The following is a 57,671-nucleotide window of genomic DNA, read 5'->3' as shown; positions in this document are numbered from 1 at the left end:
TCGAGAGCGGATCGGTCGTCCAGCCCGGTGCGGCCGGGACCGTGTCGACATGGAAATAGAGCCCGCAGACCGGCTTTCCGGTCTTGGCGGTCGCAATCAGATTCGTCCTGGTGCCAGCGGCCGGGCCGTTCGGGACACGCCAGAGCTCGTCCGGCACATCGACGCGCTCGGTTTCCAAGCCGAGCGGGCGCGTCAGCGCCTCTATCAGCGTCGCGAAGTCGCCATAGCCCTGCCCCGGCGGAAATGAGGTATCGACCGCGATCATCGCTCCGAGATCGGCGATCGCCGCCTCGACCGCCTCAGCAATCCAGGCGCCGGCGCGCTCCAGCCCCGCCGTCTCGCGCACAGCCTCGCGCGCCTCCTGCCCGTCACGGCTCATCGGACCGCCCTGCCCCGGCGCGGTGGCTGGGCGGCGCGGACGCGATCTGCCATGGAGATGGCTGAGGTAGCGGAGTGCATGGCCATTGGCGCTCAAGCAGCTTTCATATAAACTATATAGAAATAGGACTCAGCCTCATGCCTCCTGTCAATGCCAAAAAAGCGACCGCGCCTGCCGCGGGATTGATCAGCGGCGGCGACGTGGCGTCCACGCTGCCGAACCTCGTCTCCCTCGATTCCGCACCGCTCTATGAGCGCGTGAAGCGGCATATGTCGGAGGCGATCCTCGTCGGGGAATGGCAACCCGGCATGGTGCTGCCCAACGAAACCGCATTGGCGCAAGGGTTTGGCATCGCTGTGGGCACGGTGCGCCGGGCGATGAGCGACCTCGTTGCCGAGGGTTTGCTGTCACGTCGGCGCAAGACCGGCACGGTCGTCACCGGCCGCGCGCCGCATCATTCGCTGCGCTTCTTCTTCCAGTATTTCCGTCTCCACCGGGCTGACGGCAGCCTGGTGCGGTCGACAAGCCAGTTCCTGACGGTAGAGACGCGGCAGGCTACGCCCGAGCAAGCCCAGCGCCTACAGATCAGAGCTGGCGGTGTGGTCGCGATCCACCGCATTCGGCATGCGGACGGCCGCCCCGTCATGCATGACAAGTTGCTGCTCGCAGAAGAAAGAGTCCCAGGCCTACCCCGCGAGCCGGCAGCTCTGCCGCCGCTACTCTACCTTCATCTGCTGGAGCATTACGGCATTCGCATCTCAGCAGTTCGCGAGCAGATTACCGCTGAACTTGCCAATGATGAGGACATCGCCCTCCTCGATCTCGCCGGGCCGGAAGCAGTGCTCGCCATTGACGAGGTCGCCTACGATCAGGCGGGCCTGCCGACCATTCTCGGCCGGCATCGCGCCAGTACGCGCGCGCATGCTTACATCAATGAGGTTCGGTAGGCGCCGCAACCGGGCATGGGAGGGTCGGCCAAAAGCTGACGTTGGGTGCCTGCACGGGCTATATCGGTTGGCGGCCCATCAGGACGCGAACGTCCTGGCCAACGGTCAGCGCCTTCCTTGGGTGTGGCAGCGATTTACCCATCGCGCCGCAGATGGCCACCGTTGCGCGCGAATTGACGGCCGCCCAAAACGCCCTCCGCCGCATCGAGCCCCGTCTGATAGGCCCCGTGCGCAGTCGAGAAATCCTGCGTTGAACAGGCCTCGCCCGCGAAGAAGATGCGCTCGTCCCATGGGCTTGCCAGAATGGCGCGCGCCTCGACGCAGCCGGGGAGCGCGTGGCTGTAGGAGCCCCTGATGAAGAGCGATTTCGCCCAACGCGTCTGGGCGACCGGTTTCAGCCGGCGGCGGATGCCGGCGCCGAAAAGGCCGGCGAGCTCGTCCTTGGCGAAGGCGACCATGTCCTCGCCCGATTCGAGTTCGCGCGCCGCGGCGCCGCAGATGAAGCCCTCGATCAAGGGTCGGCCGAACGGGCGCAAATGGTAGCTGCCGGTCTTCGCTTCATGCGGGTTTCCCAGCACCTGCGTGTCCGGCTCCAGATCGTCCGGGCGGTCGATCGCGAAGGAGACCTTATCGGCGAGGCCGAGCGGCAGGCGGGACGCCGCCTCGATGTGGTCGGCAAGCGCCGCCGGCAAGCGGATTGCGCCTGAAGCCAGGACATCGGTCGAGACCGTGATGATCGCAGCCCCTGCCCTGATCGTGCCCGAGCCCGTGACGATGGCGAGTTGGGATTGGTCAGCCTCGATTGCCGAGACGGGCATGCCGAGCGAGATCGGCAGCCCGGATGCCGCCCTGGCGATGAGCGCGCCATAGCCCTCGATGACGCGCCAGTTCACGCCCGTATCCGCATCGGCGAAGGCGAGATAGTCGCGGATCGAGAGCGTCTCGAGGTCAGTTCCGTTGATATAGCTGCTGACGGCCTCGAGATAGGGATTCCAGGTGCCGCCCTCCTCCAGCAGATCGGAGGCCCGGTCAGTCTCGGCCGGGGCCTGGCGCAGGCGCTGCTCGAAGCCGGCGAAGGCGGCGCGGGCCGCCATCTGATCGGCGGCGGGGAAGCCGATATTCCTGAACTGGCGCCCCCAGGGCGGCAGCGTCCTGTCGATGGTGAAGCCGAGATCCGGCGCCAGCGCGGTCCAGGGATTGCGCTCGGCTGAGTGCAGCCAGCCACAGCCGAGATCGATCGGCAAACCCTCGTGCCGGATGGTCCAGGCGCGGCCGCCGACCCTGTCGCCGGCCTCGATGACGGCGAGCGACAGACCGGCTTCGCCAAGCCGTCGCGCTGCCGCGATCCCGGCCGCGCCGGCGCCGACCACGACGACATCGAGTTCCGCGCTCATTCGACCGTCCTTGCTGCTGCGCCCAGTTCCAGCCAGTCGAGCTCTTCCTCGAGCCGATGGAAGGCATCGTCGCCGATCGTGCCGTCGCGCCGCAGGGCCAGCGCCTTGTCGCGCGCCGCGGCGAGTGCATCGCGCCGGAGTTGGTTCTGCGTGGTATCGAACTCGTCGCTGTCGCGCGTCTGCGCGAGCATGTCGTCATATTCGCGGCGCACCGCCAGCGCGGCCTCCGACGGCGCATCGCGGATCGTTGCAATGGCCGCCTTGAGGGCGAGCTTTCGCGCCATGCGAAACTCGCGCTCGACCGGGCGGTCGTCCCGCGGCGACAGCCGGCGCAGCAGCAGCGGCAGGGTCAGCCCCTGGATCAACAACGTCCCGACCACAACTGTGAAGGCGCAGAGCAGGATCAGGTCGCGGTGCGGAAAACCGCCCGGCAGGGCATAGGCGGCCGCAAGCGTGACGATGCCGCGCATGCCGCACCATGCGATGATCAGGCCATCGCTGCCAGCCGTTGACGCCGGGCGCGTCTCGTCCTTCGCGCCCTCCGTGGCCCGGCGCGTCAGTTTCGCGATCGCCTGATAGGTCATGACCCAGCTCAGGCGCACGATGATGACGGTTGCCAGGACGGCCAGCGCAATGACGGGAAAGGCGCCGATCTCACGCGGGCTGAGATTGGCGAGGATAGGCCGCAATTGCAGGCCGATCAGCACGAAAGCCAGGGTCTGGAGCACGAAGACGGTCGTCTCCCAGACCGCATAAGACGGGATGCGAAGGCGCGCGCTGGTGCGGGCGGGCGCGGTGCGCGCAATCACCATGGCATAGACGACGATGGTGATGATGCCCGACAGATGCAGCCGCTCCGCCAGGATCCAGACCCCGAATGTCGTGATGAACTGCAGGATGATGGCGCTCGGCGGGTCCTTGAACGCGCCGAGGAAGCGGACCAGCGACCAGCCGAGAAACGCGCCGAGCCCGATACTGCCGATGACGACGAGGCCGAAGGTCGGCAGCGCCGAGGCTGGCGAGAAGCCCCCGACGAGCACGGCCCCGACGGCAACGCGATAGATCAGCAGCGCGGTCGCGTCGTTCAGCAGGCTTTCGCCTTCCAGGATGACGAGGAGCCGATGCGGCGGGCGCAGGCGGCGCAGAACGGCGGTCGCCGCGACAGCATCGGGCGGCGCGACGATCGCGCCGAGCGCCACGGCGGCGGCCCAGGGCAGATCCGGCACCAGCCACCGGGCGACCGCCGCGACCGCGACCGTCGTCACCCCGACGGCAACGACGACGAGACTGCCGACGGAGAGCCAGTTCCGGCGCAGGTCGCGCGGCGAGGTATCGAAGGCGGCGTCGAGCAGGATCGGCGCGACGAACAGGGCGAGCACCAGTTCGGGATCGAGCGCGAATTCCGGTGCGTTCGGAACCAGCGCCAGCGCCGTCCCGGCGACCGCGAGCACGACCGGATAAGGCACGCCGATGCGCCGCGCGCCCGCCGAGAGCAGCACCGCCCCCAGCATGATGGCCAGGATCGACTCGAAGAAGATCATCGCCGGATTTTGCGCGGGGCCGCCGGCATTGTCGATTGGCGGGCAGATCAGTTTGGCGGCAAGCCCGATCGCAGGAGGCGGACCGCAGGATGAGCGCGGCTGAGGCCGTCACGCGCATATCCTCGCGCCCCTGCCCTGCCGCTGCGGGCAGCCTGCACTCTGGCGGATGACCGGAGCGCCATGACAGGAACGCGCTAGAGCATCGGACCGAAAGGTGGAATCCGGTTTTCGGAAGAATCCGATGCTCGAACAAAGAGCGAGATCGCCGCTCCTGTCCGAACGGACGCACGGCGATCTGGGCTGGCAGTTTGCATCCGGGCTCTCCTGGGATACGCCTTTAGGCCTGTGGGCATGGCGTTCCCCCATCTGGCTTCGGGAGGTTGCAGCGTGGCACTTTTGACCCGACGGCGTTTCGTCGCCTCACTTCCGGCTCTGGCATCCGCGCTGGCATCGCCGCTGCGCGCGCAGGTCGGCACCCCGACAGGCACCGGCACGACACTGTTCCAGGACGTCCGCATCTTCGACGGGACGGGCAGCGGGCTCTCGGCACCGTCGCATGTGCTCGTCCGCGGCAATCTGATCGAGCGCATCGCGACGGCCCCAATCACTGCGGAGCCCGGCACCGTGGTCATCGCGGGCGGCGGGCGAACGCTGATGCCGGGGCTGACCGACATGCACTGGCACGCGATGCTGGTGCGCTCGACGCCGTCGCAATCGCTCTTCGGCAATCTCGGCTTCAATTATCTGACGGCCGGCGCCGAGGCGACCGAGACCCTGATGCGCGGCTTCACCACGGTCCGCGACATGGGCGGCCCGTCCTTCGGCCTCAAGCAGGCCATCGATGGCGGCGTGCTGCCCGGGCCCCGCATCTATCCCTCCGGTGCGGTCATCACGGTGACCAGCGGGCATGGGGATTTCCGCCAGCTGACCGACCTGCCGCGCGCGCAGGGCTCACTGTCGCGGATGGAGCAGGTCGGCGGCAGCATGGTCGCCGACAGCCCCGACGAGGTGCGCATGCGGGTGCGCGAGCAGCTGATGCAGGGCGCCTCCCAGATCAAGCTGACGGCCGGCGGCGGCGTCGCCTCGCCGTTCAGCCCGCTCGATGTCTCGACCTTCACCGCAGACGAGCTGCGCGCCGCCGTGGAGGCCGCCGAGAACTGGGGGACCTATGTCACCGTCCACGCCTACACGCCGGCGGCGATCACCCGCGCGATCTCCGTCGGGGTGAAATGCATCGAGCACGGTCACTTGATGGACGAGGCGTCGGCTCGGCTGATCGCGGAAAAGGACATCTGGCTGAGCACGCAAGCCTTCCCGGACGAGATGGCGGAGGCCTTTCCGCCGGGCTCGGGCGAGCGGGCCAAGGCCTATACCGTGTTTGCCGGCACGGAGAAGACCTTCGCGCTGGCGAAGAAATACAAGCTCAAGCTCGCTTTCGGCACCGACATCCTGTTTTCGCCGCAGCTTGCGAAGCGGCATGGCGAACTTCTCGCCAAGTGGAMGCGCTGGTTCACCCCCGCCGAAACCCTGGCCATGGCGACCAGCACGAATGCGCGGCTGCTCGAACTGTCCGGCCTGCGCAATCCCTATCCGGGAAAACTCGGCGTGGTTGCGCCCAACGCCCTAGCCGATCTGCTGCTTGTCGACGGCAATCCGCTCGAGAACATCAATCTCGTCGCTGATCCGCACCGGTCTTTCGTCGTGATCATGAAGGACGGCAAGATCTACAAGAATGCGCTGCCGGGCTGAGGGCCTAAGGCGGCTCTGATGCCGCCATAGTCTTTCCTGCCCTGCTGGCGGAACCCCGATGGGGCCAGGGCATTCCAAGGTCGTGGGGGACTTTTGACGAACCGTGAACCGCCTTCGTCTGCGTGGAAACCAGGCCGGAACTGGCCGTAAACAGCGAAAGGACAAGCCGTGACGATCGCCAAGAACACGATCTGCCTCTGGTACGACAAGGACGCGGAAGCGGCCGCCCGCTTCTACGCCGAGACCTTTCCGGACAGCGCGGTGGGGGCCGTCCGCCGCGCCCCGACCGATTTCCCCTCCGGCAAGGCGGGCGACGTGCTGACGGTCGACTTCACCGTCGCCGGCATCCCTTGCCTCGGCCTGAATGGCGGGCCCGCCTTCAAGCATAACGAAGCCTTCTCGTTCCAGATCGCCACCGACGACCAGCAGGAAACCGACCGCGACTGGAACGCGATCGTCGGCAATGGCGGGCAGGAAAGCGCCTGCGGCTGGTGCCGGGACAAATGGGGCATCTCCTGGCAGATCACGCCGCGCGTGCTGACCGAGGCCATGGCGGCCGGCGGCGAGGAAGCAAAGCGCGCCTTCACCGCGATGATGACCATGAAAAAGATCGATGTCGCCGCGATCGAGGCGGCGCGGCGCGGCTGAGGCTCGCAAGGGGGTTTTGCCCATTGTAGCCCCGCCGGCCATTGCGATACCGGGTCGTGTCCGGCGCAGATCCAGAGACGCTGCGTCGCGCTGGCGCGGCGGGCGCAGCTTGGGGATGCCGGATCCCCGCCGCGGCTCGATCCCGCTTGAAGGCCAGCCCATGCGGCATTATCTTACCATCGTCTTACCCACGGCATTTGGACACCATGGCAAGCGCGCCGAAATTGACAACGACGGTCTCCACGAAGGGCCAGGTCATTCTGCCCAGCTCCATTCGCCAGCGGCGCGAATGGGGGGCCGGAACGCGCCTCATCGTCGAAGAGACACTCGATGGCGTGCTGCTGAAGCCGGCTCCTGCCTTTGCGGAGACCCAGCCTCAGGACGTCTTTGGCGTTCTCCCGCCTGTCGGCAGGGCGAAGACGCTGGAAGAGATGGCGGCGAGTGTTCTGGCTGAGGCAAAGCGCCGGCATGCTCGCGATTGATACCAATCTGATCGTTCGCTACCTGACGGGCGACCATCCCCGGCAATCAGAGCGCGCGCGCATTCTGATCGACGGACAGCCGGTTTTCGTCGCGCAAACCGTGATGCTCGAGGTCGAATGGGTGCTGCGCAGCGCCTATGAGTATGATGCGGCCGATATCACCCGGGCCTTGAGAGCCTTTGCCGGCCTTCCCACAGTGACGGTCGAAGACGGCGCGGTGGTCGCTGCTGCCTTGGATCTGACTGAGCGCGGCATGGACTTCGCCGATGCCCTGCATCTCTGCAAGTCGGCCCATTGCGAGGGTTTCGCGACGTTCGATCGCAAGTTCATCACATTGGCGAAGGCGGCGGGCTATCGGCAGGTGCGAGAAGCCTGACAGGCAGGTCAGCGCGCGCCCCCAAACGAAAACGGCCCCGCATCACTGCGGAGCCGTCTTCCGTCGGGAGCTCACGCGGGGAGCTCGACCTTGGATGCCGCAGGTCTGACCAAGCAGGCCAGGAGCGAGCGGCCCGACTGCCTTACGACCTTCTGCTGCGCCGGGCCAGCGCCATAGCCGGCCACGATGCCGCAGTTGACGCCTCTGAGCTTCTCGTTTCCCCGCAGCGGTCGGTCGCCGCTCTATCCCCGGCGACGGCATAGCCGTCAGGACGGCGCCCCTGCCCTGTCCACGCGGAGGCTCTTGACGCCGCCTCAATCACGCAACATATGAAGTTACATGAATCGCGACAGTCGTTTGTCCGGGGTGCTGCACGTGCTGCTGCACATGGCGGACCAGAACAGCCCCGTGACCTCGGAAGCGCTGGCGCGGATGATGCGGACCAATCCCGTGGTGATCCGGCGGGTCATGTCGGGCTTGCGCGACCAGGGCTATGTCCGTTCCGAGAAGGGTCATGGCGGCGGTTGGACAATCGCCCGAGACCTCGCCGAGATTACCTTGCGCGACATCTATGACGGCATCGGCTCGCCCGCCCTCTTCGCCATCGGCAACCGCAGCGAGGCGCCGGCTTGCGCCGTCGAGCAGGCGGTCAATGCGGCGCTTGATGGCAGCTTGCGCGAGGCGCAGGCGCTGTTGCTGGCCTCGCTCGAGACCGTGACGCTGGCAGCCTTGAGCGCGGATTTCCGGCAACGCCTGGCGCAACGCGCGCGGCTCCAGCCCGAAGGATCCACCTGTGTCGACTGAACGCGCGGCTCGCGAAGAGCCCTTCCTCAGGAATTTTTCCGATCCCGAAGCCGTCTCGCGCTATGCAGAGGGGCCGCGGCGTTTCGTGCCCGGTCTCGACGCGCTGCACCGGATGACCGGCCTGCTGCTGGCAGAAAGCGCCCCCGACGACGCGAAGGTGCTGGTGCTCGGGGCGGGCGGCGGCAGCGAGATCCGCGCGCTTGCAGAGGCGCATCCCGGCTGGAGCTTCGTCGGGGTCGATCCGGCAGCCGCGATGCTGCGCCTCGCCGAACGCACGCTGGGGCCGCTGATGGATAGGGTCACGCTGGTCGAAGGCTATATCGACGATGCGCCGGCCGGCCCCTTTGACGCGGCGACCTGCCTGTTGACGCTGCATTTCCTCGCCGCGCCCGAGCGCGAACGGACGGTGCGCGAGATCCACGCCCGGCTTCGCCCCGGCGCGCCCTTCGTCGCTGCACATGCGAGCTTTCCCCAGGGCGCCGACGAACGCGAAACCTGGCTCGATCGCTATGCCGCCTACCCGATCGCGTCCGGCGCCGATCCCGAGCAGGTGCAGCGCGCCCGCGCGGCCGTCGCGGCCAGCCTGCAAAGCTTCTGCCCCGAACAGGACGAGGAGATCCTGCGGGCCGGCGGCTTTGCCAATGTCAGCCTGTTCTACGCAGCCTTCACCTGGCGCGGCTGGGTCGCGAACGCCTGAGGGGGGCACGGTCCGAGAGCGGACGGGGCCCGTCAGAGCGAAACCAGAGTCCGCGCGGCCATCATGCTTGCCAGCAGGCCAAGCACGGCTGCGCTGGCGCGATAGCCGATCCTGGCCCTGGCCGGGTCCTGCAGACTGCGCTGCAACGTGCTGCCAAGCAGCACCCAGCCGAAGCCGATCGCGACGATCTCCGCCGACAGCAGGGCGAGCCACGGCAGCAGCGCCGGGAACCCTGCCGGGGGCAGAAGGGTGGAGGCGAAGATGAGCCCTTTCGGATTGAGCAGCGTCGTCAGGAACACGCGGGCGAAGGTGATCGAACGGCCGTGAGCGAGAGGCAGGCTGCTGCGCTGCCAGAGCGCCGTTGCCAGGTAGACCAGATAGAGCGCAACGCCTGCCTGGAGCGCCGTTGCGACGATCGGCCGGGATGCGATTAACGGTCCCAGGGCCAGGCGCAGGATGGCGATCGCCAGGAGATAGCCGAGGAGCTCGGCTGCAAGCAGGGCGGCGGACCGGCGCCAGCCGATCTCCGCGCCGGAGGTCGCGAGAAGCGTATTGGTCGGTCCCGGCGTCGCCAGAAGCGAGGCACAGACCGCGATGAAGGCGAGCAAGCTCATGCCGAGCTGATGCCGCAGACAGGCCCTCCCCGCCTTGATCTCGATCAGATTCCTGCGGTTCGCCCAGGCCGCCGCTCGAGCGCGGCAGACTCGTCAGAGCAAGCGCCTTCGTGGCAGGGTTCGCCGTCCGAAGCAGCCGATCCCGGAGCGGGCGTTGAACCTCCGCCAACTCACCTATTTCGTCCGTGTGGTTGAGGCCGCCAATATGACGCGCGCGGCCGATGAGCTGCGGATCGCGCAACCGGCGCTCGGCATGCAGATCAAGCAGCTCGAGGAAGGCCTCGGCGTCACGCTGCTGACGCGCCATTCGCGCGGCGTCTCCCCAACCGCCGCCGGCGAAAAGCTGTTCCGGCGCGCCGTCGAGATCCTCGACCTCGTCGCGCTGACGCGCCGTGAACTGCGCGAGGACGCACGCGAGGCCGTGCGCTTCGGCCTGACCCCGAGCCTGATGCAGATCATCGGGCCGGAGCTGCTGTTACGGATCTCGGAGCGCGCGCCTCACCTTGCCGTCAGCCTGACCGAAGAGATGAGCCATCTCCTGGTCGACAGCCTGCATCGGGCCGAGCTCGACCTGATCCTGGCCTATGAGGTTCCGGACGCACCGGGCTGCTGGAGGCGCGCCCTCTACCAGGAAGACCTCGTCCTCGTCACCGCGACGGGAGACCGGGACACGGCCCCCATCAGCTTCACCGAGGCTCTCGCCCATCCTCTCATCCTGCCGGAGCCGCGCGATGGCGTGCGCTCCCTCGTCGAGAAGACCGCCACCGAACACGGGCTCGTCCTCCGGCTCGAACACGAGGTCCGTTCGATTTCCGGCATCAAGACGCTGGTCGCGCGCGGGCCTGCGGCCGGCATCCTGCCCTATGGCACCGTGCTCGCGGAGGTCGCGGCCGGAACCTTGTCGGCCCGCCCGATCATTGCACCGGTGCTCAGGCGCACGCTCTACCTCGCGGGCTCCCGCAAGGCCGGGCAGCTTGCCGCGCTCCCGATCATCCGCGACGCCGTTGCTGCGGCGATGACGACGCTGTCGGCGGCGGTGATCGGGTTGGGGCACCCGCTACCGGCCGCCGAGCCACAACAAAACGCTTAGCGCTGACCTAAGCGCTTCGCATTGGATTTCGTCCGGCAGAATGAGTGACCCTGCCGCGACGGCGCAGATCCGCGCATTTCAATCGAGGGCGTCCCATGCTGTCGAACGCGCCTGCCGGAGCCAGCGAGGCTCCGCTCCCACAGGGCACCCGGGAGCTTGATGCGGTGGTCGCCGAGATCGTTCTCGCGAGCCGCATCCTCGCCCGCGAAGGCATCGTCGACAGTTTTGGACATGTCTCGGCGCGCCATCCCGATCGCAGCGATCATTACCTGATGCCCAGAACCCGCGCGGCCGAGCTGGTGGCGCCCGAGGATGTGCTGGTCTTCGACCGCGAGGATGCCCTCGTCTCGGTGACGCAGGCCCGCATCTTCGCCGAACGCAGCATCCATGGCGCGATCTACCGCGCACGCCCGGATGTGCAGGCCATCTGCCACCACCATGCGCCGGCGATGATGCCGTTCTGCACGAGCGATGCCGAACTCGTTCCCGTCTTCCATCTGGGCGCGACCATGGGCGCGACCGTGCCGCTCTGGGACAGCCAGGACGAGTTCGGCGACACGAACCTGATCGTCTCGACGCAGGCGCAGGGGGATTCGCTTGCGCGTGCCCTTGGGGCAAACTGGACCGTGCTGATGCGCGGCCACGGCGCCACCGTCGCGGGCCGCTCGCTCCGGGAGGTGACCTTTCGGGCGATCTACGGCGCTCGCAATGCCGAGGTGCAGTTGAAGGCCGCCCAGCTCGGCGCGGTTCGCCGACTGACGACCGCCGAAGCGCTCTCTGCCGCCGAATTCAACCTGAAGCCCTTCGCCATGGACCGCGCCTGGGAGCAATGGACCCGGCATGTCGACGCGCCCGGGCCCTTCTGAGCACCGACCCAACGACCCTGAACAACTGGATGGGAGGTCACCATGTCCGAGCCGATGTCTCGCCGCGCCGCCCTGGCTCTCCTCGGTGCGGGCTCTCTCGCCCTGCCGGCGCTCGCCCAGAGCCAGACCGGCTATCCCACCAGGCAGATCCTGCTGATCGTGCCCTACCCGGCCGGAGGCGCGGTCGATCTTGCCGCGCGGCTCGTCGCCGAGAAACTGCGCCTCGAATTCGGCCAGCCGGTCGTCGTCGAGAACCGGGCCGGCGCCAACGGCATGGTCGGGGCAGCGGCCGTCGCGCGGGCAGAGCCTGACGGCTACACACTGCTGATGGCGCCGCGCGAGGTCTTTGGCATCAATCCGATCCTGATGCCGCAGCAGGCTCTCGATGGCAAACGGGACTTCGCCTATGTCGGGGTGGTCGCGACGGGCCCCTATGTGCTGGTCGTAAATCCCGGGCTCGGCGTCGGCAGTTTCGCCGAGTTCGTCGCCCTCGCGAAGCAGCGCGAGCTGCCCTATGCCAGCTTCGGCAAGGGCAGCATGGCCCATCTCAACATCGAGGCGCTGGCACGCAGGCTCGGCGTCAGGATGGTGCATGTGCCCTATCGCGGTGCGCCGCCCGCCGTCACGGCGGTGGCGACGGGCGAAGTCGCGCTGACCATCTCCACGCCGCCGGCCGCGCTCTCCCTGATGCAGGACGGAAAGCTGAAGGCGCTCGCCGTCGGGAACGAGCGGCGGCTGCGCGACATGAGCGAGGTGCCGACGATGACGGAACTCGGCCTCTCCGATGATCCGCTGATCCCGAATTTCTTCGGCCTCGTTGCCCCCGCCGGGACTCCAGCGCCGATCGTCGCGCGCCTGAATGCGGCGGCCGCGCGCGCGATCATGGCTCCCGAAATCGCGACAAGGCTCGCGGCCAGCGGGCTCGACCCCGCTCCCGGCTCCCCCAGGACATGGCGCGCCTGGTCACCGGAGACATCGAGCGTTTCGGCCGGCTGATCCGCGAACTGGATATCAAGGTCACGGAATAGTTCACCGGACAGGAAATCGGATCCGGTGCGATGACCTAACCTCTTGTGTTTGCATGCCTTCGATTTTTCATCCGGCGAGACGGCAGCCGTCAGCTGCCTGACATGCTACGCGCCGGGCAAGGGCGCGTCGGGATGGACCAGCCCGGCCTCCCGCAGCTCCCGCCAGAACGCGGCAGGCACCACCTCCTGCAGCGCAGCCCGGTCTTCGGCGATGCGGCTCGGCTGGCTGGCGCCGGGGATCACCGCAGCGACCGCGGGATTGGCGAGCGAAAACTGCAGGCCGGCCGCCTTCATGCTGACGCCGTGGCGGTCGGCGATGGCCTTGATGCGCGCGACCTTGGCGCGGATCTCCGTCGTCATCGGTGCGTATTCGAAGTTCGGGCCGCCGACCAAGGCACCGGAGCTGTAGGGGCCGCCGACGACGATGCCGAGCCCGCGCTCGGTGACCAGCGGCATCACGCGCTGGAGGGCGCGYGCATGGTCGAGCAGCGTGTAGCGTCCCGCCAGCAGGAAGCCGTCTGGGCGCGGACCGTCGAGCCCGAGCAGCAGCTCGATCGGCTCCACCCGGTTGACACCGAGGCCCCAGCCCTTGATCACGCCTTCGTCGCGCAGCCGGTCGAGGGCCCTGAAGGCGCCCTTGCGCGACGCCTCGAACACGCCGAGCCATTCGTCGCCGTAGAAATCCTGGGCGACATCATGGACCCAGGCGATCTCGATACGATCGGTCTTCAGTCGCTTCAGGCTGTCCTCGATGGACCGCAAAGTTGCGGCCTCGGAATAGTCGTTCACGATCCTGTTGGGGCGGCCATGCTTGAAGACCTCGCCCTTCTCGCCGAGATCTCGCGCACTGACATCCTCGATCTMGTCGAGGATGACGCGGCCGACCTTGGTGCTGATGACGTATTCGTCGCGCGGCCGGCCATTGAGCGCCTCGCCCATGCGGATTTCGGCGAGGCCGGCCCCGTAAAAGGGAGCGTTGTCGAAATAGCGGATGCCGTCCTTCCAGGCAGCCTCGACCGTTGCGAGCGCCTCCTGCTCGGGAATGTCGCGGAACATGTTTCCAAGCGGGGCGGCGCCGAAGCCGAGCTTGCCCGGAAGAATATCCTTGAGTGACATGGTTTGATCCTTTCGTTGGAATGCCCGGTCGCGTCAGTCAGGCAACCCGCAGGGCGTCGAGCACGAACGCACAGCGGTCCGCGAGGTCGGCAATCCCTGCATGGTACAGGATTTCGATCCGGCACAGACGCGGCGGCTCGTGACCATCGCAGCGAACAGCTATGTGGTTGCGCCCGGCATCAGGCTGCGCCTCATGCTCTACGGCACCGATCTGGCCGAGACCGGCGCCATCTCCGGCACGGCTGCGATGGTGCTGGGTCGCATCGTCGGCCAGCGCCACATGAGGCCGGGATGCCTCGCCTGCGCCGATACCTTGAGAGCGTCGCCGCTGCCGAGGGAAACGTCCACCGGAGGTTGCCCTATCCGCCGCTCGCCAGGAAGGCGTGCTCGATCAAGGGGCGGTTATGGCCGAGGTGCGGTTCAATCAGCATATCGAGATGCCCGCCGACGATCGGGACCACGTTCAGATCGGTGAAGAGCTCGCCCCAGCCCAGATCTAACGGAACGCCGGGCCGTCGGCATCGAAACAGGGTGGCGGCTATCGGCAGCGCGGTTTTCGGCTGGCGGAGCCAGTGGTCGAAGGCGCGCATGCGCAGCACCTCCTCGAGCTCGAGGCGCAGAATGAAACGTGGCCGGGCGAGGATCTCCCATTTCAAGCGCTCGATGCCGCTGGCGAGCTGGGCCTCTGCGCCGAAACGGGCAAAGATCTTGGCGACGGCCCGCAACATCATGCGATCGATGGTCACCCGGTGCGCCCGGATGCGCTGCGCCGTGCGGGCCAGGGTCTCAGCGTAGCTGTGATGCCCGGCGCCGATATTGGTGTCGAGGATTCCCAGGAAGGTGACCGACCGGCCCGCCGCGACGAGCGTGGAAGCAACCTCGAAGGCGACGCCGCCGCCCAGGGAATAGCCGATGAGCTTCACATTGCCCTCGGGCTGGGCATGGTTGATCTGGTCGACAACGGCATCGACCATCCGGGGTATCGTTCCCTGTCCGGCCAGCAGGTCCTTCAGGTTCTCGTAGCGCACGGCGACAATCCGGGCGACCTTGCCCATCTCCAGCCCGAAGGCCGCAAGGCTAGGGCCGTAGCCGATCGATCCCGGCACGATGAACAGGACGGGCCGCGTGTCGGAGGGGGCAGGCGGATGTCTCGTCGCCTCGTCGCCGGACGCTGCCCTGACGATATCGGCAAAACTCATGTCGATGGTGAACAGGTCCAGATCGAGTTCCCGCCCAAGCGCCTCCTCGAGTTCCATGACGAATTGCAGCAACTTCAGGGAATCGCCACCCGCTTCATCCCAGCGGCTGCCTGCCGCTCCCTTGCCCTGGAGTATCCGTTCCCAAAGGGTCCCGACCACCGCCTCGACAGCATGAGGGTTTCCCATTTGTCGGGATTCCGGAGCGTCATCGTTGTCCTTGGGCGGGCGCAGCCCGCCATCCAGCTCCCGCAGCCGGATACTGTCGATCTTCCCGCCCCGAAGCCGTGGCAATTCGGCAAGACTATGCAGCCGCGTCGGATGGACGGCGGCCGGCAGCGACCGCCTGATCAGCGCGCGCAATTCTGGAATCAGGTCCGTGCCCGCCTGTTCGGCGGGAACGACAAAGGCCACCAGTTCGTTTCCGTCCGTCACGACCGCGACGGCATCGCGGATGCCGGGCGCGCGCCGCAGGACAAGTTCGAGTTCGGCCGGCTCGACGCGCCGTCCATTGATCTTGATCTGGCGCCCTTTGCGTCCAACGACCCGCATCAAGCCGGTTTCGTCCACTGTGACGAGATCGCCCGTTGCGAAGAGCCGAAGCTGCGGATCGGGCAGGCCCGCCTGAAGCGGGAGATTTCTGCCGCGTTCCCAGTATCCAAGGGCGACGTAGCTGCTGCGGAGCAGCAGCTCGCCCTCCTGCCCTGGAGCGACCGGATCTCCGTTCTCGTCGACCACGGCATAATCAACGCCGGGCAGGACGAAACCGACCGGAACCGTTGCACCCTGTTCCGGATAGTCCCTCGGCAGGAACCACTGTGTTCCCGTACTCTCGGTCGACAAATAGCTGATCTGGATGAAGCAGGTCTCCGGCACCGCCGCGCGGAGGCGATCGATATCGGCCCAGAGCACCCTTTCGCCGCCGACCCGCACCACGCGGAGCGAGGCAAACGTGTCGGGCTGGGCGCCATTCATCAAGACGCGCAACAAGGCAGGCACGAGATAGGCGACCGTCACCTGCCAGGTCTGGAAATGCTCGCGAACGGCGCGAATGCCGGCGCTCTCGACATCCAGCAGATACAATGTCGCGCCGCAGAGCATCGGCGTCATCATTTCCCGGCATCCCGCGATGGTCGCAGGCCCGGTCAGCGGCATGAAGACATCATCGGGGCCGATATGGCCGGCGTTTACATATTGCTGAACACGCTGGAGGAGCGCGCGTTGGCTGTTGACCACGCCCTTTGGCGTTCCGGTGCTGCCCGATGTGTAGAGAACGATGGCCGGCGCATCGACGGAGATCTCGGATTGCGACAGCGGGACCCTGCCAGGCGGCGCCTCCGCGAGACATTTTGCCGGGTCGATCCATTGCAGCGGCACCGCATCCGGCCAGTCCTGCGGTTCGCCAGGGCCGACCCTCACGATGGCCTTTAGGCGCGCATCCGCCGCAATGGCCGCCAGGCGCGGCACCGGGTCCCGCGGATTGAGCGGCACCGCGGGCCTGCCGGCGCGCATGGCAGCCAGCATGGCCACCGGGTACCAGAGGGCGTTGCCGAGAAGCAGTCCGACCGTCTCTCCGGGCGGGACCGCATCGGCGATGACGGCGGCGAGGATCTGAACCGCGTGCAACAACCGCAGAAAGGTCAGCGATGTCGTGCCGTCACTGAGCGCGATCTTGTCTGCGTGCTTCTGGACAACCCGTTCCAGATGTTCGAACGCCGGTGCGTCCGAAAAATCGTCGCTCATCTCTGCGAAGGGATGGCTGGTGGGGCCGTCCCTGTCGAGGGCGCGCGCCGATGCCCCTGCCCAGGCCACATCGTCCAAGATGCTGTTTCGGACGGTCGTTGCGTCCTGCGGCCTCCCATCACCTGGAATGGACCGCACGGCATGAGAAGGCGAACCTTCTGAACGTCGGCGCCCGATCGCTTCCAACATTGCCCCCATTGTTGACCGAGTTCTGCCGCATTCTGCGTTGCCGCTGCGGCAACGGCATCGTCAGAACGAATGAACCCGACGGGGGGCCTGCCGGCGGCGTTCGCATCTCCTCAAATCCTGTTCGGGCGTGGCTCCCCGGCTGCCGGTGCTGGCCGGACAGCCCGCATCGCATCGGTGCTCAGCGCCCCTAGATGTGGAGCGTCAACAGGTTGTCCTCGTCGCGAGCGAGTCTGCTGATGGGTGTCTTGGCCTGGATTCCGCCGTGGGGGCGATGCCAGTTGTAGTGATGGAGCCAGCGCGGCAGCTCTTCGGCTCTGCGCTCTGAGTGGCCGCTCAGCCGCTGGCGCCGCAGTGCGATGATCTGCTCGACCTGGCCTGCCGGCGTCGGGCGATGCAGCCGGTGCGGACGCGACGAGCGGTCCGCCAGCCCGGCCATGCCCTCGGCGGCGAAGCGGGCGATCCATTTATGGACGGTCTTGAGGCTGACGCCGGCCGCCTTGGCGATCACGCCAGAGGCCGTGCCTGCCGCCGCCATGCGCACGATCCGCTCTCGACCCAACTGCGTCAGACGGGCATTCTTGTGGATGTTCATCCGGTCCTCCTTCGATGGAGACTGAAGCTTCGCAACCTCAGCTTCCTCGCTCGGGACCGGATGGACAACCTATTGAGAGCTCACACCTAGATCATCAGACAGGGAAATCGTATCCGGTCCGATGATCTAACCCTTTGTGATGGCATCGGCTTTCCCGAGAACCGCAATCCACTTTTCGGGCCGATGCCCTAGTAGGAGCGCGGCAGCCCCAGGTCATGCTGGGCGACATAGTTGAGGATCATCTCCTCCGAGACCGGAGCGACGCGGAACAGGCGCGCGTCGCGCCAGAGCCGCTCGACATGGTATTCCTTCGCATAACCCATGCCGCCGAGGGTCTGGATGGCGCGGTCCGTCGCCAGCCCCGCGGCGTGGCCGGCAAGCCATTTCGCCATATTGGCCTCGCTGCCATAGGGCTTGCCCTGGTCGTAGAGCGCCGCCGCCTTCTGGTTCATCAGCCTGGCGCATTCCAGCTGGATATGCGCCTCGGCGAGTGGGAACTGGATGCCCTGATAGGAGCCGATCGCCGCGCCGTTGAAGATCTTGCGTTCGCGGGCATAGTCGGCTGCAAGCCGGATCGCGAGTTCGGCCGTGCCGACCAGCCCGGCCGTGGTGACGATGCGCTCGGTGTTCAGCACGTCGAGCAATTCGCGAAAGCCGCCATCGAGCGTGCCGACGAGCTCATGCCCCTCGACGCGCACATCCTCGAAGAACACGGCGCTGGAGGGCAAGGTGTTGGTGCCGACCTTCTCGATCGCCTGATGGGTCAGCCCCGCCCTGTCGACATCGATGAGGAAGAGACTGATGCCGTCGGTCTTGCGGCTGACCTCCTCGAGCTTGCGGGTGCGCGCGACGACCAGCATCTTCGTGGCCTGGGGCACCGCGGTGATCCAGATCTTCTGGCCGTTGAGGCGCCAGCCATTGCCGTCAGTGCGGGCGAATGTCTTGAGCGCGAGCGAATTCGTACCGGCATCCGGCTCGGTCAGCGCCATCGCGAACAGCGCGTCGCCCGCCACCAGCGCCGGCAAGAGCTCGCGCTTCATCGCCTCGGTGCCGAAGCGGCTGATGGTCACCCCGCCAAAGACCGGATTGCACATGAACATCTGGCTCAGCGTCGACCCGCCGGCCGCCGCGCAAAGGTTCTCGACCGCGATCGCGACTTCGGCCATGCCGAGCCCGGCGCCACCATATTCCTCCGGGATCGCGATGCCGCAGAGCCCGGCCGCGCAGATCTCGCGCCAGACGGCGCTGGGAAATTCCTTCTTCGCGTCGAGCTCGCGCCAGTAGTCCAGGCCGAACTTTTCGCCGACCCGCCGCGCGGTTTCCGCCAGCATCTGTTGCTCGTCGCTGCGGTCGAAATTCATGCTGGCCTCCGCTCCGCCGCGCGCTGGCGCAGCAGCCGCAACGGGTTTTCAAGGGTGTTGACGATGTGATCGAGGAAGCGCGCCGCCCGCACGCCGTCGAGCACGCGGTGGTCGCAGGAGAGAACCAGACCGATTTCGCGCCGCAGGCTCGGCAGGCCATTCGCATCCGGCCGGAAGACCGGCTTCTGCGCCGCGACGCCGAGAATGGCCGACTGGCCGGGATTGATGATCGGCACGAGATGCGAGGCGCCGAACATGCCGACATTGGAGACAGAGATGGCGCCGCCTTCGAGCTCGGCGCTCGCGAGGCGTCCGGAGCGGGCGCGGGCAACGAGATCGCCGCACCCGTCAGCGACCGCATCCAGGCTTAGGTGGCCGGCCTCACGAAGCACCGGCACGAGCAGGCCCCGTTCGCTGTCGACCGCGAGCCCGACATCCGGACTGGCGAGCTCGATGATCTCGTCCTCGGCCCAGAGCAGGTTGCAGGCCGGCATCTCGACCAGGGCCCGGCCCACCGCCGCCATGATGAAATGCGTGATGCTCAGGCGGGTCTGCCCGCCGCTGCCGTTCAATTCCTCGCGCAGGTCCAGCAGCCGCGAGATATCGGCCTCGGCATGAACGTAGAAATGCGGGATCGTCTGCTTGGACAGGGTCAGCCGGCGCGCGACGATCCTTTCCATGGTGCTGGCGGGGCGTCGCCGGTCGGACGTCGCTCGCACGGCCGGAGTCGGTCGGGCGTTCGCCTCGGTCGGTGCGATGGTCGCTGCCAGAGCCGCCTGGACATCGGCCTGCTTGATCCTGCCGCGCGGGCCGGAGCCTGCGACCAAGGCCAGGTCCAGGCCATGCCGGCGGGCGATGCGCCGCGCCAGCGGCGTCGCGATCACGCGATCCCCCGCAACTGGCGCCGGCACGGACACCGGTTCCGGTGCCGGCTTGGCCGCGGTCATCTCCGGAGCTGCGGCCTTCTGCACCCCGGCAGCCGGGGCCGCGCCGGCCCAGGTTGCGAGCACGGCGCCGACAGGGACCGTCTCGCCTTCCGGGATCAGGATTTCGCCGATGCTGCCGGCCTGCTGGGCCTCGATCTCGGTCGCGATCTTCTCGGTCTCGACGATGAACAGGATGTCGCCGGCCGCAACCCTGTCGCCCGGACCGACGCGCCAGGACGCGAGCAGGCCCTCGGTCATGGTCAGGCCGAGCTTGGGCATCACGATGGGGGCGGCGCTCGACATGGTCACACGCCCCGGAAGCTGGCTTGGCGCTTCTGCAGGAAGGCCTGGCAGCCTTCATGTGCGTCGGCGGAATCGAGCACGAGGCCGATCATCGCCTGCTCATGGCGCAGCGCCGAGGGCAGCGGCATATCCGCACCGTCATTGAGCGTGCGCTTCAGGAGTTTCAGGACGAGCGGGGATTTGGTCGCGATGCTGGCCGCAAGCGCCAGCGCCTGGTCGAGCAGTTCGGCATCGGGCACTACGCGGTTGATCAAGCCGAGCCGCTCCGCCTCGGCCGCATCGATGCGGCCGCCGGTGAACATCAGCTCCTTCGCCCGGCACAGCGGGATCTGGCGGATCAGCCGCTGAGAGCCGCCTGCGCCGGGGAACAGGCCCAGATTGATCTCGGGCAGGCCGAACTTGGCCGAGCTCGCGGCAAGGCGAATATCGAGGCAGAGCAGCAATTCGGTGCCGCCGCCCAGCGCCCAGCCGTTCACCGCGGCGATCGTCGGCTTGTCCAGCGTCTCGATGCGGCGGAAGACGCTGTGCAGCCGCTCGCCGAGCTCGAGATAATGCGGCAGGCCCTGGCGGCTATCGAGATCGGCGATATCGCCGCCGGCGACGAAGGCGCGCTCGCCGGCTCCGGTCAGGACGACGACCTTGACCAGCGGATCGGCCCCGGCGCGGCCCACGGCCTCGTCGAGCGCCGCAAGCGTCGCCATGTCGAGCGCATTCAGCGTCGCTGGCCGATTGATCGTGATCAGGGCGGTGGCGTCACGGCGCTCATAGAGAATGCTGTCGGACACGGGTGTTCCTCTCGATCTCAGGCGAGTGTGCGGCGCACGGCTTGCACCACCCGCTCGGCGGAAGGCAGGTAGGCCGTCTCCAACCCCTTGGAGAACGGCACCGGCATGAAGGGTGCGCCGACCCGTACGATCGGCCCGTCGAGTTCGTCGAAACCGATATCGGCCATCCGGGCGACGATCTCGGCGCCGACGCCAAAGGCCTCGACGGCCTCGTGCACCACGACGAGGCGATGGGTTTTGGCGAGCGAGCGCAGGACGGCCTGCTCGTCCCAGGGCTGGATGCTGCGCAGGTCCAGGATTTCGGCCTCGACGCCCTCCCCCGCGAGCTGGGAGGCAGCGGCCAGGGCCGTGTGGACGGCGGCGCCATAGGCAATGATGCTGACATCCCTGCCCTCGCGCAGCGTCGCCGCCTGGCCGAGCGGGATGACCGGCAGCTCGGCCGGCACGTCGGCCTTCATGGCGTAGAGCGCCTTGTTCTCGACGAAGACGACCGGGTCGGGATCGGCGATCGCCGCGCGCAGCAGGCCATAGGCGCTGGCCGGGTCGGAGGGGCAAACGACCTTCAGCCCCGGCACATGGGCAAACCAGGCCTCCAGGCATTGCGAATGCTGGGGGCCGGCGCCAAGGCCGCCGCCATGCGGCGTGCGCAGCACCATCGGCACGGAGCTCTGGCCGCCGAACATGAAGCGCGCCTTGGCTGCCTGGTTCACCATCGCGTCCATGACCAGCGTGGTGAAATCCATGAACATGATCTCGACGACCGGCCTGAGGCCGCTGAGCGCGGCTCCCACGGCGGCACCCGCGATCGCGGCCTCGGAGATCGGCGTATCGACGATGCGTTCGGCACCGAAGCGCTCGCGCAGGCCGCGGCTGGCCCCGAAGGCGCCGCCGGCCTCGGAGACATCCTCGCCGATCAGGATGACGGTGGGGTCGGCCGCCATCGCGTCGGCCAAGGCGAGGTTGATCGCCTTGAGATAACGAAGCTCCGGCATCAGTGTGCCTCCATCCCGGCTGGCGCCGCTGTGTAGACATCCGCGAGCGCAGCCTCGAAACCGGGGCCAGGTGCCGCGCGCGCCGCCTCGACCGCGGCATGAATGCGCGCCTTGACCTCTTCGGTGATGCTGGCCAAGGCGTCCTCGGCGATGCCGGCCTCAACCAGCTGCGTCGCGGTGATCCGCAGCGGGTCGCGTTCGCTCAGCGCAGCGAGGTCGGCGGCATCACGGTATTTCTGGGCATCGCCCTCGAAATGGCCACGCACGCGCGTCGTCATGCATTCGAGGATGCGCGGGCCGTCCGCCCGGACCTCGGGCACGATCCGCGCGGCGGCCTCGGCAACGGCAGCGACATCGTTGCCGTCGACCAGGACATGCGGGATCCGGTAGGCGGCGGCCAGATCCTTCAATGCAAAGGAGAGCTGCTTCGAGGTCGGCAGGAATTCGCCCCAGCCATTGTTCTCGCAGACGAAGAGCATGGGCAGCCGCCAGAGCGCCGCCATGTTCAGGCATTCATGCACGAGGCCCTCGGCCAGCGCCCCGTCACCGAAGAAGGCAACCGCGATCGCGCCGTTCTTCTGCGTCCGATGCGCGAGCGCGCTGCCGAGCGCGATCGAGAGCCCGGCCCCGACAATGCCGTTGGCGCCAAGCATGCCGACCGACATGTCGGCGACATGCATCGAGCCGCCGCGGCCGCGGCAGAGCCCGGTATCCCGGGCCAGCAGTTCCGCAAAGAACCCGTCGAGCGAAAGCCCCTTGGCGATGGCATGGCCGTGGCCGCGATGGGTCGAGGCGATCGTATCCTGCGCCGTCAGGGCCGCCATGACGCCAACCGACACCGCCTCCTGGCCGATGCTCAGATGGATGAAACCCGGCACCTCGCCATCGGCGAACATCGCGCTCAGCCGCTCTTCGCTGCAGCGGATCAGCACCAGCGAACGATAGAGCGCGAGCAACCCGTGGGCGGCGTTGTGGCCGGCCGGCGCGACGGAAGGGTCCAATGGTTCTGTCATGAAGCTCTCAATCACCAGGAGTCGCATTTAACATAAAATGATTTATGAGTCATAATTCATTTTTTGAGAATGCAACTGCTTCGATGCCAGGACGTTGATGCGAAGCGGGTCACGCCAAGTGGATCACGCCGGGCTACGCCGCCCGGCGCCGGCCTTCGATCTCCGAGAAGAGCCCGACGACCTCCGCGATGGCGCCATGCGGCAGGGCATCGACGACGGCCTCGATCCGCTCGAACAGAGATCGCGGCAGCCCCTGCTCGCTGCCGATGCGACCGAGCAATTCACGCAAGGTCGCGCGATCGAAGGCATAGTCGGCGGGCGTCATCCGCTGTTCATGGATCAGGGTCTCGCCGTCCAGCGTGTCGGCCTCGAGCACTGCGCTGAGCACCGGCACGCCGGGATCGGTGACGAGCGCGATCCTCTCGACCAGCGCATTCACCGCGGCATCGTCATAGGTCGTCATCTGCCGCGTGCTCGGCGCGCCGTGGACCAGGGTCGTGGCAATGCAGAACGGAATGCTCATCAGCGTGCCTGAAATCGAGCTGAACGGGCCGGTCGCATCCATGCCGGCATAACCGGTCTCATAGGGGTTCATCCGCACGCGCACCGCCGCGAGCGGCCTGCTAGCCAGCACCTCGCGCAGGGCGAGCGCACCGGTCACCGGCGTCTGGTTGAAAGCGCAAACCGGAAAGGGCTTGAAGGTGACGCGCAGGATCGCCCAGTCGCGGCCGAGGCTGGCGGCGAGACCGGCCGGCGCCTCCACCCCGGCAAAGCTGCGCGCGAGCCCCGCCCTGCCCTCCACGGCATGCGGCGCGGAGACCGAGCCGGCCGCGGCAAGCTCGGCGGCGGCCAGGCCGTTGCGGGCGACGATGCCGACCTGGTAGCGCCATTCGTCGGTGCCGTCGGCAAAGGATTGCAGGACGCCKCCGGTGAACGAGACGGCATTGGCCAGCGCTGCCGCGAGCGTCGCCTCGTCAAGCTCCATCAGCGTGCCGGCCGCAGCCGCAGCCGCAACGGTGCCATAGGTCGCGGAGGAGCGGAACCCGGCCGGCGTCGTGCGGCCGGCGAAGGCCTGCTCCAGCAAGCCGCCAGCCTCGTAGCCCGCGACCAGCGCCGGAAGCAGCCTTGCAAGCGGATAGGCCCTGGCCTCGATCATCGCCAGCAGCATCGGGATCAGGATCGTGCCGAAATGCGCCGCCCCGCAGGTATCCTCCTGGGCCCGGCCATGGAACAGCGCTGCATTGGCGAGGCAGGCAGCGCCGATCGTGCTGCGCCTGCCATCGCCGAGCAGGGTCGCCCCGTGGGCGATCTCGCCATCGAGCGCCAGGGCGGCCTTGCGCGCCACCGGCGCATAGGGCGTATCGAAGCCATTGACCGCCATGCCGAGCGCATTGACGAGGCAGGACCGGGCCTTGGCCACAACCTCGGGCGGCAGGGTCTCCGTGCGCAGCTGCACGACAAAACGGGCGATCTCGCGGGTGAGCGTCGGCACGAGCAATCTCCTGGGCGATCAGAGCGCGAGATAACGCTGGCGGATGTCGTCATTCGCCTTCAGGGCCGCGATCGAGCCCTTGAAGACGATCTGGCCCTTGTCGATCACGGTCGCGTCCGTCGCGAGGCCGAGGCAGAAATGCATGTTCTGCTCGGCGATCAGGATCGTGACGCCGGTCTGGCGCAGCGTGCGGATCAGCTCGCCGATGCGCTGCACGATGATGGGCGCGAGGCCTTCGCTGGGCTCGTCCAGAAGCAGCACCGAGGGGTTGCCCATCAGCATGCGGGCGATCGCGAGCATCTGCTGCTCGCCGCCTGAGAGGCGCCCGGCCATGCGCTGGCGCAGGGGCACGAGCAGCGGGAACACCTCGTAGATGCGTTCGAGGTTCCACTCGTCCCGCCCATCGGGGCCCTTCTTCGCGGCGATCAGCAGGTTGTCCTCGACGCTGTGCTGCGGAAAGACCTGCCTGTCCTCGGGCACGAAGCCGAGCCCGGCGCAGGCGATGCGATGCGGTTTCTGGCGCGTCGTCTCGGCGCCGTTCAGGCGCACGCTGCCGCGCCGCGGCGGGGCAAGACCGGCGATCGCCTTCATCGTCGTGCTCTTGCCGGCGCCGTTGCGGCCGAGCAGCGCCATGATCTGGCCCTGCTCGACGGAAAAGCCGACACCGAACAGGATCTGGCTCGCCCCATAGAAGACGTCGACGCCGGACAGCGCGATGACCGCAGGGCTGGTGACGGAACCGCCGCTCATGCCGCCACCTCATGCTCGCTGCCGAGATAGGCCTCGATCACGGCCGGATTGGTCCGGATCTGCTGCGGCGTGCCTTCCGCCAGAACCCGGCCATAGCTCAGGACGCGGATCGACGGGGCGATCTTGAAGACGATGTCCATGTCGTGCTCGATGAAGACCACGGTCATCTTCTGCCGTTCCCAGAGCTCATGGACCTTGTCGATGACGCGCCAGCGTTCCTCGGGGCCCATGCCGGCGGTCGGCTCGTCGAGCAGGAGCACGCGCGGCTCGAGCACCAGGGCAAGCGCGATATCGAGCAGCTTCTGGTCGCCATGCGAGAGATTGGCCGAGAGGATGTGGCGCTTGTCGTGAAGCCCGACCATCGCGACGCAATGGCCGGCATGGGCGCGCGTCGAGGCGAGCGGGAAACGCGTGCCGAGGCGGCCCGCGTGGCGGTGATGCGCGGAGACCGCGGCCAGCAGGGTTTCCTCGACCGTCAGCGACGGGAAGATGCTCGCGACCTGGAAGGCCCGCCCGACCCCGCGCCGGACGATCTCACCGATGCTCAATCCGACGAGGTTCTGGCCATCGAGCCGGATCTCGCCGCTATCGGGCCGGATCGCCCCCGAGAGCTGGTTGAAGAAGGTGCTCTTTCCCGCGCCGTTCGGCCCGATGATCGCGGTCAGCGAGGCGGTCTCGAAGGTCAGCGTGACGTCGTCGGTCGCGCGCACCCCGCCAAAGGCCTTCACCAGATTGCGGATCTCAAGCATCGCTGCCGTTCCCCGGATCGCGGAAGCCGCCATAGCTGTGCCAGGAGGTGCCCGCGAGCCAGCCGCAATCGACGGGAACGTCGATGCCCGTGATCGCGGACGCGTCGGGCGAGGCCAGGAAGGCGACGACGCGCGCGACCTCGTCAGGCTCGACCAGGCGGCCGAGCGCTGCGCTGCCGACGAGGTTGGTGATGTCGCGCTCACCCTTGTCGATCGCGGCCTGCAATGCCGGCGTGCGGGTATAGCCCGGCGAGACGCTGTTGACGCGGACCTGGGCTGGTCCCCATTCGGCGGCGAGCCCGCGCGTGATCGCGATGACGGCGGCCTTGGCCGGCGCATAGGCGTGAAGCGGGACCGAGCGCGAGCCGGTGATCGAGGCGATGTTGACGATGCTGCCGGCGCGACGCGTCAGCATCGCCGCCCCGAAGACGACGCAGGCCAGATAGGTCCCGCGCTGGTCGATATGGATGACATGGTCCCAGACCGCCATCGGCAGCTCGGTCGGCCGCAGGGGCGGCTGCAGCACGCCGGCGCTGTTGACAAGAATGCCGACCGGGCCGATCTCGGCCTMGATCCGCGCCGCCACGCGCCGCAGCCCCTCCTCGTCGCCGACATCGCCCTGGACGGCGTGGCCGCCGAGCTCGGCGGCGACGCTTTCCGCCAGCGCCAGGTCGCGGTCTAGGATCACGATCCGGGCGCCGCGCTTGGCCAGTTCGCGGCAGCAGGCGGCGCCGATGCCACTTGCGCCCCCGGTGACGACGGCGATGGTCTTCTCGGTCATGTCGACGTCCCCTTCACTGCGACGGGAGCAGGCGTGGCGGCACCGCGCGTGCGCCGCGCCGCCAGCCATTCCATCACGAAATCCAGCAGGCCTTTGCGCAGGCCGAGCGCGAAGAGCAGGATGACCGAGCCGAGCACGAGCCCGTGATGCTCGGCCGTGCGCGTGACGAAATCGTTCAGCAGCAGCAGGATTCCGGTTCCGACCAGCGGCCCGAGGAAGTTTGCCGTGCCGCCGAGCATGACGATGAAGACGGCCTCGCCCGACATCGTCCAGAAGGCGAACTCGGGATAGGCGCCCGAGACGAACAGACTCATGATCACGCCGCCGAGGCTGGCGAAGGCGCCGGCGAGAACGAAGGCGGTCAGCCTCGTGCGATAGACATTGATGCCGAGAAAGCCAGCGCGGGTGGCGTTGTCGCGGACCATGCGCAGCGCATAGCCGAAGGGCGAGGACACGATGTGCCGCATCGCCAGGAGCCCGAGCACCAGCAGCGCGGCGCTGAACAGATAGAGCTGCTTCTGGTCGGAGAGGTTGATGCCGAGGAAGGCCGGGCGCGGGATGCCGCCGCGCAGGCCCTGGTCGCCACCGGTGACCGGCACCCAGGCGATGATCATGCTGTGGATCAGCATCTGGAAGGCCAGCGTCACGAAGGCGAAATAGATCTCCTTCAGCCGCACGCAGATCGCGCCGACGACGAGCGCGACCAGCGCCGAGATGCAGAGCGTCAGCAGGACGGCGAGCGGGATCGGCATGCCGGTGCGCTGCATCAGGATGCCGAAGCTGTAGGCGCCCATGCCGAAGAACAGGCCATGGCCGAAGGAGACCATGCCGCCATAGCCGACGAGCAGGTTGAGCGAGGTCGCAAACAGGCCGAGCGCGGCGCAGCGGATGACGAAATCGATCAGCGCGCTGCTGCTGGTGATGAACGGCAGGATGGCCAGGACGAGGAAACCGGCAAGGGCGAGCGCGGCGTCGCGAAGGGCTGGGCGGGTCATCTCAGGCCGCCTCGCGTCCGAACAGGCCGGTCGGCTTCACGATGAGGACGAGCGCCATGCAAAGATACATCAGAGCCTCGGTGAAGAGCGGAAAGCCGAGCGCGCCAAAGGCCCTGATCAGCCCGATCAGGATCGCGCCGACCAGCGCGCCCATGATCGAGCCCATGCCGCCGATCACGGTGACGATGAAGGACTCGATCAGGATCGAGAAGCCCATGCCCGGCGTCAGCGAACGGACCGGCGCAGCAAGCCCGCCGGCGAGACCCGCGAGCAGGCAGCCGAGCGCAAACAGGGCCGTGAAGAGCAGGCCGGTATTGATGCCCAGCACGGAGACCATCGCCGGGTTGTGAGCAGCCGCACGGATCGTCTTGCCGATCCTCGTCTTCGCGATGGCCAGGCCGAGCACCCCCGCCATCAGCAGCGCCGCGGCGATCAGGAACAGATAGAAGGGCGGAACGACCCCGCCCATGATGAAGAGCGGCGGCACCTGGAAGGCCGGCGGCATGCCCATGGCGCGGAATTCCGGCCCCCAGACGATCCGCACGAGATCGTCGAGGATCAGCACCAGCGCGTAGCAGACGAGCAGCTGCATCAGGACGTTGCCGCCATAGATGCGCTGCATGAAGAAGCGCTCGATGACGATCCCGATCAGGCAGGTCCCGACCGCGGCACCGAGCAGTGCGAGCGCATAGCTCTGCGTCGCCTGGAACACCGTCATCGCGAGATAGGCGCCGATCATGTAGAAGGCGCCATGGCTGAAGTTCACGATCTTCATCACGCCGAAGATCAGCGTCAGCCCGACCGCGACGAGGAAGAGCAGCATCCCGATAATGAAGCCGCTCGTCGCCTGCGTCACGAGGCAGGATGACGAGGACAGGCAGTCCGTCAGGGCGTTGAGGTCCATCGCGCGCTCGCCGGGAGGAAATGGGCCGGGCCGCGCGCCAGGGCGCGGCCGGATCTGATGGGACGCAGGCGTCGGGTCGACCCCGACGGATCAGGACGGGCTTCAGACGAAGCCCTTGTCCTTCTTCCACTCGGCCTCGAGCTCGAAGATGCGCTGCCAGGACACGCTCTTCATCTCGGGAACATAGGGCTCCTTGGCGATCGTCGTGCCCCAGCCGACGGCATAGTCGACGAGCGTCTGGTCGTCGGCCCGCATCGTGACCTTGCCCTCGGCGCCAAAGGGCGACTCGATCGTCAAGCCGCGCAGGACCTCGGCCAGCTTCTTGCCGTCGGCCGAATTCGCCTTCTTCGCGGCAGCGGCGAGGAAATTGACCGCCAAGGCGTTCTGCCAGGCCCAGTTGGTCGGGTACTCGCCATATTTCGCGCGATAGGCGTCGCCCCAAGCGGCGTTCTGGGGCGTCGCCGGGAAGGTCTTGATGTAGCGATTGCCGGAATGGATGCCGGGCGGCAGGTTCTTGACCGTGGTCAGCGCCGTGTAATCGGCCATGTTGACCGCGAAGAACTGCATCTGCGCGAAGAGCGCATAGATGCCGGCCTGGTCGATGAAGGAGGTCAGGTCGCCGCCCCAGAGGCAGGAATAGAGCGCCTGCGGCTTGGCCTGCAGCAGCTTGGTGATCGACTCGGTATAGTCGGGCTGGAAGATCTTCGGCCAGGATTCCGCGACGACCTCGGCCTTGGGCGCGAAACGCTTGAGATACATCACGAATTCGGCGGTCGTATCGCGGCCGTAGGCGTAGTCCGGCGAGCAGGTCGCCCAGCGCGTCAGCCCCTTGGCATTGACGATCTCGGCCGCATAGGTTCCGCCCGCGACGGAATCATGGATGCCCTGGCGCGCGCAACGGAAGGCGTTCGGCAGTTTGAGCTTGGGATCGGCCGTCAGGGACGAGGTTTCGGAATTGCTGTGAATGCAGAGAACGCCGAGATCGCGCGCCACCTCATGGACGGCGAAGGCGCCGGTCGAGGCTTCCGCGTCGATCAGGATCTCGCAGCCGTCGGAATTGACCAGTTCGCGGGCGACGCGGGCGGCCTCCTGCGGCTGCCCCTTGGTGTCGCGCACCACGAGCTCGATCGGCCGGCCGGCAAGCCCGCCGGCGGCATTGGCCTTCTCGACCTCCATCTGCGCGGCATTGCGCGAGGATGTGCCGAGCTGGGCGACGCGCCCCGACAAAATGGTCGGCATGCCCACCTTGACGGCCTTGGCCTGGGCGCGGGCGACCCAGGGCGCGGCCATCACGCCGGCGGCTCCGGCCGTCAGCGCCAGAACGGCGCGCCGATTCATCGGCAAGGACGGTGTTTTGGTCATCACGCTTCTCCCTGGGGCCTTTGGCCGTTTCCTTTCCGGGTTGATCCGGAAGGCGGCATCTTGTCGGCGCCGCTGTGCGGCACGCGCTTCTTGCAGCGATATTCGGCAGCCGCCGGGGTGACGTCAAGAGAAAAATGAATTACGAGTCATAAATCAGAAAAAGGAGATGGCGAGGCCTCGCGAGCTTTGCCAAGAGGGTGGAATGATCAATCTCTCGAGCTTCGTCCGCTACCACGCGAGCCGGACGCCGGACCGTACCGCTGTCATCTTCGACGAGGCCCGCATCTCCTATGGCGCGCTTGCCGGGCGGGTCGCGCGGAGCGCCGGCTGGATTGCCGCGCGCGGCATCGTGGCGGGCGATGTCGTTGCCGTGCTGATGAAGAACAGCGCCGCCTTCGTCGAGCTGGCGATCGCGGTCGGGCATCTCGGCGCCGTCTTCCTGCCGATCAATTTCCGCCTCTCCGCCGACGAGGTGCGCTACATCGTCGAGGATTCCGGCGCCAGGCTGCTGATCGCCGATGAGGAGCTTGCAGCCTCGRCCCGCGAGGCCGGCCCGGTCGTCCTGGTCGATGCGGCAGCGCGCGCCGACAGCACGCGGCTCGGCTCCGGGGCTGCGCCTGCCGATCCGGTGCCGCGCAAGCCGTCCGACCTGTTTCGGCTGATGTACACGTCGGGGACCACCGACCGCCCCAAGGGCGTGATGCACAGCTACGAGAATTTCTACTGGAAATGCAGCGACCATATCGTGGCGCTTGGCCTCACCCGGGAGGACCGGCTTCTCGTCGTCGGGCCGCTCTACCATGTCGGAGCCTTCGACCTGCCCGGCCTGGCCGTGCTCTGGGTCGGCGGCATCCTGTGCATCCAGCGCGAGTTCTCGCCGGTTGCCGCGCTCCAGGCGATTGGCAGGGAACGGTTGAACTGCGCCTGGCTCGCCCCCGTGATGATGAGCGCGATGCTCGCAGCCACGGAAGAGGTAGGCCAGGATCTGTCCAGCCTGCGCTGGGTCATCGGCGGTGGCGAGCGCACGCCCGAGGCGCGCATCCGCAGCTTCAGCGCCGCCTTCCCCAATGCCCGCTATATCGACGCCTACGGCCTGACGGAGACCTGCAGCGGCGATACGCTGATGGAGGCAGGTCGCGAGATCGAGAAGATCGGCTCTGTCGGCCGGGCGCTTGCCCATGTCGAAATCCAGATCAGGGACGAGGCCGGCAGGGTCCTGCCGCCGGGCGCGACCGGAGAGATCTGCCTGCGCGGCGCCAAGATCACCAGCGGCTACTGGAACGATGCGGCCAAGACCGAAGCCGCGTTCTACGGCGACTGGTTCCGCAGCGGCKACATGGGCTATCTCGACCCGGACGGCTTCCTCTATCTGACCGACCGCATGAAGGACATGATCATCTCCGGCGGCGAGAATATCGCCTCCTCGGAGGTCGAGCGCGCCATCTTCGAGCTGCCGCAGGTGCGCGAGGTCGCGGTGATCGGCGCGCCCGACGAACGCTGGGGCGAAAGGCCGGTTGCCTTCGTCGTTCTCGAGCCCGGCAGCGCCCTCACCCTCGATGCGCTCGCCGCCCATTGCCGCAGCCGGCTCGCCGCCTTCAAGGCCCCGCGCCAGCTGATCCTGCGGGAAAGCCTGCCGCGCAATCCATCGGGCAAGATCCTGAAGCGGGTCCTCCGCGACGAGTTGCGATCCTAGCCCGATCTGCGAGTTTGATCACACGTCAGCCCAAGAGCCCCGGATACGAGACCGCATGACGACACAAGCCCGTGCGAGCAGCAGCGCAAAACGCCCGAAGCTGACCCGCAGCGAGAAGAATGACGACGTCAAACGCCGCCTGTTCGGCGCCGCGGCGAAGGTCGTCGGCAAATACGGCTATGCCGAGGCCTCGGTGGCCCGCATCACGGACCTGGCGGGCGTGGCGCAGGGAACCTTCTACAATCATTTCGAGAACCGGCAGGAACTGCTCGAGCAATTGCTGCCGGTCATCGGCCAGCACATGGTCGACTTCATCCGCGAGAAGATCGAGGCGTCAGCCTCCGAGCTCGAGAAGGAGGTCGCCCGCTTTCGCGCCTTCTTCGAATTCCTGCAGGATACACCTGAATTCCTGCGCATCCTGAACGAGGCCGAGGTTTTCGCGCCGCTCGGCTACCAGCAGCATCTCGACAATATCTCCGCGGCCTATGTGCGGCTGCTCAAGCGCGCACGCGGCCCCGGCAAGATCGGCGACTACAGCGACGAAGAGCTGGAGGTCATCGTCCATATCCTGATGGGTGCACGCGGCTATCTCAGCCGGCGCTATGCCTATGGCGAGGACGGCGTGAACCCCGTCCCCGAGCATGTCATCACCGCCTATGAGAAGCTGATGCGCTCAGGCCTGATCGAGGGATAGGCCGCGAACGCCGCCGGCCGGTCGGATCATCATGCCGTGTTTGCATCGGCTTTACCGAAAACCGCGATCCACTTTTCGGGCCGATGCTTTAGGGCCGTTCGGCGGGGCAGCTGCCCGGCCCGCGTCCTTCGTTTCCGGCCCTGGCCAGTTCGAGCGCGCTGATCGACCGGACGCAATGCGTCAGCCGGTCGAGCAGTCGCGCGGCCAGGCGCGTGCGCTGCCAGTACAGCGTGACGGAGATAGGCCGATGCGGCGGCAGCTCCACCAGGCGACCGGCATCGAGATGCGGCGTTGCCAGCGGCAGCGGCGTCATCGACCAGCCCAACCCGGCCAGCGTCATGTCCAGCATGCCCTGGGTCGAGGGTATCCAATGGACGGGGGGCGAAACCGGCGTCCCCCAGGACTGCCGCACCCAGCGCGCCTGCAACTCGTCGCGACGGTCGAAGCGCAGCATCGGCGCTTCCTGAAGGCTCGCGGCATCGACGCCGTCGGGAAAGAACCGGCTGATGAAGCCGGGGCTGGCCGTCGCCACATAGTCGATGGCGCCGAGCGGATAGATCTTGCAACCGGGAACGGGGGCGGGATCGGCCGTCACAGCCGCCAGAACCTCTCCCGTGCGTAGCCGCTCGGCCGTATGGGCCTCATCATCCATGACGAGGTCGAGCATCGCACCGGTCTGCGCCGCGAACTGTGCCGCCGCCCGGGGAAACCAGGTGCTGACGCTGTCGGCATTGACGGCGACCCTGACCGTGGTCGCGCCGGGCTCCTGAACCGCCAGTCCCGGCAGATCATGGACGACTTCGCCTTCGAGCAGCCGAACCTGCTCGACATGGGCGCAGAGCTTGGCGCCGATCTCGGTCGGGCGACAGGGAACGCCCCTTGTCAGCAGGATCGCGCCGAGCCGTTCCTCCAACCCCTTCACACGCTGAGACACAGCCGATGGCGTGACGCCGAGCGCCACTGCGGCCTTCTCGAAACTGCCCTCGCGGGCGACGGCAGCGACGGCCGCCAGGGACGCATAGTCCAGCATTAACTTGCCTAATTCATGATTAGCTTCTTTAGCTAGACTACATCGGCAGTCGCGCGCATCAAGGCCGGCATGACCAGCTCTCTCATGCCCTCTCTTTTGCCCGCCTTCGCCAAGGGTTTTGCCCTTTCCGCCGGCCTGATCATGGCCATCGGCGCCCAGAACATGTTCGTGCTGCGCCAGGGGCTCAAACGGGAGCATGTCTGGCCTATCGTCCTGTTCTGCGCGGCGGCCGACGCTGCGCTGATCGTGGCAGGCGTCAGCGGCCTCGGCAGCGCACTCGCCCTCATTCCCGGCCTGTCGCTCGGCCTCAGCCTGGGTGGCGCGGCCTTTCTCAGCTGGTACGGCGTTTCGGCGCTCAGGCGGGCCGCCAACCCTTCCGTCCTCCTTGTCGAGCAACAAGGCGGCATGACGCTCGGCGCAGCGCTGGCCGGCACCGCCGCCTTCACCTTCCTCAACCCTCACGTCTATATCGACACGGTCATGCTCATGGGGGCCGTCGGGACGAGCCTTCCGCCGATCGAGCGGCCTCCGTTCATGGCCGGCGCGGCGATTGCCAGCTTTGCCTGGTTCGCTTCGCTTGGCTTCGGCGCGCGCTTCCTCGCCCCGCTCCTGTCCCGGCCCGCCTCCTGGCGCGTTCTCGACCTCGGCATCGGCGCGATGATGCTGGCGCTCGCGGCAAGCCTGCTCCGCGACGCGCTGATCCCCTGACCCAACGCCCTCGCCGAGCGGCCCACTCCGCGGAAAAGGCGGGAGCGCCCTAACAAAATTCGCATTCCCTTCCCCCCGACCGGGAACGGGCAGTGTTCTGGCACGTTCTCAAACAGGAGCCCGCCCATCTCTCCTTCGCCAGGAGCGGAGCATGAGCCGTTATTTCTTCGACAGCACGGATGGCGACTTCGTCGATATCGACGAGGACGGAATCGAACTTGCCAGCGACGGAGAAGCGCGGCTGTCGGCTTTGGACGCCTTGCCCGACATGGCCCGCGCGGTGATGCCAAACGGCGACTGTCGGTTGTTCGTGGTCAGCGTCCGCCGGGACGATGGCGGCGTCATATATCGGGCGAGCATGGAACTCTTGGGTGAGCGGACCGAACGCTGGACCGCAACGGAGGTCGACATGGCGAAGGCAGATCAAGACAAGCCGACCGGACAGCCCGGCAGGACAAGCGATAGCCGCCCACGGCCGGGGACAGGCATACCCACGGACGATCGGGCGAAGCCGGCGGCGGACGCGAATGTCGTTGCGCCAGCAAAGGGCGATCCAAAGCCCTCCAGTTCACCGAGCGCCCTCGACCCTGGGCGTCCCGTGAAGAAGAACTGATTGCGGTGGCGATGGACCTTGCGATGGCGGTGGAACACTCGGGATTCTGCGAGTGGACGGGTTTGGTGGCATGCCAGCCCGACCATGACAGAGGTCCGCTTCCCGGCTGCGCCGACGGACCTGCGTCAGGACGCGTATCAGGCCTCAAGCCGGACTGAAGCTCTTCCCTTTGGAAGCGGTTGGTCGTCGGGCCTCGGGTGCACGTAGCGCCGTCTTGATCTTTAGCCTTCGAACGAGGAAGAAGCGCGCCATCTCCTTGGAGGCGTCGGGTCCGGCACTGTCCGTAAGCGCCCCAAAGACTTTGCCGCCGGACCAGGCGTGTCCAGTACCATGGACAAGCCATGTCTCCAGCAGGACATCGCCGCCAAGGGGACGGTAGCTTGTTCGGGTGAAATCACGCCCTCGATCAGATCGTCCGGTGCGGGTCTCGACCGCAAGCGTCGATCCGCAGGACTGTCGCAATCGATGGACAAAGCCGTCCGCATTCGCCGGATGTACCGTCGTGTCGCGATCGCCGTGAAAGAGGATCGTCGGAGGCGGCTGGGCGATCTGTCCGGTCGGAGCCGGAGGATTTGATCCTGGCCCCTGCCGCATGGCCAGGCGGGCTTGCGTCAGGCCGCTGACGGCCTCGCCCGAGAGGCCGGAATGGACGCCTACCGCGGCATAGAGATCGGGATACGCCGCGCCAGCGATCGCCGCTGCCGCGCCTCCCGCGGAGATGCCCGCAATATACACGCGCGTGGGGTTACCCTTGCAGAGGGTGAGCACGTTTCGCGTCAGCGCCGCGATCATCGCGGGTTCGCCGGAGCCCCGCTTTTGATTGGCAGGCCGATGCCAGTTCCAGCAGCGTGCCATATTGGCCGACGCCGCCTGCTCGGGATACAGCACGAGGAAGCCGAGTTCGTCCGCGACATCGTTCATGCCTGTTCCGGACGCGAAGTCCGAAGCCGATTGAGTGCAACCATGGAGCATGACCAACAGGGGCAAGCGCCTGCGGGTTGAGCCAATGGGCGTGTAGAGCTTGTAGCGCAGTGTGCCCTTGGCTCCACTGAATCGATCGCTGATGAAACTGCCCGCCGCGGGTCTGCGCGGCGGAACCGCGCTCCGTTTGGCCGTTTTGGTGGTCTTCTTGGCGCGTGCCGGCTTCGGCAGCTTTGTCAGCTTTCGGATGAGGGCAGTTGAGCGGGCCGCGCTCCTGTTTGCGGCGCGCGTTGCTCTCAACAGCGATCGAAAAGGATTTCTCACGCGCAGATCCCCTGCCGGGCGCTTTCAACTGCGCATGAGAGCCCAACCGTTCACGGCTCGAAATGATCCCGCACTGCAGCATTGTTTTTGAACGGCGCACCACTCCCGTCCCCTCGTCAGCGATCGGTCGCTGCCGCGCTAAGGAACGACCGGGAGATCCCCTGGATTCACCGCCCCGAGCTGGCTGTGAAAGGTCAGCGTCCGGTCGAAACTCTGTTGTTGCGAAACCCCGGAAATGACGTGTTCGCCGGTGTCGTAGACCGTTCGCCTAGTTCCATCATCGATGACCAGGCGCCGCGCTGTCGGGAAGAACGCATACCGCATGTCGTTTTGGCTACCAGCCGTTGCCGCGTCCCCAAATTCTGCTGGCCAGCTCCTGGATTCCCGGTCTTTCCGCGCCTCGGCTTCGTTTGCGGCATGTGGCGCTTCCATCGCGCCTTCGCCGCGCCGAAGCGCGTCCGCCAGATCCCCAAGAACACCGTCGAATTTCGCCTTGGTCGCAGTATTGAACATGTCACCGATCATGCTCATTCCGCCGGTMGACCATTGGGCCATGCCGCCGAAGGCAGGGTGAGAAAACTGGGCCATCGTCCCCCGACCTCGACGAAGCGCTGCCAACGCCGCCTCCACAGCGTCGACGGCGACCCCATGATTCTGCGCCGTCCGTGTGATCAGGTCAGATGTCCCGTCCGCCAGTCCCTCCTCGGACGGGCGGGCATCGGTTCGGGATGTAAAATCCTGCTCGGGGGGAAGAGGGTTTCCGTGTCCGTCTTTCACCATGACGTCGTCCTCCATCTAGCACACCAAAGGGCCGGTCGGAACGCGGTCTCAGTCGATCTCGAGACGGTCACTGGTCCGAGAGCGTAACCCACGCCATGGCTGATCCCTGGACCAGTCTCGCCCGTGCGACGGCGCAATCCTCGACATAGAGCCGTCGCGCTGCCGACGTGTTGCGCAGCCCATGATCCGAGAGCCATTTCAGGAGCGGGGTGCGCCGAACCGTCACGATCTGGATTGCCATTCCCGCGTTCAAGAACCGGGAATAGACGCCCGAAGCACGCTGGTGCCACTCGGAGTAGGACCGCGGCAAAACTGCTCGGTCTTCCGCAAGCGCCCAGAGTTCATCGAAATCCGACTGCTTGTACCAGGGAAGCGCAAGCCGATAGGTTTCAGACGGTGTATCCATGAAAACGTCTACCTACCTCGTGCGCATATCCTAATAGTGAACGCTTGATCGAGCTTTCATTCGATACTCGAAAGATGTGTCAGAAGAGAGTCCCTCCCTTCTTCGGATTGTCTGGCCAACAATTCGATCGACGATCCGATGGCCGGCGCAGTCGTCTCCACGAAAGGGGAACCGCTGTTCAAGTCCTTTGTTCCCACCGGCTGATCCATCAAGAATCCGCGAGTCCATTACAGCCCGCGCAGAATCACGCCCAGTCGCTCGTTACCGCACCAGAGCGAGGCGCCCTTGCGTACGAGTGCGCTTCAGCCGCAAGGCCGAGCCAGAACGCCACAGGAAGCGTTCGTCGCTGAGGAACATCGTTGCGACATTGCGGTTCCATGGGGCTCCAAGGAGGTTACCATGCCGGACGATCTTACCAACCGCGACGCGCAAGACCGCGCCCGCATCAATCTGAATGAACCTCACGACGTCAAATACTGGACCCAAAAATGGGGCGTGAGCCTTGAGCAATTGAAGATGGCCGTTGCAAAGGCGGGCTCACGCTCGGCCGCGGTCGCGAAGCTATTGGGCCGACCCCTCTAGCGCATCGCAGGGAGTAGGCCTTTTCCGCGTCGGCAGTCGCCAAACGTCCGCCGGTMAGCGACCCTTCCGGAACACTCTCTGTGGGTGCGGGTTCAAAGGCCTCCACCGGGAGAGATCATCATGGGTCGCGGTATTTTGCTTTGGATGCTCGGCATTCCTCTTCCGCTCATCATCCTCCTCGCGTTCTTTCGGTAGCGACCTGAAGCGTCGTTCGATCGCCACATGACGTTCGGACGCTGGCCGCGCATCGCTGGATTTGTGCGATCACTCGACGTTTCCGCTGACTGCGGAAACGTCACGGGGACCATTATGGATGTCGGCTGGTTCCTGGCTCGCGTCCGAGACGCCAGTGCAGACTCGCGGCGCGTCGCCCCAGCAACGACCGTGTGAAGTCAGCCTCGACCGCCTGCCGAAATCGGGGCGCAACGTCCCGGCCCGCATCAGGGAGCGTGATTGCGTCGTCGTTGCCACCACGCCCGCAGCCTGATCCATAGATTCACGGTGGCAAGAGCAAAGCGCGCCATCGGCTTTCTCAATGGCGGGAAGTCTGCGGCGATCAGCAACAGGCCAAGAGGCAGCATCCAAAGCCCGAGCGCGGGTAAGATCGAAAAGATGCCGCCGACGATCAGGAGAAGCCCCACGGGCAGTCGAACCCAACGCGAGGCCGGGTGCCGCAGCCAACGCAATGTTGCTGAGAACCGCTCTGGAACCTCCCGCTCGATGTGCTTGAATGCCCGCCGGAGTTCCTGCTTCCCCTCGTCCATCATGCCTCCCGAACGCTCGCGCCGGTGGACAACGCGCGACGCCGGAGTTCGTTCATCGCACGGGCGCAGCCGACCTGGTCTCAGCATTGACGATCAACCGGTCAGGCCGCGTTCGGCTTCCAGTCGGCGACCGCGACGGCGAGTTCCGCCGCGGCCTCGACGATCGGCCGCGCCGGCATCGTCACATAGGATGCGGTGAAACTCATCGGGGTCGGCACCCAATCGCAGTTGAGGGCGACGAGTTCGCCGGATTCGACGAAGCGCTCGACCAGCGGCGACGGCAAGGTCGCGATGCCGAGGCCATCCAGCGTCATGTTCAGGCAGGCCGCCAGATTACTCGACGAGACCGGGCGGCTGAGCCGGCTGCTGTTGCGCTTGAAGTAGTCGACGACCTCCGCATAGGGCCGCGTGTTCTTGGCATGGGTCAGGATCGGAAACCGGGCGAGGTCATCGGCCCCGACGGKGTCGKGCAAGGCTGCGGCAAACCGGGGGGCAGCGACCCAGGGCAGCGCCACCGTCCCCAGCGGCAGATTGGTGACAGAAAGGTCGGAGATCGGCCCGTTGAGGAAGGCAATGTCGAGTGAGCCGTCCATGAGGTTGCGCTGGAGATTGAAGGTCAGGTCGACACTCAGCTCGACCACGACCTCGGGAAAGCGCACGGCCATCTCGCGCAGGAAGCGATGCAGCCAGGTCTGGGCCACGGTTTCCGCGACGCCGAGCTTCAGGATGGATTGCCGGCTCGCCGCATCGCCCGCCTGGAGCAGCGCCTCGGTCGCCTCGAGCGCCCGCGCCGCGAGCGGAAGCACGCTCTTGCCTTGATCCGTCAGCACGACCGATCCGGCATCGCGTTCGAACAGGCGCAGGTTCAGGACCGTCTCGAGCGCCGATATCCGCGCCGAAATATTCGGCTGCGTCGTGTTCATCTGTTCGGCGACGCGGCGGAAATTCCTGAGCGAGGCCAGCCGGACGAAGGTTTCGATCTGCTTGAGCGTGATCTGCATCGAGAACCCCGGTCTGCGCCGCCTGGGACCGCGCCACAGGATCAATATTTTCTATCATCACGAGACAATCAAATAATTAGACGTGATCATCGATCGCGGCCATCTTTTGGAGGTTCGGMTCTCCCGCAGCGCCGGGCATCTCCTTGCACTGAAAGGTGGTTTCGATGAGGGGCGCTGCATCCTCCCAAGGCAATCTGGGCGCCGATATTGGCGGCACTTTCACGGATGTCGTGCTGGAAATCGGGGGCGAAAGTTACTCCGCCAAGGTGCTGACCACCTATGACGCACCCGAGCGCGCCATCATCGAGGGCATGCACCGCGTCTGCGCCAAGGCGGGCGTGACGCCCGCCGCCATCGGCCGGATCATCCACGGCACGACGCTTGCGACCAACGCTCTGATCGAACGCCGCGGCGCGAAGACGGCGCTGATCACGACCGAAGGTTTTCGCGACGTGATCGAGATGCGGACCGAAAGCCGGTTCGAGCAATACGACCTCAACCTGACGCTGCCCCAGCCCCTGCTGCCGCGCAACCGGCGCTACACGCTGCGCGAGCGCGTCGCGGCCAGCGGCAAGACGCTGATCCCGCTCCGGCGCACGGATATCGTCGCGCTGGCCGAGCAGATCGCAGAAGCGGGCTATGAGAGCGTCGCGGTCGGGCTGATCCATTCCTATCTCGACCCCAGCCATGAGCGGCTGGTCCGCGAGGTGCTGCTGGAGCGGATGCCGGGTCTTGCGGTCTCGATCTCGTCGGAGGTGTCGCCGCAGATGCGCGAATACGAGCGCTTCAACACGGTGGTGGCCAATGCCTATGTCAAGCCGATGATGAAGCGCTATCTCGCCAGCCTGGCCGCAAGACTGGCTGGCGAAGGTGCGGACTGCCCGATATTCCTGATGCATTCCGGCGGCGGCATCATGTCGCTCGAAGGGGCGGCGGAGTTCCCGGTTCGCCTCGTCGAATCCGGCCCGGCCGGCGGCGCGATCTATGCCGCCGATGTCGCCGCGCGCTTCGGCCTCGACCGGGTGCTCTCCTTCGACATGGGTGGGACGACGGCCAAGATCTGCCTGATCAAGAACCAGACACCGAAGACGAGCCGGGTCTTCGAGGTGGCACGGAGCTACCGCTTCAAGAAGGGCTCGGGCATGCCGATCTCGATCCCGGTGATCGACATGGTCGAGATCGGCGCTGGCGGCGGCTCGCTCGCCCAGGTCGATTCGATGCGCCAGATCCGCGTCGGGCCGGAGAGCGCCGGCTCGGAGCCCGGCCCCGCCTGCTATGGCCGCGGCGGCACACGGCCCGCCGTGACCGATGCCGACCTCCTGCTCGGCAAGATCGACCCTGCCAATTTCGCCGGCGGCAGCATGGAGCTGGACACAGCCGCCTCGCGCACAGCCGTGACGGCTGCGATCGGCGAACGGCTCGGGATGAGCGGCGAAACCGCCGCCTTCGGCATCGTCGAGGTCGTCGACGAGAACATGGCGAATGCCGCCCGCGTCCACGCCGTCGAGAATGGCGATGATCTCTCCGGCTATACAATGATCGCCTTCGGCGGCGCGGCGCCGCTCCATGCCGGACGGCTCTGCGAGAAGCTCGGCATTGCGCGCCTGCTGGTGCCGCCCGGGGCCGGTGTCGGCTCGGCCATCGGCTTCCTGCGGGCGCCGTTCAGCTTCGAGGCGACGCGCAGCGTCTATATGCGCCTGGCGGATTTCGACGCCTCGCTGGTGCGCGGCCTGCTCGCAGAACTCGAAAGCGAGGCTACGAGCTTCGTCCGCTCCTGCGACGCGCAGGCGCCGCTCAGCGTCGAGACCAAGGTCTATATGCGCTATGTCGGCCAAGGCTGGGAAATCCCGATCGATGTCAGCCGGGCCGCACCGACGATCGATGCCTATCGCGACCTGTTCGAGGCCGAATACGCCAAGCTGTTCTCAAGGACCGTCCAAGGTCTGGACATAGAGATCACCGTCTGGGCGGTGAATGCGAGCACGGCGAAGACGGTGCCGGTGCGGGCCGAGGGGCTGGGCGCCCTGGCGCCGCTGACGGCGACCGCACAGCGCGAGGTCTTCGACCCTGCGCTCGGCGTTCGGGTGACGGCCGGCGTGTTCGCGCGCTCGGAGGTCGCAATCGGCCGGCTCGTGGCCGGCCCCTGCGTCATCGTCGAGGATGAAACCACGATCATCGTGCCGGCCGGCTGCGCGGCGACCTGCCGCTCGGATGGTTGCATCGAAGTCTTCAAGCAGAGCACCGACGCGGTGGAAGCCCGTCTCGCCGACATGATCGAGGCCTGACCATGATGACGCTCTCCACCGTCTCGCTGCAGGTGATGTGGAACCGCCTGATCTCGATCGTCGAGGAGCAGGCCCAGGCCCTGATCCGCACGGCCTTCTCGACCTCGGTGCGCGAGGCAGGCGACCTCTCGGCCGGCGTCTACAACCGGGCCGGGCTGATGCTGGCCCAGGCCGTGACCGGCACGCCGGGCCATGTCAACGCCATGGCCGACGCGGTCGCGCATTTCATCCGTGAGATCGGCCCCGGCAACATCCTCGAAGGCGATATCTACATCACCAACGACCCCTGGATGGGGACCGGGCACCTGCACGACATCACCGTGGTGACGCCCTCCTTCTACCGGGGGAGGCATGTCGGCTTCTTCGCCTGCACGGCCCATGTCGTCGATATCGGCGGCCGCGGCTTCGGGGCGGACGCCAATTCGGTCTATGAGGAAGGCCTCTATATCCCGATCATGAAATTCGCCGACCAGGGCAAGGTCGACCAGCCCTTCGTCAGGCTGGTGCGCGGCAATATCCGCGAACCCGACCAGGTCGTCGGCGACATCTTCGCGCTGGCGACCTGCAACGATGTCGGCCATCGCCGGCTGACCGGCATGCTCGACGAATTCGCCCTCGACGGACTGGAGCAGGTCGGCGATTTCATCCTCGAGAACTCGCGACGGGCGACACTGGAGAAGATCGCGGCGCTCAAGCCCGGCGCAGCCGAGGGCGCCATGCTCAGCGACGGCTTCGCTACGCCGATCCTGCTCAAGGTCAAGGTCACGATCGGCGCCGACGAGGTTTGCGTCGATTTCGCGGGCTCGTCGGGCGTCGACCCCAAGGGCATCAACTGCCCGATGGTCTATTCCAAGGCCTATGCCTGCTATGCCTTGAAATGCGCGATTGCGCCCGAGATCCCCAATAATGCGGCCTCCCTCGAGCCCTTCCGCATCACGGCTCCGGAGAACACCATCGTCAACGCGCTGCATCCGGCGCCCGTCGCGCTGCGCCATGTCATCGGCCATCTCATCCCCGACACGGTCTATGATGCGCTCGACAAGCTCCTGCCCAGGACCGTTCCAGCCGAAGGCGCAGGACCGCTCTGCAATTTCCAGGTCTCGCTGCGTCCGGCCTCGGAGGCGGCGCGTCTTTCCGGGGCGAGGCGCGCCGAGGTCTTGATGTTCAATTGCGGCGGATCGGGCGCACGCCCGACGCTCGACGGCATGAACACCACCGCCTTCCCCTCAGGCGTCATGACCATGCCGATCGAGGCAACCGAGCATGCCGGCCCGATCATCATCTGGCGCAAGGAATTGCGGCCCGATTCCGGCGGCGCCGGCCGCTTTCGCGGCGGGCTCGGCCAGTTCATGGAGGTCGGCGCGGTCGAGGGCCATGTCTTCGACATGTCCGCGATGTTCGACCGCGTGAAGCATCCGCCGCGCGGGCGCCTTGGCGGAGCCGATGGCGGCGCGACCGAAATCCGCCTCGACGACGGCAGGGCCATGGCCGGCAAGGGGCGTCAGGCCGTTCCCGAGGGCCGCAAGGTCATGCTGTCGCTTCCCGGTGGCGCCGGTTACGGCCCGGCCGCCGAGCGCAGCCGCGCCGCGGTGTTGCGCGACCTTGCGCTCGGCTATGTCTCGGCCGAGATGGCCAAGGCCGCATATGACGTCAGCGACGCCGAGATCGCGGCGGTCGAAGCCGGACTGAAGCGCGGCGAACTGCCCTCCCCCGGATGACGCCGTGCCACGAGATCCGGAACGCCGATTCTCCCCATCGCCGCCGCGCTGGCCTGGTGCGGCGGTCAGCCTGTGACGACGCGAGGACCGCATGCCCCATTATGACCGCATCCTGATCACCGGCGCGGCCGGCCGCCTCGGCTCTCATCTTCGCACCGGGCTTGCGCATCTCGCCGGGACGATCCGTGTCGCCGATCGCGAGCCGCTCGGCCCGCTTGCCTCCCATGAGGAACAGGCGATCTTCGATCTTGCGGATATGGAGGCGACGATCGCGGCGACCGAGGGTTGCGATGCCATCGTCCATTTCGGCGGCGCGCCGACCGAGCGGGACTGGCAGACCATCCTCGATTCCAGCATTCGCGCCTCCTACCACATCTATGAGGGCGCCCGGAAACACGGGATCAAACGCGTCGTCTATGCCTCATCCGTCCATGCGATCGGCTTCCATGAGATCGGCGCGCAGATATCGGTCGATGCGCCGGTTCGGCCTGACTGCCTCTACGGCGTCGGCAAGACCTTCGTGGAAAGCCTGAGCCGGCTCTATTGGGACAAGTTCGGCATCGAGACGGCGTGCCTGCGCATCTTCTCGTCCTTCCCCGAGCCCGTCGACCGGCGGATGCTGTGGTCCTATCTCTCCTTCGCCGACTGCGTGCGCCTCGTCGAAGCCTCGCTGACGGCGCCTTTCGTCGGCCACACCATCTCCTTCGGCACCTCGGACAACACGGTGAAGGCGGTCGACAATAGCGGCGCCAACCATCTCGGCTATCACCCGCAGGACAGCTCGGAGCCGTTTCGCGGCAAGGTCGAGGCGAATGCGCCGGCTCTCGACCCCAAGTCTCCGACGGGCCGCTATCTCGGCGGCAAGTTCTGCGAGATGGGCCACCCCGACGACGAAGCGAAGGCCTGACATCTGCGGGCGCCCTCCGCGCCTGCACAATGTTGCGCCTGCACCAAGCCATTCACGGACCTGACAGAGCGGAGCCGATTCAATGCTGGGGGACAAGCGTTCGCACGGGCTCTGGGAACTCTCAGCCCCTCCTGCCCCGCCGACCACGGTCCTGGGCGAAGCCGCATCCGCCGACGTCGCCATCGTCGGCGCCGGCTATACCGGGCTCTCGGCGGCGCTCCATCTCGCCAGGGGCGGCAAGAAGGTCATGGTTCTGGAGGCGGTCGAGATCGGCTTCGGCGCATCCGGCCGCAACTCGGGCTTCGTCAATGCCGGTCTCTGGGTGATGCCCGACGACCTGATCGCCACGCTCGGCCCGGTTCATGGCAACCGCCTGATCGCACTGCTCGGCGAAGCGCCGCGCGAGGTCTTCGCGCTCACGGAACGCTATGGCATGGAATGCCAGACCGACCATCGCGGAACCTATCATTGCGCCGTCGGCGCAAGCGGCCTGAAGCAGCTTCAGGCCCGCCAGGCGCAGTGGAGCAAGCTCGGCGCCAAGGTCGAGCTGTTGAGTGCCGACGATACGCAGGCGAGGACCGGGGCTGCGGGCTATACCGGCTCGCTGTTCGACCCGCGCGCCGGCACGATCCAGCCGCTCGCCTATGCGCGCGGCCTKGCGGGCGCCGCGATGACCGAAGGCGCGATCATCCACACCGGCAGCGCGGTGACCGGCTTCGAGCGCAGCGGCAACGCCTGGCTGGTCAAGACCGCCGGCGGCAGCGTCAGCGCCGACTGGCTCATCCTGGCGACCGACGCCTATTCGACCGGCGCGACCGCCAACATCCGCGAGGAGCAGGTGCATCTGCCCTATTTCCACGTCTCGACGGCTCCGCTCGGCCACAATATCCGCAAGACCATCCTGCCGCAGGGCGGCGCGGGCTGGGACACCAAGACCATCTTGAGCGGGTTCCGGCTCGATGCGGAGGGGCGCCTGATCGTCGGCAGCGTCGGCGCATTGCGCGGGACGGGCTTGAGCGTTCATCGCGCCTGGGTGAAGCGGCATATCCGGAAGCTGTTTCCGCAACTTGGCGAATTCGAGCTCGAAACGGAATGGTACGGCAAGATCGGCATGACGCCGGATCACCTGCCGCGGCTGCACAGCTACGGACCGAACGCGATCGGGTTCAGCGGCTACAACGGCCGCGGCATCGCGCCGGGCACCGTCTTCGGGCGCGAACTTGCCCGGCTCATCCTTGGCGAGATCGATCTCGCCGGCATGCCCTTGCCGGTATCCGAACTCGCCATCCCGGCCTTCCGGGGCGTCAGGGAGGCCTATTACGGGGTCGGCGCGCAAGTGGCGCATCTCCCGATCGCACCGGCCTGAACCACGCAGTCGCGCCATCGGCGAGATCGCGCGGTCGCGATGCAGTGCCTCCACGCTGCCAGGCCTTCATGCCGTGAGCCGGCCCCGAGGCCGCCCGCTATGGCAACTGATCCGCCGCCTCATTGGCCTGATCCAGCCAGAAGCGCATGCCCATCTCGCGGTACATCGTCGTGGCGATCTCGAGCTGGTTGCGAGCCTCGGCCGGCCGGCCTGCGCGCAGGTGCAGATGTCCGAGGCCATGATGGCAGCGCGCCACAAGCGAGCCCAGTCCAAGTTCCGTCGCGAGCGCGAGCGCCTCGCGGTAGTGAATTTCGGCCTGTCCTATGGATTCGGTGCGGACCAGAACGTCGCCAAGCAGATGGAGGGCCCCTGCCTCGCCACGACGTTGACCATTCTCCCGCGCCGTGGCCAGAGCCCGTCCAGCATATCTGAGAGCGTCCGCATGCTGGCCGGCGAGCAAATGCGCATCCCCGAGGGGCACCAGGAACAGGGCCTGGCCAAAGCGATGCCCCATGGCTTCCAGAGCGCTCAGCGCCTGCTCCAGCAGAGGCAGGCCTCGCTCGGTCTGCCCCAGCAGGGCATAGGCATAGCCGAGCGTGCCCGTACTGCCCGCGGCCATGAAGGGCAGGTCGAACTCGCGGGCCACGACGCAAGCGCGCTCCAACCGCGTTATGGCTTCGGCGAACTCGCCGCGAATGACCAGGAGGTCGGCGAGACACCAATAGGCGATCGTCAGGCCGAGCGGATCATCGACCGCCAGCGCGATGCGAATGCCCTCCTCGCCATGCAGGATGCCCTGCTCGAACCTGCCTTGCTCGGCATGGATCCGCGCCAGGAAAGCACGGACCGTCACGGCTGGATATCCAGCGAGACCAAATCGCTCGAAGCGGGGCTGACGATCGAGCAACTCCAGCGCTCGCACGAAGAGCGGCTCGACCTGGGGGAACTCAAGCGTCGAGAAGCAGGCCGTCCCGAGAAACAGGGTCGCCGCCATCTGGAGTGGGACGTCGCCAAGCGAATCCGCCAGCGCCAGCGCCTGCTGGCCAAAACCCGCGGCTTCCGCGGAATCGCCGCCCAGCGCCAGGGTCTGGCACATATGGAAGGCGAACCGCGCCAGGCGGTGTTGATCGTCCAGGCGTCTGGCCAGGCTTTCGGCCTCGCGAAGATGGCCGATGATGCGCTCGAACTGTCCGAGCGGAAGAAGCGATGCCTTCGATTCGAACCGGAGATCGATGGCCTGCTCGTGCGTCTCCCGGGTCTCGGGGAGTGTGGCCAGAACACGCAAGGCCTGCTCGAAGAACCCGGCGGCCTCGCGGTTGGCCCAGCGCGCCTGCGCCAGCCGGGCTGCCTTGACCCAGTAGCCGACCGCCTCGCCCCCGAGCCCGGCTTCCGTGAAATGGTGAGCGACGAGCTCGGGCTGGTCTTCGACCCAGGCCTGGAACTGATCGATCAGCGTCCGGGCGATCGTCGCATGCAGGTCGCGTCGCCGGCTCCTGAGCATCGTGGCATAGGCAGCATCCTGCACGAGCGCGTGCTTGAAGACGTAGCCTTGCCCTGACGATGCACTGCGGCGCGAGACGAGGCCGGATTCCAGCAGCCGCGCGAGCGCTGTCTCGAGCTCCGCGGAGGCAAGACCCGACACCGCAGCGATCAGCTCGTGCGAGAACTCCCGTCCGATCGCGGCGCCGATCATGGCTGCGTCCCTTGCCGGGCCGAGCAGGTCGAGCCGGGCCACCAGCGCGGCCTGCAGCGTCGTCGGGATCGCCACTGACGGCAGGGGCCCGTCGAGGACCCAGCCGTCCCCGGTCTGACGCAACAGCCCGCTTTCAAGGAGCGAGCGTGTCAGTTCCTCGATGAACAGCGGCACGCCATCCGCCCGCGACAGAATCTGGCCGATGACAGCATTGGGGAGCGCCCTGTCCCCGGCGACGCCGCGCATGATGCCGGTGCTGTCGCCCGGGCCAAGGCGGCTGAGCGACAGCGCAGTGACATGTGGCTGGTCGAGCCAGCCGGGCTGGAATTGGGGCCGGCAGGTGACCAGCAGCAGCAGAGGCAGCCGGGCGGCGCGGCTCACCAGGCGCTCGAGCAGATCGAGCGACGACGGATCGAGCCAGTGCGCATCCTCGAACAGGATCAGGACCGGCTTCCCGGCTGCGGCGCGCTCGATCCGGTCGAGGAGCAGACCGAGCGTCATCTCGCGCTTCTGCTGCGGACTGGCCGCCAGCGGGGGGTAGCGGTCCTCCAGCGGCACTCCGGTCAGCTCGGCAAGGAGCGCCACGTCGCGCGGCATATCGAGCGATGTCGGCGCGAGCAACGCCTCCAGCCTGTCGAGCCTCGCGCCGGCGCTGTCGTCGGGGCTGAAGCCGGCATCCTGCTGGACACGGGCAATGAACGGATGCAGCGGGCTCTGTGCAAGATGCGGAGCACAGGAATAGCGCAGGAGGGAATCGGGCCCGGAGCCGGTCCGGGCCGGCACGCTCTCGGCCAGGCGCGACTTGCCGATGCCAGGCTCGCCCGAGATCAGAACGACACGCCCTTCCCCCGCACCGGCCTGATCCCACCGGCGAAGCAGCAGCGCGATCTCTTCCTCGCGGCCGATGAGCGGGCTGAGAACGGCGCCGCGCCGTGCATCGAAGCGGCTCACCCCGGCGATCTCGCCAAGGACCTGCCACGCTTCAAGAACCTGCCATGCTTCAAGGACCTGCCATGCTTCCGGCTGTTGCGCGTCGCTGCGGACCGCGGGCGCCCGGCAGGCGAACTGCCGACCCACAAGCTGCTGCGTGCTCGCGGCAATGACGACTTCGCCCCCTGCCGCACTGCCCTGCAGACGCGCCGCCAGGGCCGGGGCCTCGCCCGTCGCGACATGCTGCCGATTCTTGTCCGCTGTCGATTTCTCCCCGACGACGACGAGCCCGGTGGCGATGCCGACGCTCGCCTGCAGCGCCCCGGCCAACGGCGCGGCCAGGCTGCCGATGGCGGCAAGGAGAGCAAGGCCGGCGCGCACGGCGCATTCGGCATCATGCTCATGGGCGGCCGGATAGCCGAAATACACGACAACGCCATGGCCCTGGTAATGGGCGACGAAGCCGCCAAATCGCGCCGCGACATCGGCGACGGTCGCGTGGAAGGCGGCGATCAGATCGTGGATATCTTCGGGATCGGGGCTCGCTGAGGGGCTGATCGCGCCGACCAGATCGCAAACCAGGATCGTCAGTTGGCGCTGCTCCAGAGCATCCGGGCGAAGCCCCTTCGTCGGGGCCTCGCCGTCTCGCGCCGCCACGATCCCTGCTGCGACAGGCGGTTCTACTGTCCCGGAAGCTGTGGGATGCCGTTCGCCGCTCGCGCGCGGCGCGCTTGCAACACTTGGCACACTTGGCGGCGCTGCGCTGCGAAGCTCAGCTGCCAGCGCCTGCGTGACCGCATCGGGCGCCGCGCCGAGCTCGCGCCTCAGCAGCGCTGTGAGATCCTGATAATGCCTGAGCGCCTCGGCCTTGCGTCCCATCGCGACGAGCGCCTGGAGGGCGACCCGATGCGCATCCTCACGCAGGGCATTCACCTGGATGGCCCGATGAGCCGCCTTGAGCGCAGCCTCCTCGTTCCCCGCCCGCATCGCGTCCTGGCTCTCGCTGACCATGGCGTCGAGCGCCAGGCCTTCGAGGCGTCCTCGCAGCGAGGCGCGCCAACTCAGCCACGCGTCTTCTTCGATATTCAGGTCGGCCAGAAACGAACCCCGGTGGAGATCGGCGGCCGCGGCGAGCGACGCAGCCCCTCCCTCGGTGATCAACGCCTCGAAGCGAACAGCATCGCAATCGATCGCGCCGGGCGCGAGCCAGACCTCGTCGTCGGTACTGACGAGCGTTTCCTGGCCTAAAATCCGACGCAGCCGAAAAATMGCCTGCCGCAGGTTCTGTCGGGCCTGTGTCTCGAAATGCGAGCCCCACAGCAGGTGGGCCAGCCTTTCACGCGGCTGGGGTTGAGGCGCCGTGCAGGCCAGATAGGCCAACAAACCCGACAGTTTCCGGCTCGGCAGCCGGACGATGCCATCGCGCGTTGCCAGCTCGAATCGTCCGAGCAGCGAGAGACGAAAATGGGGAAGAGCGACACCGTCCTTCATTCTGCCGGCAACACGAACAGGTCGATCCTTCTCGAAAAGCACAGATTCTGCCCGGCGCGAACGCAGAGGCAGGCAGAATTAACGCTCGTGTCACGGTGCAATAACGGCCTGACGACGGCGCACGAACTTAAACAATAGCCAGAGATTGCTGCGCCGGACAGCGATGTTTTGCATGCATGAGACGGACTGATGACATCGACCTTGTTGACCAACGCATCGCGCGGTTTGCGCCGCGGGCGGCTCTTGTCCACCACCGCGTTGGCTGGATTGGTCCTGATGTTTCCGGGCGCGGGCAGCTACGCCCAGACCCTCGTGACGGATGGCATTTTGGTCGTGAGCTCCGACGCTCAGCTCGGCGCCGATACCGTCACCGTCGACAATTCGACCAACAAGAATGCCACGCTGCAGATCAATGCCGGCGTCAGCATCGGCAACGAGATCACCGTCAACAACGGTGGCACGCTGAGCAATGCGGGCACCCTTTCGCGCCTGGCTGCGGGGCAGGTTGGCGTGCTGTCCATGGCAGGGGGCGCCACGGTGCATAACCTGCAAGGCGCAACGATATCCGGGCAAACGCAAGGCGTGTTGGTGCACGGAGGCGGCACGCTGACCAATACCGGCGGCACGATCACCGGTGCGACGCTCGATGGGGCGTCGTTCGGCGGAGACGCGACGGTCACGAACACGCAGGGCGGAACGATCAGGGGCAAGCGAGCCGGCGTGCTTGTTTTCGGAAACGGAACAGTGACCAACACCGGAGGCACGATCATTGGCACCGACGTTTCCGGCGTGCAAATCGACACAGGAACGATCTCGAATACGCTGGGCGGAACCATCACGGGCCGGGACAGCGGCGTGACGGTGACTGCCGGCGGCACGATCATCAATGGTGCCGGCTCGACGATCGAGGCCGCGCTGGGGGCCCTGGCGGTGAGCTCGGTCATCGGAAACGTCTCGCTCAGCAATGCGGGCAAGCTGATCGGGCACGTGGCCCTGCGCTCCAACGCCAATGGCGATGAAATCCACGATGTCACGCTGTTCACAGGCTCCAGCATCACGGGCAATCTGAGCTTCGGCGCCAATGCCGCCTCCACGCTGACGCTGGATGGCACCGGCACGCAGCTCTATTCGGCGGCCGTCGGCGGCACGACCAGCTTCAGCGCCGGCACGCTTATCAAGCAGGGCAGCGGCACCTGGACGCTGGACAAGGCGATGACGCGCAGCGGCGCCACGCAGGTCAAAGCCGGAACCCTGGCGGTCGCCAATAATGCGGGCCTGGGCAGCGGCTCCGTCACGGTGGACAACAGCGGCGCTCTCGGCGCCACGCTGAAGATCAATGCGGGCATCAGCATCGGCAACGAAGTCATCGTCAACAACGGTGGCACCCTGAACAACGCTGGCACCATTTCGCGAACGGCTGCAGGGCAGGTCGGCGTGCTGTCCACCGCGGGCGTCGCCACGGTGGTCAACGCAGCCACCGGGCGGATCGAGGGGGATTATGTCGGCGTGCAGCTCGGTGATGGCGGCACGGTGACCAACCAAGGCGGCACCATCACAGCCGTGAGCCACGGCGTGCTGCTCGACAAAGGTGGCGACGTGAGCAATCTCGGCGCCACGAGTGTTATCCGCGCCAGCGGCACTGATGGCCTCGGCGTGTTCATCAATACAGACGGCACTGTGACCAACGGGACCGGCGCGAGCATTGCCGGCGGGTTGGGCGGCGTCCGCATCTGGGGTGCCGGCACGGTGACCAACACCGGCGGCACCATCAGCGTGACCGCGGACAACCAGGGTCACGGCGTGGAGATCGTCGTCGGCCAGGGCACMGTCACCAACGAGGGCGGCGGCAGGATCACGGGCAAGCTCTACGGGGTGAGCTTTGCCGATGGCGGGACGGTGACCAACACGGCAAGCTCGATCATCGCCGACGGGACAGATGCCCTTGCCGCGGGCGTGGGCATCAGCGGCGGGGCGGGCACGGTCACCAATACCGGGTCGGGCAGCCTCATCAAGGGCCCCTCGGCGGGGGTCCGTCTGATCAATGGAGGCACGGTGACCAACGGCGCTGGCGCCACCATCGAGGGCACGGCATCGGTGCAGGCTATCGGCGGCAACACCGCGCTCAGCAATTCCGGCGCACTGAAAGGCAATGTGGCGCTGCGCGCCGCGGGCACCAACACGGTCACGCTGTTCACCGGATCCAGCATCACGGGCAACCTGGGTATCGGCACCAACGCAGCCTCCACGCTGACGCTGGATGGCGCGGGCACTCACCTTTACTCGGCGGCCGTCGGCGGCACGACCAGCCTCAGCACCGGCGCACTCGTCAAGCAGGGCAGCGGCACCTGGACACTGGACAAGGCCCTGACGCGCAGCGGCATGACCCAGGTCAAGGCCGGGACGCTGGTGGTCGCCAATACGTCAGGCCTCGGCTTCGGCGGCAACGCGACGATATCGGGCGGCAGGCTGCAATTCGGTGACGGCGCAGCGGCTGGAACCTACACTCTCGCCGGCACGATCGACGTGACCGGTGGCAGCCTGGCGATCCAAAACCTGGCGGCGGTGAAGGTCGCGCAGGATGTCCGCTTTGCCAATGACACGGCATTGTCGATCATCGCTTCCACCGGCGGTCCCTTGCTGCAGGCCGAACGCGTCACGCTCGGCAGCAATGTCGCCTTCAACCTCAGCGGCATCAGCGACGCGAACGGCCTGGACAAGCTCCTGATCGATACGCGCTCGGGCCTCAGCGGCGACTTCGGCACGGTCACGGTCGGCGGCTTCCATGGGACGGTGGACTATCTGACGCTGGCGACCCGGAAGTCGGACGACAGCAAGCACTATCTCGCCAGCTATGGCTTGAGCTGGACTGCGGGCAATTCTCGCGCGCATGGCACGTTCACGCTGACCAATGCTGCCGACAGGTTCGATATGGGCGCAGCGCTGAGCKACCGGGCGCCCAATGCCGCAACCGGCTGGGACGGCAGATCCCTGACCAAGGCGGGCGCCGGCACGCTCGTGCTCACGGGCGCCAACACCTTTACCGGCGCAACCACGGTCAATGCCGGCACGCTCGTCGTCAACGGCTCGACCGCGAGTGCGACGACCGTGAATGGCGGTGGCACGCTCGGCGGCTCGGGCACGATCGGCGGCCTTGCCGTGATGAGCGGCGGCACGGTCGCGCCMGGCAACTCGATCGGCACGCTGACCATTGCCGGCAATGTCGCCTTCGCCGTCGGCTCGACCTATCAGGTCGAAATCAATGCGGCCGGACAGAGCGACCGGATCAATGCGTCGGGCATTGCGACACTGTCGGGCGGCGCCGTCCAGGTCCTGGCAGAGAACGGCAATTACGCGGCCTCGACGAACTATACCATCCTGACGGCGGGCGGCGGCGTCAGCGGGCGGTTCACCGGCGTCAGCTCGAACCTCGCCTTCCTGACGCCCTCGCTGGCTTATGACGCGCAGAACGTCACGCTGACGATGAGCCGCAACGGCACGTCGTTCGGGCCGGGCGGCGGCGGAGCCTTCATCGCCTTGACGCGCAACCAGAGCGGGATCGCGGTCGCGGCGGAACGGCTGGGTGCCGGCAATCGGATCTATGACAGCTTGATCTCGGCGACAGCCGATGAGGCGCGCGCCGGTTTCGACCAGCTCTCGGGCGAGGCCCATGCCCAGGGCGTCGCGGTCGCGATCGCCGAAAGCCGGCTGCTCCGCGAGGCGATCCTCGGGCGCCTGCGCGGGCCGCTGCTGGTGGCGCCAGGCCAGAGCGTCGCGGCGGAGTTCACGGCCGATCTGCCGAACGCGAAGGGCGCAATCATGCTGCCAGCGCCGCGCTTCGAGGAGCGCTTCACCATCTGGGGCGAAGCGGTCGGAGCACAAGCGAACACCAATGGCGACGGCAATGCGGCGAGCCTCTCCCAGCGCACCGGCGGCGCCATCCTCGGCGCCGACCTCAAGCTCTACGAGACGGCGGCGGGCTCGCTTCGGGTCGGCGTTGCCGGCGGCTACACCCGCTCGAATTTCGATGTCGACGCCAGGCTGTCCTCCGGCCGGTTGGAGAGCGGCCATGCCGCACTCTATGCCGGCGCCCGCCTCGGCGCATGGCGGCTCGATGGCGGCCTGGGATATTCGTTCGGCGAAACCAGCCTGACCCGCCAGGTGCAGCTCCGCGGCTTTGGTGACAGGCTGCGCTCGGATCGCGACAGCCAGGTGGCCCAGGCCTTCGCTGAGCTGGGCTATGCCTTCCGTTTCGAGCAGTTTGCCCTCGAGCCCTTCGCCCAGCTCGTCCTGCTCCGGGTCTCATCCGGCTCCGGCCTCGAGCAGGGCGGCGCGGCCGCACTGCGCGTCTTCTCCGGCGACCAGAATCTCGGCTTCACGACCTTGGGCCTGCGCGCCGAGGCGCAGATCGGCACGATGCCGCTCTTCGCCCGCGGCCTGCTCGGCTGGCGCCATGGCTTTGGCGAGCTGACGCCGCGAGCAGCCACGGCCTTCCTTGCCGGCACGACCCCGGCCTCGGTCTACGCGACGGCCATCGATCGCAATGCGCTGGTCGCCGAAACCGGGCTCGACTGGCGCGCCACCGCCTCGACCACGGTCGGGATCACCTACTCCGCTGCCATCGGCGAGCGAACCCGCGATCACGCCCTCAAGGGACGCATCGACATCAGGTTCTGAAGGCGAGCGCAGGCCGGTTCCGGCGCCGTGGGTCGCGCGGCCGTGCCAGGCGCCGGGAAACGAGATGGGCCTTTTGCGCGGGGGCAGGATGCCCGGGTTGGCCAAGCGCGCCCCGCGCGCCCGCCTCTAGGCCGGGTTCAGAGCGTCATCCGCCTTCCGCACGGCCAAGGCAAAATCCGCCAACTTGACCGGGTCGAGCTGGCCTGCTGTCCGGACGCCCGAAGACAGATCCACGCCGAACGGCCTGACCTGTCGGATGGCAGCGCCGACATTTGCCGGGGTAAGCCCGCCCGCGAGGAACACCGGCAGAGGGCTGGCATCGACGAATTCGGCGCTGATCGCCCAGTCATGCGGGCGCCCGGTGCCGCCCAGTTCCGGCGTCGCTGCGTTCGGACTCCCTGAATCGAGCAGGAAGGCGTGAACATACGGGCTGTAGGCCTGGATCATCTCCAGCGCTGCGCGGCTCTCGACATGGACGACCTGAACGCGGCGCAGATCAGGCTCGATCTCGGCCAGGCGGGCGGACTCCGCCGGATCGATGTTCCAGAGAATCTGGACCGTACTCGGACGCGTCCGGCGCACATGGGCCGCGATCGCCTCGGCTGTCCGCTCGACGGTCAGCAGGAATGTCGCGACGGGAGGCGGCGTGAGTGTCGTGATCGCGGCGACTGTCGGGTCCGCGACATGGCGAGGACTGGAAGGCCCCACACAATTGAAGCCAAGAGCGTCGACGCCAGCCGCTACCGCGAGGCGGGCTTCATCGGCTGACGCGATCCCGCAAACTTTGATCCGGGTTCTCATATCCCAGCAATCCGCCAAATCGGTTCATGACGCAATCTCGGCTCTTCGCCCCGCGGATAGCCTTCGTGCTCGTGGACAGCAGACATTGGCGCATGGGCAGGAGCCGATTTCCGCCCTGCCCCCTATGCCAAGGATATCACCGGCTGGCGAAGGACCGTTTTGAGCCTGGCCGCTTCAGTCTTGCGCGGATCGCTCAGATAGATTTCGTGGTGGGGGCCGTTGAAGGTCACCCCCTTGCGCGGCATCACCTCATCATGGAGCCGGGCCAGGATCGGCCCCTCCTCATCATAGCTGCCGACATGCAGGGTCTGGAGCGAGAGCCCTTCAGCATAGAATTCGTGGCGCAGGCTTTGCGGGCGCTGCCCAAGCTTTCCCTCCGTTTTGGCCACCGCCTTCTCGAACATGTCATGGGTGACGAATTCAGGAACCATAATCATCATCGTCCAGCGCCACAGGTTCTTTTGGCGGGTGATGAAGCTCCGGGGATCGTCGGTCCACCACAACCCTTCCAGCGGCGGCACCACATAGTCCCTGCCGAGCGCAGCCTTTGCGGCGAACTTCACGGCATAGCTGACCCCGTAGAGCCATTCGATCGCCGAACGGTAAGCCGGTGCGGTGTTGGGATCGCCTTCAGCGTTCACCTTCACAAACGGCATCTGCGGCACGTCGACCAAAGCGAAGTCCCCGGTGGGCGGGTCATAAAGTGGTCTGAGGGCTTTCTTGAAATCGATCTTCGCCATCCGCGTCCCCCGTTCGCTGTCACCGAAACGACTGTGCGATGACAAGGAATGGCAGCAGTCGCTCGCGGAACGGGCCCAATGTGCCCGCAGCCGGACATGGGCGTTCAGAACAGGCCAAATCTGTTCGCGTGCCAGATCTATTCGCGTGCAAGTCGGAGGCCGGCCAGATTTCATCGAAAGCCTGGTCGATGAATTCGCCGGGCCCTGCCGCAGCGGGGTCGCGACGCCGTGCGGATGCCGGCGCCGCGGATATCGGTTGCGGCCCCTCACCGAGATGTCCCGGTGAGGGGCTGCTTCGTGCTTAGTTGCGATACCAGGAAGCGAGGTTCCAGGTGTCCACGTCCCAGCCGCTGTGATCATGCGCGAGGGTCAGCGCCGCAGCGACGACCTTGGTCCGCGACAGGACCGGCAGGATCACGTTGGCCTCGCAGAAGATCTCGTTGACCTTGATCAGCAGCGCAGCGCGCTTGGCCGGGTCGAGTTCCTTCTGCGCGGCCTTGTAGGCCTCGTCAGCCGCCGGGTCGGAGTAGCGCGAGACGTTGCGGCCGAGCCACTTGTTCTCCTTGTTGGCGATTTCCCAGGACACGAACTGGTTGAGGAAACGCTCCGGATCCGGCTGCGGCTGCGTCGTGGTGTACATCTCCATGTCGACATAGAGCTTGGTGTAGGTGTCGGGGTTGGCGACGTCCGAGGAGAAGAACACGGACGCAGTCACCGACTTCAGCTCGAGATCGATGCCGGCGCGCTGGCAGGCCTGCTTGATGATGGCCTGGACCTTCTGACGCGGCGCGTTGATCGAGGTCTGGAAGACGAACTTGAGCTTCTTGCCATCCTTTTCGCGGATGCCGTCGGCACCCTTCTTCCAGCCGGCGTCGTCGAGGATCTTGTTCGCCTTCTCGAGGCTGAATTCGTATTTCAGCTTCTCCGACTTGAACTGCTTCGGCTGGTTCACGAAGCTCGCCGTCGCGATGCCGCCGCGGCCATAGATGAACTTCTGGATCGAATCGCGGTCGATCAGCAGGTTGATCGCCTGGCGCACGGCCGGATCGCTGAGCGTCGGATGCTTGGTCTTGACGCTCGAACGCTCGCCATCGACCTCGGTCCACGGGTCGGTGGTGTTCAGGGTGATGAATTCCACGTCGCCGGCCTGCGCTGCACTGATCCTGCCGCGACCACCCGTCTCCATGCGCTTGAGAACTTCGTCCTCGACCAGCGTATCCCAGGCATAGTCGTATTCGCCGGTCTGCAGCACGGCGCGCGCCGCCGAGATCGCGTCACCGCCGCCCTTGACCTCGAGCGTGTCGAAATGCGGCTTGTTCTGGACGTGGTAATTCTCGTTGCGCGTGCCGGTGAGCACGTCGCCCGGCTTGAAGTCGACGAACTTGTAGGGGCCGGTGCCGACCGGCTTCAGGTTGGCCGGAGCCTCACGCGACTTGGCGCCCTTGTACTCGCCGAAATGGTGCTTCGGGATGATCATGCCGGCGACGCCGACGAAAGCATCGGCCCAGAACAGCGTCGCTTCCTTGAAGATCACCTTGACGGTGTGGGAGTCGATCTTCTCGACCTTGATGTCCTTGTAGGCGCCGGTCGTATAGGCGGCGGTGGCCGGATCGGCGGCATATTCCCAGGTGAAGACGACGTCATCCGCGGTGAACGGCTTGCCGTCATGCCATTTGACGCCCTCCT

51 protein-coding genes (1 of these 51 running past the window's edge) are annotated in these 57,671 nt (G+C 66.7%); 21 read left to right on the top strand and 30 right to left on the bottom strand.

Annotation, left to right across the window (positions count from 1 at the left end):
- Positions 1-379, bottom strand: the beginning of a protein-coding gene (locus tag AC1DIO_RS22780; RefSeq protein ID WP_441488401.1) for a M20 family metallopeptidase. 980 nt of this gene lie to the left of the window's left edge; only the first 379 of its 1,359 coding nucleotides appear in the window; it begins with the start codon at positions 377-379; the stop codon falls past the left edge of the window.
- A gap of 182 nt (positions 380-561) precedes the next feature.
- Between AC1DIO_RS22780 and AC1DIO_RS22775 the strand changes: the two genes are divergently transcribed.
- Positions 562-1,326, top strand: coding sequence for a GntR family transcriptional regulator (locus AC1DIO_RS22775; protein ID WP_441507940.1), 765 nt, complete (start codon positions 562-564; stop codon positions 1,324-1,326).
- Positions 1,327-1,460: 134 nt separating this feature from the next.
- Here AC1DIO_RS22775 and AC1DIO_RS22770 read toward each other — a convergent pair whose 3' ends face one another.
- Together AC1DIO_RS22770 and AC1DIO_RS22765 are read right to left on the bottom strand one after the other, a co-directional pair.
- The gene (locus tag AC1DIO_RS22770) at positions 1,461-2,720 is read right to left on the bottom strand and encodes a flavin monoamine oxidase family protein (RefSeq protein ID WP_441507941.1); all 1,260 of its coding nucleotides are present in this window, start codon (positions 2,718-2,720) and stop codon (positions 1,461-1,463) included.
- Positions 2,717-4,261, bottom strand: a complete 1,545-nt coding sequence (locus AC1DIO_RS22765; protein WP_441507942.1) for a cation:proton antiporter — start codon at positions 4,259-4,261, stop codon at positions 2,717-2,719. The genes AC1DIO_RS22770 and AC1DIO_RS22765 overlap by 4 nt, the downstream gene beginning before the upstream one ends.
- Positions 4,262-4,612: 351 nt before the next feature.
- On the opposite strand from AC1DIO_RS22765, the gene AC1DIO_RS22760 reads away from it, so the two are divergent.
- From AC1DIO_RS22760 to AC1DIO_RS22735, 6 genes are all read left to right on the top strand, one after another.
- Complete coding sequence (locus tag AC1DIO_RS22760) at positions 4,613-6,010, top strand: metal-dependent hydrolase family protein (protein WP_476854111.1); 1,398 nt, start codon at positions 4,613-4,615, stop codon at positions 6,008-6,010.
- A 174-nt stretch (positions 6,011-6,184) separates the two neighbouring features.
- Entirely contained in the window at positions 6,185-6,658 is a 474-nt protein-coding gene (locus AC1DIO_RS22755) for a VOC family protein (protein ID WP_441507955.1), read from the top strand.
- A gap of 206 nt (positions 6,659-6,864) precedes the next feature.
- Positions 6,865-7,140 (top strand): AbrB/MazE/SpoVT family DNA-binding domain-containing protein, encoded by a 276-nt coding sequence (locus tag AC1DIO_RS22750; RefSeq protein WP_441507944.1) that lies wholly within the window; start codon positions 6,865-6,867, stop codon positions 7,138-7,140.
- Positions 7,127-7,516, top strand: coding sequence for a type II toxin-antitoxin system VapC family toxin (locus AC1DIO_RS22745; RefSeq protein ID WP_441488406.1), 390 nt, complete (start codon positions 7,127-7,129; stop codon positions 7,514-7,516). The genes AC1DIO_RS22750 and AC1DIO_RS22745 overlap by 14 nt, the downstream gene beginning before the upstream one ends.
- A 339-nt stretch (positions 7,517-7,855) precedes the next feature.
- Positions 7,856-8,320, top strand: coding sequence for an Rrf2 family transcriptional regulator (locus AC1DIO_RS22740; RefSeq protein ID WP_441507945.1), 465 nt, complete (start codon positions 7,856-7,858; stop codon positions 8,318-8,320).
- A complete protein-coding gene (locus AC1DIO_RS22735; RefSeq protein ID WP_441507946.1) occupies positions 8,310-9,017 on the top strand; it encodes a methyltransferase domain-containing protein in 708 nt (235 codons plus the stop codon). Before AC1DIO_RS22740 ends, AC1DIO_RS22735 begins: the two co-directional genes overlap by 11 nt.
- Before the next feature lie 32 nt (positions 9,018-9,049).
- Here the strand turns inward: AC1DIO_RS22735 and AC1DIO_RS22730 are convergent, their stop codons facing one another.
- Positions 9,050-9,631, bottom strand: coding sequence for a LysE family translocator (locus AC1DIO_RS22730; protein ID WP_476854110.1), 582 nt, complete (start codon positions 9,629-9,631; stop codon positions 9,050-9,052).
- Positions 9,632-9,785: 154 nt separating this feature from the next.
- Here AC1DIO_RS22730 and AC1DIO_RS22725 point away from each other — a divergent pair, with 154 nt between their 5' ends.
- From AC1DIO_RS22725 to AC1DIO_RS22715, 3 genes are all read left to right on the top strand, one after another.
- Positions 9,786-10,721, top strand: a complete 936-nt coding sequence (locus AC1DIO_RS22725; protein WP_441507948.1) for a LysR family transcriptional regulator — start codon at positions 9,786-9,788, stop codon at positions 10,719-10,721.
- 95 nt (positions 10,722-10,816) lie between these two features.
- A complete protein-coding gene (locus AC1DIO_RS22720) occupies positions 10,817-11,587 on the top strand; it encodes a class II aldolase/adducin family protein (protein WP_441507949.1) in 771 nt (256 codons plus the stop codon).
- A 42-nt stretch (positions 11,588-11,629) separates the two neighbouring features.
- Positions 11,630-12,583, top strand: coding sequence for a Bug family tripartite tricarboxylate transporter substrate binding protein (locus AC1DIO_RS22715; RefSeq protein ID WP_441507950.1), 954 nt, complete (start codon positions 11,630-11,632; stop codon positions 12,581-12,583).
- Positions 12,584-12,720: 137 nt separating this feature from the next.
- Here the strand turns inward: AC1DIO_RS22715 and AC1DIO_RS22710 are convergent, their stop codons facing one another.
- The 16 genes from AC1DIO_RS22710 to AC1DIO_RS22635 form a co-directional block, all read right to left on the bottom strand.
- The gene (locus tag AC1DIO_RS22710; RefSeq protein WP_476854109.1) at positions 12,721-13,731 is read right to left on the bottom strand and encodes an aldo/keto reductase; all 1,011 of its coding nucleotides are present in this window, start codon (positions 13,729-13,731) and stop codon (positions 12,721-12,723) included.
- Positions 13,732-13,768: 37 nt separating this feature from the next.
- Entirely contained in the window at positions 13,769-14,011 is a 243-nt protein-coding gene (locus AC1DIO_RS22705) for a hypothetical protein (RefSeq protein ID WP_441507952.1), read from the bottom strand.
- 79 nt (positions 14,012-14,090) lie between these two features.
- Entirely contained in the window at positions 14,091-16,739 is a 2,649-nt protein-coding gene (locus AC1DIO_RS22700) for an AMP-binding protein (protein ID WP_476854119.1), read from the bottom strand.
- A gap of 307 nt (positions 16,740-17,046) precedes the next feature.
- The gene (locus AC1DIO_RS22695) at positions 17,047-17,451 is read right to left on the bottom strand and encodes a leucine zipper domain-containing protein (RefSeq protein ID WP_441504517.1); all 405 of its coding nucleotides are present in this window, start codon (positions 17,449-17,451) and stop codon (positions 17,047-17,049) included.
- Positions 17,452-17,639: 188 nt separating this feature from the next.
- Positions 17,640-18,812, bottom strand: a complete 1,173-nt coding sequence (locus AC1DIO_RS22690; protein ID WP_441488414.1) for an acyl-CoA dehydrogenase family protein — start codon at positions 18,810-18,812, stop codon at positions 17,640-17,642.
- On the bottom strand, positions 18,809-20,041 hold the full coding sequence (locus AC1DIO_RS22685; protein ID WP_441504518.1) for a dihydrolipoamide acetyltransferase family protein: 1,233 nt from the start codon (positions 20,039-20,041) through the stop codon (positions 18,809-18,811). Before AC1DIO_RS22685 ends, AC1DIO_RS22690 begins: the two co-directional genes overlap by 4 nt.
- A gap of 2 nt (positions 20,042-20,043) precedes the next feature.
- Positions 20,044-20,826, bottom strand: a complete 783-nt coding sequence (locus AC1DIO_RS22680; protein ID WP_441478142.1) for an enoyl-CoA hydratase/isomerase family protein — start codon at positions 20,824-20,826, stop codon at positions 20,044-20,046.
- 17 nt (positions 20,827-20,843) lie between these two features.
- Positions 20,844-21,818, bottom strand: a complete 975-nt coding sequence (locus tag AC1DIO_RS22675) for an alpha-ketoacid dehydrogenase subunit beta (RefSeq protein WP_441504519.1) — start codon at positions 21,816-21,818, stop codon at positions 20,844-20,846.
- Entirely contained in the window at positions 21,818-22,831 is a 1,014-nt protein-coding gene (locus AC1DIO_RS22670) for a thiamine pyrophosphate-dependent dehydrogenase E1 component subunit alpha (RefSeq protein ID WP_441504520.1), read from the bottom strand. The genes AC1DIO_RS22675 and AC1DIO_RS22670 overlap by 1 nt, the downstream gene beginning before the upstream one ends.
- Before the next feature lie 133 nt (positions 22,832-22,964).
- Positions 22,965-24,323, bottom strand: a complete 1,359-nt coding sequence (locus tag AC1DIO_RS22665) for an MmgE/PrpD family protein (RefSeq protein ID WP_441504521.1) — start codon at positions 24,321-24,323, stop codon at positions 22,965-22,967.
- An 18-nt stretch (positions 24,324-24,341) separates the two neighbouring features.
- Entirely contained in the window at positions 24,342-25,073 is a 732-nt protein-coding gene (locus AC1DIO_RS22660) for an ABC transporter ATP-binding protein (protein ID WP_476854108.1), read from the bottom strand.
- Positions 25,070-25,822, bottom strand: coding sequence for an ABC transporter ATP-binding protein (locus AC1DIO_RS22655; protein WP_441488420.1), 753 nt, complete (start codon positions 25,820-25,822; stop codon positions 25,070-25,072). Before AC1DIO_RS22655 ends, AC1DIO_RS22660 begins: the two co-directional genes overlap by 4 nt.
- On the bottom strand, positions 25,815-26,603 hold the full coding sequence (locus AC1DIO_RS22650) for an SDR family NAD(P)-dependent oxidoreductase (protein ID WP_476854107.1): 789 nt from the start codon (positions 26,601-26,603) through the stop codon (positions 25,815-25,817). The genes AC1DIO_RS22655 and AC1DIO_RS22650 overlap by 8 nt, the downstream gene beginning before the upstream one ends.
- The gene (locus tag AC1DIO_RS22645; RefSeq protein ID WP_476854106.1) at positions 26,600-27,598 is read right to left on the bottom strand and encodes a branched-chain amino acid ABC transporter permease; all 999 of its coding nucleotides are present in this window, start codon (positions 27,596-27,598) and stop codon (positions 26,600-26,602) included. The genes AC1DIO_RS22650 and AC1DIO_RS22645 overlap by 4 nt, the downstream gene beginning before the upstream one ends.
- A 1-nt stretch (position 27,599) precedes the next feature.
- Entirely contained in the window at positions 27,600-28,502 is a 903-nt protein-coding gene (locus tag AC1DIO_RS22640) for a branched-chain amino acid ABC transporter permease (RefSeq protein WP_113517917.1), read from the bottom strand.
- Positions 28,503-28,604: 102 nt separating this feature from the next.
- Positions 28,605-29,864 carry an ABC transporter substrate-binding protein gene (locus AC1DIO_RS22635; RefSeq protein ID WP_441504525.1) on the bottom strand — a complete coding sequence of 420 codons (1,260 nt, stop codon included), beginning with the start codon at positions 29,862-29,864 and terminating at the stop codon, positions 28,605-28,607.
- Between the two features lie 202 nt (positions 29,865-30,066).
- Here AC1DIO_RS22635 and AC1DIO_RS22630 point away from each other — a divergent pair, with 202 nt between their 5' ends.
- The gene (locus AC1DIO_RS22630) at positions 30,067-31,557 is read left to right on the top strand and encodes an AMP-binding protein (RefSeq protein WP_476854105.1); all 1,491 of its coding nucleotides are present in this window, start codon (positions 30,067-30,069) and stop codon (positions 31,555-31,557) included.
- Positions 31,558-31,612: 55 nt separating this feature from the next.
- Positions 31,613-32,251 carry a TetR/AcrR family transcriptional regulator gene (locus AC1DIO_RS22625; RefSeq protein WP_441504527.1) on the top strand — a complete coding sequence of 213 codons (639 nt, stop codon included), beginning with the start codon at positions 31,613-31,615 and terminating at the stop codon, positions 32,249-32,251.
- 88 nt (positions 32,252-32,339) lie between these two features.
- On the opposite strand, the gene AC1DIO_RS22620 is transcribed toward AC1DIO_RS22625, so the two are convergent.
- Complete coding sequence (locus AC1DIO_RS22620; RefSeq protein WP_441488426.1) at positions 32,340-33,281, bottom strand: LysR family transcriptional regulator ArgP; 942 nt, start codon at positions 33,279-33,281, stop codon at positions 32,340-32,342.
- Positions 33,282-33,350: 69 nt separating this feature from the next.
- Here AC1DIO_RS22620 and AC1DIO_RS22615 point away from each other — a divergent pair, with 69 nt between their 5' ends.
- Positions 33,351-33,989, top strand: coding sequence for a LysE/ArgO family amino acid transporter (locus AC1DIO_RS22615; protein WP_441504528.1), 639 nt, complete (start codon positions 33,351-33,353; stop codon positions 33,987-33,989).
- 151 nt (positions 33,990-34,140) lie between these two features.
- Complete coding sequence (locus AC1DIO_RS22610; RefSeq protein ID WP_441504529.1) at positions 34,141-34,602, top strand: DUF6894 family protein; 462 nt, start codon at positions 34,141-34,143, stop codon at positions 34,600-34,602.
- Positions 34,603-34,746: 144 nt separating this feature from the next.
- On the opposite strand, the gene AC1DIO_RS22605 is transcribed toward AC1DIO_RS22610, so the two are convergent.
- Positions 34,747-35,667, bottom strand: coding sequence for an extracellular catalytic domain type 1 short-chain-length polyhydroxyalkanoate depolymerase (locus AC1DIO_RS22605; protein WP_476833807.1), 921 nt, complete (start codon positions 35,665-35,667; stop codon positions 34,747-34,749).
- Between AC1DIO_RS22605 and AC1DIO_RS22600 the strand changes: the two genes are divergently transcribed.
- Positions 35,666-35,938 carry a hypothetical protein gene (locus AC1DIO_RS22600; RefSeq protein WP_476768306.1) on the top strand — a complete coding sequence of 91 codons (273 nt, stop codon included), beginning with the start codon at positions 35,666-35,668 and terminating at the stop codon, positions 35,936-35,938. The genes AC1DIO_RS22605 and AC1DIO_RS22600 overlap by 2 nt on opposite strands.
- A gap of 47 nt (positions 35,939-35,985) precedes the next feature.
- On the opposite strand, the gene AC1DIO_RS22595 is transcribed toward AC1DIO_RS22600, so the two are convergent.
- Both AC1DIO_RS22595 and AC1DIO_RS22590 read right to left on the bottom strand, forming a co-directional pair.
- The gene (locus AC1DIO_RS22595; protein WP_441504530.1) at positions 35,986-36,642 is read right to left on the bottom strand and encodes a hypothetical protein; all 657 of its coding nucleotides are present in this window, start codon (positions 36,640-36,642) and stop codon (positions 35,986-35,988) included.
- Between the two features lie 52 nt (positions 36,643-36,694).
- Complete coding sequence (locus tag AC1DIO_RS22590) at positions 36,695-37,033, bottom strand: hypothetical protein (protein ID WP_441504531.1); 339 nt, start codon at positions 37,031-37,033, stop codon at positions 36,695-36,697.
- 399 nt (positions 37,034-37,432) lie between these two features.
- Between AC1DIO_RS22590 and AC1DIO_RS22585 the strand changes: the two genes are divergently transcribed.
- A complete protein-coding gene (locus AC1DIO_RS22585) occupies positions 37,433-37,615 on the top strand; it encodes a DUF3606 domain-containing protein (protein ID WP_441504532.1) in 183 nt (60 codons plus the stop codon).
- 440 nt (positions 37,616-38,055) lie between these two features.
- Here AC1DIO_RS22585 and AC1DIO_RS22580 read toward each other — a convergent pair whose 3' ends face one another.
- Positions 38,056-38,379 carry a hypothetical protein gene (locus AC1DIO_RS22580; RefSeq protein WP_441488432.1) on the bottom strand — a complete coding sequence of 108 codons (324 nt, stop codon included), beginning with the start codon at positions 38,377-38,379 and terminating at the stop codon, positions 38,056-38,058.
- Positions 38,380-38,480: 101 nt separating this feature from the next.
- Entirely contained in the window at positions 38,481-39,380 is a 900-nt protein-coding gene (locus AC1DIO_RS22575) for a LysR family transcriptional regulator (RefSeq protein ID WP_476854104.1), read from the bottom strand.
- Between the two features lie 164 nt (positions 39,381-39,544).
- Here AC1DIO_RS22575 and AC1DIO_RS22570 point away from each other — a divergent pair, with 164 nt between their 5' ends.
- From AC1DIO_RS22570 to AC1DIO_RS22555, 4 genes are all read left to right on the top strand, one after another.
- A complete protein-coding gene (locus AC1DIO_RS22570; RefSeq protein ID WP_441504534.1) occupies positions 39,545-41,665 on the top strand; it encodes a hydantoinase/oxoprolinase family protein in 2,121 nt (706 codons plus the stop codon).
- Complete coding sequence (locus tag AC1DIO_RS22565; protein ID WP_441504848.1) at positions 41,662-43,383, top strand: hydantoinase B/oxoprolinase family protein; 1,722 nt, start codon at positions 41,662-41,664, stop codon at positions 43,381-43,383. Before AC1DIO_RS22570 ends, AC1DIO_RS22565 begins: the two co-directional genes overlap by 4 nt.
- A 91-nt stretch (positions 43,384-43,474) precedes the next feature.
- Positions 43,475-44,290: an NAD-dependent epimerase/dehydratase family protein gene (locus AC1DIO_RS22560; RefSeq protein ID WP_441504535.1), complete on the top strand. Its 816-nt coding sequence runs from the start codon at positions 43,475-43,477 to the stop codon at positions 44,288-44,290.
- Positions 44,291-44,372: 82 nt separating this feature from the next.
- Positions 44,373-45,656 carry an NAD(P)/FAD-dependent oxidoreductase gene (locus tag AC1DIO_RS22555; RefSeq protein WP_441504536.1) on the top strand — a complete coding sequence of 428 codons (1,284 nt, stop codon included), beginning with the start codon at positions 44,373-44,375 and terminating at the stop codon, positions 45,654-45,656.
- A gap of 97 nt (positions 45,657-45,753) precedes the next feature.
- Here the strand turns inward: AC1DIO_RS22555 and AC1DIO_RS22550 are convergent, their stop codons facing one another.
- Positions 45,754-49,770, bottom strand: a complete 4,017-nt coding sequence (locus AC1DIO_RS22550) for an ATP-binding protein (RefSeq protein WP_441504537.1) — start codon at positions 49,768-49,770, stop codon at positions 45,754-45,756.
- 189 nt (positions 49,771-49,959) lie between these two features.
- Here AC1DIO_RS22550 and AC1DIO_RS22545 point away from each other — a divergent pair, with 189 nt between their 5' ends.
- Positions 49,960-54,444, top strand: coding sequence for an autotransporter domain-containing protein (locus tag AC1DIO_RS22545; protein WP_476854103.1), 4,485 nt, complete (start codon positions 49,960-49,962; stop codon positions 54,442-54,444).
- A 126-nt stretch (positions 54,445-54,570) separates the two neighbouring features.
- Here AC1DIO_RS22545 and AC1DIO_RS22540 read toward each other — a convergent pair whose 3' ends face one another.
- From AC1DIO_RS22540 to AC1DIO_RS22530, 3 genes are all read right to left on the bottom strand, one after another.
- Positions 54,571-55,245 carry a phosphoribosylanthranilate isomerase gene (locus AC1DIO_RS22540; RefSeq protein ID WP_441504539.1) on the bottom strand — a complete coding sequence of 225 codons (675 nt, stop codon included), beginning with the start codon at positions 55,243-55,245 and terminating at the stop codon, positions 54,571-54,573.
- Positions 55,246-55,367: 122 nt separating this feature from the next.
- Positions 55,368-55,985: a GyrI-like domain-containing protein gene (locus AC1DIO_RS22535; protein WP_441504540.1), complete on the bottom strand. Its 618-nt coding sequence runs from the start codon at positions 55,983-55,985 to the stop codon at positions 55,368-55,370.
- A 301-nt stretch (positions 55,986-56,286) separates the two neighbouring features.
- Positions 56,287-57,671, bottom strand: a 1,385-nt coding sequence (locus tag AC1DIO_RS22530) for a peptide ABC transporter substrate-binding protein (RefSeq protein WP_476854102.1), incomplete at its 5' end; no start/stop codon positions are given.

The organism is Allobosea sp. 05T439 (assembly GCF_056396005.1).
The sequence above is the reverse complement of the archived record's forward strand: the minus strand, read 5'-3'. Positions and strand labels throughout refer to the sequence as shown.

Bases quoted from the DNA above. Each gene is read 5' to 3' on its own strand.
- AC1DIO_RS22770 (WP_441507941.1), bottom strand. From the start codon at position 2,720: ATGAGCGCGGAACTCGATGTCGTCGTGGTCGGCGCCGGCGCGGCCGGG.
- AC1DIO_RS22765 (WP_441507942.1), bottom strand. From the start codon at position 4,261: ATGATCTTCTTCGAGTCGATCCTGGCCATCATGCTGGGGGCGGTGCTG.
- AC1DIO_RS22750 (WP_441507944.1), top strand. From the start codon at position 6,865: ATGGCAAGCGCGCCGAAATTGACAACGACGGTCTCCACGAAGGGCCAG.
- AC1DIO_RS22745 (WP_441488406.1), top strand. From the start codon at position 7,127: ATGCTCGCGATTGATACCAATCTGATCGTTCGCTACCTGACGGGCGAC.
- AC1DIO_RS22740 (WP_441507945.1), top strand. From the start codon at position 7,856: ATGAATCGCGACAGTCGTTTGTCCGGGGTGCTGCACGTGCTGCTGCAC.
- AC1DIO_RS22730 (WP_476854110.1), bottom strand. From the start codon at position 9,631: ATGAGCTTGCTCGCCTTCATCGCGGTCTGTGCCTCGCTTCTGGCGACG.
- AC1DIO_RS22720 (WP_441507949.1), top strand. From the start codon at position 10,817: ATGCTGTCGAACGCGCCTGCCGGAGCCAGCGAGGCTCCGCTCCCACAG.
- AC1DIO_RS22715 (WP_441507950.1), top strand. From the start codon at position 11,630: ATGTCCGAGCCGATGTCTCGCCGCGCCGCCCTGGCTCTCCTCGGTGCG.
- AC1DIO_RS22695 (WP_441504517.1), bottom strand. From the start codon at position 17,451: ATGAACATCCACAAGAATGCCCGTCTGACGCAGTTGGGTCGAGAGCGG.
- AC1DIO_RS22690 (WP_441488414.1), bottom strand. From the start codon at position 18,812: ATGAATTTCGACCGCAGCGACGAGCAACAGATGCTGGCGGAAACCGCG.
- AC1DIO_RS22685 (WP_441504518.1), bottom strand. From the start codon at position 20,041: ATGTCGAGCGCCGCCCCCATCGTGATGCCCAAGCTCGGCCTGACCATG.
- AC1DIO_RS22675 (WP_441504519.1), bottom strand. From the start codon at position 21,818: ATGCCGGAGCTTCGTTATCTCAAGGCGATCAACCTCGCCTTGGCCGAC.
- AC1DIO_RS22670 (WP_441504520.1), bottom strand. From the start codon at position 22,831: ATGACAGAACCATTGGACCCTTCCGTCGCGCCGGCCGGCCACAACGCC.
- AC1DIO_RS22660 (WP_476854108.1), bottom strand. From the start codon at position 25,073: ATGAGCGGCGGTTCCGTCACCAGCCCTGCGGTCATCGCGCTGTCCGGC.
- AC1DIO_RS22655 (WP_441488420.1), bottom strand. From the start codon at position 25,822: ATGCTTGAGATCCGCAATCTGGTGAAGGCCTTTGGCGGGGTGCGCGCG.
- AC1DIO_RS22645 (WP_476854106.1), bottom strand. From the start codon at position 27,598: ATGACCCGCCCAGCCCTTCGCGACGCCGCGCTCGCCCTTGCCGGTTTC.
- AC1DIO_RS22640 (WP_113517917.1), bottom strand. From the start codon at position 28,502: ATGGACCTCAACGCCCTGACGGACTGCCTGTCCTCGTCATCCTGCCTC.
- AC1DIO_RS22635 (WP_441504525.1), bottom strand. From the start codon at position 29,864: ATGACCAAAACACCGTCCTTGCCGATGAATCGGCGCGCCGTTCTGGCG.
- AC1DIO_RS22625 (WP_441504527.1), top strand. From the start codon at position 31,613: ATGACGACACAAGCCCGTGCGAGCAGCAGCGCAAAACGCCCGAAGCTG.
- AC1DIO_RS22620 (WP_441488426.1), bottom strand. From the start codon at position 33,281: ATGCTGGACTATGCGTCCCTGGCGGCCGTCGCTGCCGTCGCCCGCGAG.
- AC1DIO_RS22615 (WP_441504528.1), top strand. From the start codon at position 33,351: ATGACCAGCTCTCTCATGCCCTCTCTTTTGCCCGCCTTCGCCAAGGGT.
- AC1DIO_RS22610 (WP_441504529.1), top strand. From the start codon at position 34,141: ATGAGCCGTTATTTCTTCGACAGCACGGATGGCGACTTCGTCGATATC.
- AC1DIO_RS22600 (WP_476768306.1), top strand. From the start codon at position 35,666: ATGAAACTGCCCGCCGCGGGTCTGCGCGGCGGAACCGCGCTCCGTTTG.
- AC1DIO_RS22590 (WP_441504531.1), bottom strand. From the start codon at position 37,033: ATGGATACACCGTCTGAAACCTATCGGCTTGCGCTTCCCTGGTACAAG.
- AC1DIO_RS22585 (WP_441504532.1), top strand. From the start codon at position 37,433: ATGCCGGACGATCTTACCAACCGCGACGCGCAAGACCGCGCCCGCATC.
- AC1DIO_RS22580 (WP_441488432.1), bottom strand. From the start codon at position 38,379: ATGGACGAGGGGAAGCAGGAACTCCGGCGGGCATTCAAGCACATCGAG.
- AC1DIO_RS22570 (WP_441504534.1), top strand. From the start codon at position 39,545: ATGAGGGGCGCTGCATCCTCCCAAGGCAATCTGGGCGCCGATATTGGC.
- AC1DIO_RS22560 (WP_441504535.1), top strand. From the start codon at position 43,475: ATGCCCCATTATGACCGCATCCTGATCACCGGCGCGGCCGGCCGCCTC.
- AC1DIO_RS22540 (WP_441504539.1), bottom strand. From the start codon at position 55,245: ATGAGAACCCGGATCAAAGTTTGCGGGATCGCGTCAGCCGATGAAGCC.
- AC1DIO_RS22535 (WP_441504540.1), bottom strand. From the start codon at position 55,985: ATGGCGAAGATCGATTTCAAGAAAGCCCTCAGACCACTTTATGACCCG.